Genomic DNA, 57,671 nt, shown 5'->3' with positions numbered 1-57,671 from the left:
TCTCGGTGGGCGCGGAGCCGGGGACGCGTCCGCTGCTGGACGCGCTGCGCGGGCGCGGGGTGCGGGTGCTGCTGCCCGTCCTGCTGCCGGACAACGACCTGGACTGGGCGGAGTACGCGGGGCCCGGGGCGCTGGAGCCGGCCGGGCGGGGGCTGCTGGAGCCGGTCGGGCCGAGGCTGGGGCCGGAGGCGGTGACGGGGGCGTCGGTGGTGCTGCTGCCGGGGCTGGCGGTGGACCGGCGCGGGCTGCGGCTGGGGCGCGGCGGGGGCAGTTACGACCGGGTGCTGGCGCGGCTGGAGCGGGCGGGGGCGCGGCCGGTGCTGGCGGTGCTGCTGTACGGGTCGGAGCTGTTGGAGCGGGTGCCGGCGGAGGAGCACGACCGGGCGGTGGACCTGGCCGTGACGCCGGGCGGGGTGCACCGGCTGGGCTGAGGACGCGCAGCGGCCCCGCTCCCTCGGAGGGGGCGGGGCCGCTGCGGCTCCGTGCGTCAGCCGGTGGTGAGCACCAGCTTGTGCTTGGTGGCCTTCTCGACCGCGTCCGGGGTGTAGGCCCAGGTGAGCAGCTTGCCCTTGAGCCAGAGGTCCGTCTGGTCGTTGTAGTTGGCGTGGAAGGCGTGGCCGGAGGCGCCGCCGACGTTGACCCAGCGGGAGGAGTCCAGGTCGTTCAGGTCGACGACCATCCGCATCGACGGGATCCAGTCGACCTGGTAGCCGGCCGCCGCGTTCCAGCCCGCCGCGTCGACGGCCGCGGAGCCGCCGGAGAGGCGGTACGGGCCGCGGTTGAGCAGCTTGTGGACGAGGCCGGAGGCGATCGAGGAGTCGTCGGTGCCCATGGTCTGCTCGCGCAGCTCCAGCTTGTGCAGGCGGCCCCAGCTCCAGGTGGAGACGTCCTTGCTCAGGCGGGTGGTGAGGTCCTGGCGGGCGTTCTTCATGGCCTCCTTGAGGAGGTTGTCGAGGCCCTTCTGCTCCTTGTGGTCCGAGTCGATGTACGTCCACCAGGAGCTGTCGGGCTTGTCGAGCTGCTGGCGCACGACCTCCGTCCAGCGGTCGCCGCCGTCCGGCTGGGCCTTGCCCGGGTCCCGGGTGCCGCACTCGGTGACGATCCTGGCGGTGCTGTCCGGCTTGGTCGGGTCGTCCTGGCGGCGGGCGAGCAGGCAGTTGTCCTTGGCGCGCAGGTCGGCCGGGAACTTCTGGCCGAAGGCGAGGCTCAGCAGGTTGCGCCAGACGCCGTTGTAGTAGGCGGCGGCGGCCGAGTCGGCGTCCTGGTGGTAGTTCCAGTCCTTGAGCAGGTCCTGGGCCTCGCGCACGTACGGGTCGTCGATCTGCTGCTTGAGCAGTAGGGGGACGAGCGTCTTGGCCATGATGCTGGTGTTGTCCAGCTGGAGGTTCTGCATGTCGTCCGGCGAGATCTTGCCGTTGTTCTTGAGCAGGCCCTCGATCTGGTCGGTGATCTCCTTGGCGCGGGTGCCGTACTCCCAGTCCTTGGTCAGGAGGGGCTTGTAACTCTGGTCGACCACGGCCTGGTTGGCGGTGACGATGTACCCGACGGACGGATCCAGGCTGTACGGCAGGGAGGTGAAGGGGATCGAGCCCTTCCACTGGTACGAGGAGTCCCAGCCGGGGGCGGGCATGGTGCCGTCGCCCTTGCCGCGGACGGGGATGTCGCCGGGGGCCTGGTAGCCGATGTGCTTGGAGTCGGCGTAGACGAGGTTCTGCGCGGGGACGGCGAAGTCCTTGGCGGCGTTGCGGAACTCGTCCCAGTTCTTGGCCCGGTCCAGCTCGAAGACGGCGTCCATGGTCTTGCCGGGGTTGAGCGCCGTCCACTGCAGGGCGACGCCGTAGCCGGTGGTGCCGCGGTCGGGGGCGGAGGGGCCGTTGGGGGCGTACTTGCCGACGTTCTGCTGCTCGGTGCTCTGGTCGGAGATGAGCGGGGCGCCGGTCCTGGTGGTGCGGACGGTGATGGTGCGGTCCTCGCCGCCGGCGACCTTGATGGTCTCCTTGCGGAGGTCGAACTTCTCGTCCTTGCCGTCCACCTGGTACGTGTCCGGGCCGGTGACCTTCTCCAGGAAGAGGTCGGTGACGTCGGCGCCGAGGTTGGTGAAGCCCCAGGCGATGTCCTTGTTGTGGCCGATCACCACGCCGGGCATGCCCGCGAAGGTGAAGCCGGAGACGTCGTACTGGCAGGCCGGGGACGTCGTGCGGCAGTGCAGGCCCATCTGGTACCAGACGGAGGGCAGGCCGGGGCCGAGGTGCGGGTCGTTGGCCAGCAGCGGCTTGCCGGTGGTGGTGTGGCTGCCCGCGACGACCCAGGAGTTGGAACCGATGCCCTGGCCGGGGCGGCCGAGCAGCTGCGGCATCTTGTCGACCCGGTCGGTGACGCCCTGGAGCAGGGCCTTGGTGGTGGCCGCGCCCTGCGTGGAGGCGGTGCCCTGCGGGGTGCCGGACTGCGGGGAGCCGTCCGCCGGGCGGTAGGTGTCGCCGACGACGGTGCCCGTCTTCACGATGGTGCCGTTGCGGGTGTACGGGTAGTCCGGGTACAGCTCGGCGATCTTGTCCGGGCCGAAGTCCTGGGCCAGCAGCGAGCGGTCGACCTCCTCCTGGAGGTTGCCGGAGAGGTTCCAGGCCATCGCCTTGAGCCAGGCCACGGAGTCGACCGGGGACCACTGCTCGGGCTTGTAGCCGCTGTTGACGGCGCCGAGGAGGGCGTACTCCAGGGAGGCCTTCTCGCCGCCCGGGTGCTCGCCGAGCCAGGCGTTGACGCCGTCCGCGTAGGCCTGGAGGTTCTTCTTCGTCTCGGGCGACAGCTTGGTGTCGAACTCCTTCTGCGCCACCTGCCGCCAGCCCATGGTGCGGATGAACGCGTCGGTGTCGACCTGGGAGTCGCCGAACATCTCGGAGAGGCGGCCGGCGGTGATGTGCCGGCGCACGTCCATCTCCCAGAAGCGGTCCTGGGCCTGGACGTAGCCCTGGGCGCGGAAGAGGTCCTCGGAGGTGTCGGCGTACAGCTGCGGGATGCCGTTGGCGTCGCGCTTGACGTCGACCGGAGCGCTCAGGCCCGCGACCTTGACGCTGCCGTCCACCTCCGGGAAGGACGCGCGGACCGCGGAGACCCCGCGGTAGCCGCCGTAGCCGACGCCGGCCACCAGCAGCACGACCAGCACGATCACGAACAGACGGGCGCGCCGGAACTTCTTCGAGCGGGGCATCTGGGTCCTTGCGGTCCTGACTTCGGGGCGGGCGGGCGTGTCCGGGGCCTGGTGCCGGGACAGGGCACCACATTAGGCCGAGTCGGCCGAGGGCTGTGAACGGGGGACCAAGCTAAAGATATGGCAAAATGTTAGACTGCGTAACGATCCGCAAGGGGAGTATTGACGACTTCTTAACGGGGCGCCCTTCGGCGACCCCGCGGATCGCCCCAGGCCCCCGGTTTCGGCGGGCCGCACCACAGCACCACCAGACACCCCGTCCGCCCATGCCTGCCCGAGGTGCCCCTGCGTGAACGTCTCCCATCTGAACCAGCTGCTCCTCGAATCCTCCGTGATCCTGCTGTTCGCGGTGGTCGCCGTGCGGTTCTCCACCCGATCAGGGCTCCCCAGCCTGCTGATCTACCTGGGGATCGGAGTCGCGCTGGGCCAGAACGGGATCGGTGTCACCTTCAACAACGCCGAGCTCACCCAGGTGCTCGGCTACGCGGCCCTGGTCGTGATCCTGGCCGAGGGCGGGCTCAAGACGAACTGGCGCGAGGTCAAGCCGGTGATGCCGGCGGCCACCGTGCTCGCCACCGCCGGCGTCGGGGTCAGCGTGTTCGTCACCGCCGCCGGCGCGCACTGGCTGGTCGGCCTGGACTGGCGGACCTCGCTGCTGCTGGGCGCCATAGTCTCCTCGACGGACGCCGCGGCCGTCTTCTCCGTGCTGCGGATGGTCCCGCTGCCGCAGCGGCTCACCGGGCTGCTGGAGGCCGAGTCCGGCTTCAACGACGCCCCCGTGGTCATCCTCGTCGTCGCCTTCGCCACCGCCGGGGAGATGGACTCCTGGTACGTCCTGCTCGGCACGATCGCCGCCGAGCTGGCGATCGGCGCCGTCGTCGGCCTGGCCGTCGGCAAGCTGGGCGCGTACGCCGTCAAGCACGTCGCCCTGCCCTCCTCCGGCCTGTACCCGATCGCCGTCATGGCGCTGACCGTGCTCGCCTACGCCGGCGGCGCGCTGCTGCACGGCTCCGGGTTCCTCGCCGTCTACATCTGCGCGGTGATCCTCGGGAACTCCAAGCTGCCGCACGGCCCCGCCGTGCGCGGCTTCGCGGACGGGCTGGCCTGGATCGGGCAGATCGGGATGTTCGTGCTGCTCGGGCTGCTGTCCGTGCCCGAGACCATGGGCTCCGCGATACTCCCGGCGCTGGTGATCGGCACGGTGCTGGTGTTCGTGGCCCGGCCGATGTCGGTGTTCCTCACGCTCACCCCGTTCAAGGTGCCCGCGCGCGAGCAGCTGCTGCTGAGCTGGGCCGGGCTGCGCGGCGCGGTGCCCATCGTGCTGGCCACCATCCCGGTGGTGTCGGGCGCGCACCGGGCCGAGGACGTGTTCAACATCGTCTTCATCCTGGTCGTCGTCTTCACCCTGCTCCAGGGGCCGACCCTGCCGTGGGTGGCGAAGAAGCTGAAGATCGGCGAGGGCGCGATGGGGCAGGACCTCGACATCGAGTCCGCGCCGCTGGAGAAGCTGCACGGGCACCTGCTGTCCGTCGCGCTGGCGCCGGACTCCAAGATGTCCGGGGTCGAGGTCAGCGAGCTGCGGCTGCCCAAGGGGGCGGCGGTCACCCTGGTCGTCCGCGAGGGCAGCTCCTTCGTGCCGGACAAGGCGACGATGCTGCGCGGCGGGGACGAACTGCTGGTGGTCACCACCGACGAGGTCGGCGAGGCGGCCGAACGGCGGCTGCGGGCCGTCGACAAGGGCGGCAAGCTCGCGGGGTGGCTGAACGGGCGGTGACGCCCGGCCGTCGGCCCGCCCGGCCTCCGACCTCGGGTGTTCACCTGACCGTCGACGGGGGCCGGGCGTGTCGGCCTGGCGGGTCTACGCGCGTAACTGTATGCTGGGGAGATCGTACGTTTGACTACCGCCAAACCACACCCAGCGTCTGCCTGACGCAGAGTTGGCGCGACCGCTCGGCGGCCGCGGTGCGGACCCCGCCCACGAGGCCGGGCCGGCCCGGTATCTACCCCGGTCGACGCGCGAGAGGACGACTCTCGGCGCCGTCGGGGTTCTTCCATGCCCTGCCGCGCCACCAGGCAGCAGGAAGGACCGACCGTGACGGCCCGCCGAACGGTCGACGACCCCTCGCAGATCGCGGCCCCCGCCGCGACCTCCCCCGCCCCGGCCCCCGCCCGGGTGGGGTACGGCGAGCTGCTGCGCACGCCGGGCGCCTGGAGGTTCCTGACCCCCGCGCTCGTCGCCCGGCTCCCCTACGCGATGCTCAGCATGGGCATCCTGCTGCTCGTCACCCAGACCCACGGCTCGTACGGCACCGCCGGCACCGTGACCGCCGTCGCCGCCGTGGCGCAGGCCCTGATCGGGCCGCAGACCGGGCGGCTGGCCGACCGGTACGGGCAGGCCGCGGTGCTGGTGCCGGCCGTCCTGGTGCACGCGGCCTCGGTGGGCCTGCTGATCGCGCTGGCGCTCGGCCACGCGCCGGCCTGGAGCCTCTTCCTGGCCGCGATCCCGGCCGGCGGCAGCGTGCCGCAGGTCGGCGCGATGGTCCGGGCCCGCTGGATCGCCACCTTCGGCGCACAGGGCGCCACGGACTCCTCGGCCGCCAAGGTCTCCACCGCCTTCGCCTTCGAGTCCGTGACGGACGAGTTCACCTTCGTCATCGGCCCGATCCTCGCCTCCGGCATCGCGGCCCTCGCCAACCCGGCGACCGCGCTGATCGCCGAGGCCTCGCTGACCCTCGTCGGCGGGCTGGCCTTCGCCGCCCAGCGGCGCACCGCCCCCGCCCGGATCGTCCCCGAGCCCGGGGTGCGGCGGGTCTCGGCGCTCGCCTCGCCGGGCGTGCGGCTGCTGGCCGGGGCGTTCCTCGGCGTCGGCACCGTGTTCGGCGGCATGCAGGTCTCGGTGAACGCCTTCGCCGACTCCGTCGGGCAGCACGCCGCCGGCGGCACCGTGTACGGGATCTTCGCGGGCGGCTCGATGATCGCCGGGGTGCTGTACGGCGTGATCGCCTGGCGGCGGCCGGTGGCGCAGCGGATGGTGATCAGTTACGCGATGTTGGTGCTCGGCGCCTCGGCGCTGTGGGCGATGCCGAACCTCGTCGCCCTGACGGTGGCCGGGCTGGTCTGCGGCCTCGCCATCGCGCCGACGCTGATCAGCGGCTACACCCTGGTCGAGACGCTGGTCGCGGACGGCGCCAAGACGGAGGCCTTCACCTGGCTGACCGGGGCGATCGGGCTGGGCCTGGCGGTCGGCTCGATGGCGGCGGGGAAGCTGATCGACGGGCACGGGCCCTCGGTCGGGTTCCTGGTGCCGGTGGTCGGCTCCGGGCTGGGGCTGCTGGCGCTGGTCTCGCTGCGGCACCTGCTGGTGGCGGACGGCGCGCGGCCCCGTCGAATCCTCGTGCGGGCCCATCTCACACCTGAGTCGCTGGACTGATCCCGCGGAATACCGCATCATTGACCATCGTTAGCACTCATCAGGCGAGAGTGCCAGGAGGAAGACAAGTGCCCACGTACCAGTACCAGTGCACCGAGTGCGGCAACGGCCTGGAGGCGGTGCAGAAGTTCACCGACGAGGCGCTGACCACGTGCCCCGACTGCCAGGGACGGCTCCGCAAGGTCTTCTCCGCGGTGGGCGTCGTGTTCAAGGGCTCGGGGTTCTACCGGACGGACAGCCGCTCCTCGTCGAGCAGCTCGGTGGGGTCCTCGTCGTCGGCCTCGACCTCTACTTCTGCTTCGTCGACTTCTTCGGCTTCTTCGGCGGGCTCGTCCTCGTCGTCGACCTCTTCGTCGTCGACCTCGTCCTCCTCGCCGGCTCCGGCCGCGAGCTGAGGATCGCCGGAGGGCCTCACGGGCTCCGGCTCCCAGGGCTTCGGGAAAGGCCCGTCCGCTCCGCCTCGTGCGGGGTGGGCGGGCCTTTCGCATGGGCCGGATTATGCCTTCGGGAGGGCGGATTGCCTCGTTCGAAGGAATGAGGTTTGGGGTGGGGGCGGGTTATCCACAGGCGGTGGAAAAGGCTTTCGCTCGGCGGGATTCGCGCTCATCGTGTGGGCACCGGCGACCGGACCGTCGTCGGCGAATCCGTCGAACCCCGGAGGTGCCCCGTGACCGCCATCAGCTTCGCCGTCCCCCTGCCCGCCCCCGCCGTGCCGCCGCGGCGGGAGGTGCCGAGCTTTCCGCCGATCCGGCGCGGGTGCGGCGGGCGGCACCGCTGGCGCAGCGCCGTACGGCGGCGGGGCGGGGTGCCCGCCCTGGTGCTGCTCGCGGTGGCGGTGGCGCTCGCGTCCGGGCCGGCGCGGGCCGGGCTGCCGCCGCCCTCGGGCGGGGCCGTGGGCCGAACGGGTTGTCAATCGGCGGCTTCCGAAGATCACCCGTGACCGGAAGGCGACTTCGTCGTTCGAGGCGGCATGAAAGGCTTCAAGGAATTCCTGCTGCGTGGAAACGTCGTCGATCTCGCCGTCGCCGTGGTCATCGGCGCCGCATTCACCAACATCGTCAACGCCTTCGTCAAGGGCGTGATCAATCCGATCGTCGGCGTGTTCGGAACGAAGGACCTCGCGTCCTACAGTTCCTGCCTCAAGGGGCCCTGCGAGGTGAGCGCCACCGGTGAGGTCACGCGCGGAATCCTCATCCTCTGGGGGTCGGTGCTCAGTGCCGCGCTGTCGTTCCTCATCACCGCGGCCGTCGTCTACTTCATCCTGATCGTCCCCATGAACCGCATGGCCGCCAAGCGCAAGAGCGCCGCCGAGGTGGCGGCCGAGGCCGAGGCCAAGGAGGTCCAACTGCTCACCGAGATCCGGGACGCGCTGGTCGCGCAGCGCTGACCGCTCCCCCTGCCCCTCCCCGTCCCCATCCGTCCCCGTCAGCCTCCGTGGTGGGGTGGGCGCTGGCTCAGGTACCAGTCCAGCCCCCGCCCGCCGCTCTCCCCCGCACCGGGGCGGTCGCCCCAGCCGGCGTCGGTGTCGTCCCGGGACGGCTGGTCCAGCGGGTCGCCGAAGACGAGGCGCGCCTTGGCCCGGGCCCGGGCCTCCCGGTCCGCTCCCGGTTCCTGGCCCTGCTGCTCGTGCTGGTCCTTCTGGTCCTTCTGGTCCTGCTCGCTCACTCTGCTCTCCCCGTCGTGCCTGCCGTCCTTCCAGCCTAAGAGTTCCGCGGCACGCCGCGGCCCCGGTGCGGAGCGCTCCGTACCGGGGCCGGCGGGAAGGGCCCTACGCGGCCTCGAAGCCCGCGTGGTCGGCGATCTTCTTCAGTTCGGCCAGGGCGTGCTTCTCGATCTGGCGGATGCGCTCACGCGTGAGGCCGTGCTGCTTGCCGACCTCGGTGAGGGTGCGCTCGCGGCCGTCCTCGATCCCGTAGCGGGAGCGGATGATCGAGGCCGTGCGGTCGTCCAGGCGGCCGATGAGGCCGTCCAGCTCCTCGCGGCGGAGCATGACCATCACCGCGTCCTCGGGGGAGGTGGCCCCGGTGTCCTCGACGAGGTCGCCGAACTGGGTCTCGCCCTCGTCGTCGACGGACATGTTGAGGCTGACCGGGTCCCGTGCCCAGTCCAGCACGTCCTTGATCCGGGCCTCGGTGGTGTCCAGCTCGGCCGCGATCTCGGCCGGCTCGGCCTCGCGGCCCAGCTCCTTGGACTTCTCGCGCTGCACCCGGCGGATGCGGCCGAGCTCCTCGACCAGGTGGACGGGCAGCCGGATCGTGCGGGACTGATCGGCGATCGAGCGGGTGATCGCCTGCCGGATCCACCACGTCGCGTAGGTGGAGAACTTGAAGCCCTTGGCGTAGTCGAACTTCTCGACGGCGCGGACCAGGCCGGCGTTGCCCTCCTGGATGAGGTCGAGCAGCGGGAGGCCGCTGCGCGGGTACCGGCGGGCGACCGCCACGACGAGACGGAGGTTGGAACGGATGAAGACGTCCTTGGCGCGCTCGGCGTCCGCGGCTATCGCCTCCAGCTCCTCGCGGGTGACGCCCTCGGGGAGGGAGGCGTCCGGGAGTTCGGCCTCTTCCAGCAGGTGCTGGGCGTACACGCCGGCCTCGATCCGCAGCGAGAGCTCGACCTCCTCGGCGGCATCGAGCAGGGGTGTCCTGGCGATCTCGTCGAGGTACATGCCGACCAGGTCGCGGTCGGCTTCGAAGTTGGTCGGGCGGGCCGCGCGAGTCCGGTCGGCCCTGTCGCGAACGACGGCACGGGTGGCCATGCTTGCTCCCTTTGCTGGTGTTGCCGAGGTCTGCCTGCCTGCCCCGGGAGGACAAGAAGTGTGGGCCCTCGGGCCCTCACACGTAACGATCCAACGAACAGAATCCGGACAACATTCCCAAGTCACTCAGATTCTTCCGCGTCATGCAGTATCCTGCCGGTTTTCACCCCGGCCGTGGACGCTCGGTGACCGATCGGGAACCCGCTGCGACCGCTACGGGGGCGGGAGTTCGGACCACCCGTCGCACGCGCGGCACCTCTCCCATGAACCCGCGGAGGGTCGTGTACGTTCCCGCGCGCCCCGGTTCCCGCCCGCGCTCACGCCCCCGCGCACGCAGGTCCTCCCCAGAACCGATGCCGAATCGCTATCACCCGGGCTCCCCCTGGGCCCAGGACACTGGGAAGGTGTCAGACATGCACCTGACCAACAGCTGGGCGTCCGTCACCGCGCGTCACCGTCGCCTCCTCCGGGACGCGGCGCTCGCGCTGGGGTGCGCCGTGCTGTTCGGGCTCCTGGCGGCCCTGGTGACCGCGCACTGGCACCCGCTCGACCGCTTCGACCGGGCCTGGTCCGGGGAGTTGCACGTCTACGCCCGGGACCACCGGATCTGGACGGCCGCCGTGCAGACGCTCTCCGACATCGGCGGCACCGTCACGATGCGCGTGCTGCTCGCCCTCGCGGCCGGGTGGCTCTGGCTGGTGGGCGCCCGGGTGCTGGCCGGGTGGGTGGCCGCGAACGCGCTCGTCGGCTGGGGCGGGCAGTGGGCGCTCAAGGTGGCCGTCGACCGGCGGCGGCCGGAGTTCGACACCCCGGTCTCGCACGCGGACGGCGCCTCCTTCCCGTCCGGGCACGCGATGGCCTCGGCGATCACCTGCGCGGTGCTGGTCGGGCTGCTCTGGTACCGGGTCGACCGGCGCGGGCGGACGGCCGCCTGCGCGGTGGCGGGCGCGACGGTGCTCACCATCGGCTGGACCAGGATCGCGCTCGGGGTGCACTGGCCCAGCGACGTGGTGGCCGGCTGGCTGGCGGCCGGGATCGTGCTGGGCGCCGTCACCGCCGCCGTCGAGCTCTGGCGGCCCGGGGCGCTGGCCAGGGACGTGCGCAAGGTCAACTGGCTGACCAGGCCCAGGGTCCAGCGGGATTTCGCGCCGCCGCTCGGTCAGCCGTCGGGCGAGGAGGAGCGGTTCGACGGATCGGTGCGCCAGGGGGCGGAGCGGCAGTAGCGTGGCGGGCATGTCGATCACTCTGGAGAACGTCCCGCACCCCGAGCGTCCGCTGCGCGTCGCCACCGTCCAGAGCCCGGTGGTGGCGGGGGACGTCGACTCCAACGCCGAGCGGGCGGCCGAGTTGATCCGGGAGGCCTCGGCGGGCGGGGCGCGGCTGGTGCTGTTCGCGGAGAAGTTCCTCTCCGGGTACGAACCGGAGCTGATCTCCTCGGACCCGGTCAAGCACGCCGTGCAGCCCGGCGATCCGCGGCTGGAGCCGATCGCGCGGGCCTGCCGGGAGGGCGGCGCCGCCGCGGTGGTCGGGACGGCCTTCCGGACGGAGGAGGGCGAACTGCGCATCTCGGCGCTGGTGTTCGGGGTCGACGGGGAGATCGTCACCCGGTACGACAAGCAGTACCTGTTCACGTCCGAGAGCGCCTACTACCGCCCCGGGCACGCCGGTTGCAGCATCGAGCTGGACGGCTGGAGGCTGGGCCTGGGCATCTGCTACGACTCCGGCTTCGCCGAGCACGCCCGGGCCGCCGCGCTGGACGGCTGCCACGCGTACCTGGTCGGCGCGCTGTTCAGCCCGGAGAACGGCCACCACGAGTCGCGGATCTGGTTCCCCGCGCGGGCGTTCGACAACGGGGTCTACGCGGTGCTCGCCAACCACGTGGGCTCGACGGGCGGTTGGAACACCTGTGGCGCCAGTGCGGTGTGGGGCCCGGACGGGCGGCTGGTCGCCGAGGCGGGAGCGGACCGGCGGGAGGTGCTGATCGCCGACCTCGACCCGGAGGTGCTGCGCGCGGCCCGGCTCAAGGAGACGATGGTCGCCGACCTCGCCGCCGCCGGGCGTCCGGACGCCGCCGGGCGCGGCCGGCACCTGCTGGCCTGAAGGACGTGGGGGCCGGGCCGGTTCACGAGCGCGTCACGAGCGGGCCGGGGAACACTTGGAGCCCGGCGGGTGCCGCCGGGCTCCGGTGTCGTCGTCTTCCCCCCTGACCGGGTGGGTCACCTGGGCGCCAGTCCGTCCAGCACTGCGTCGACCAGTTCGGCCGGGTCCAGCTCCGAGTAGCTCGGATCGGTCGGGTCCGCCCCCGAGGACCGGAAGGAGCGGATCAGGACCGGTCCGAGGAGCAGGTCCATCGCGAGGCGCAGGTTCGCGTCCTTGCGGATCGATCCCTCGGCCACTCCCTGCTGGAGGACCCGGAGGACGATGTCCCGACGCGGACGGATCGCCTGGTTGACGTACTCGCGGTAGAGCTCCGGATGGAGGTCGGCCACCCCGTACAGACGGGGCACCAGCCGGAGGTACCGCGGGTCGTCGTGCATCTGCTGCATGCCCTTGACGCATTCCAGCAGCGCCTCGCGCAGGTCCGAGGAGGCGGGCATCCCGGGCATCTCGCCCCGGAGCGAACAGATCGCGGCGACCAGGAGTTCGTCCTTGGTCTTCCATCGCCGGTAGATGGTGGTCTTGGCGACGGCCGCCCTGGACGCTACGGTCTCCATCGAGAGGACCTCCGAGCCGACCTCCGCGAGGAGGGAGAGCGTGGCGTCGAGGATCGCCCGCTCGGCCTCCTCGCTGCGAGGCCGTCCCGCACGGACCTTGGCCGGTCGTTGGGCTGACGCACTCGTGCTGTGGATGGTGGGGCCTCCTATTCGGTGCGGGGGTTCCGACTGGGCATCGCCAGGAACACCGCCACCGCGCCGAGGAGCGCGAACCCTCCAGCGACGATCGACGTGACGTGCATCGCCGAGACGAAGGCGTCCTGGGCCTTGTCGAACAGTCCGTGCAGATTGGCGAGCGCGGACTGGGGAACGCTACCCGACTGTACCTGGGCGACCAGTCGTTCGGCCTCGCTTCCCGTTCCGACGATCGACTCCGCGGCGTTGTGCCGCGCGGCCTGGGGGAAGGCCGCGTCGACGGCGTCGGAGATCTCGCTGCGGTAGGCCGCGGAGAGGACGGAGCCGAGGGCGGCGATGCCGAGCGCGCCGGCCATCTGCCGGACGGTGTTGGTGACGGCGGAGCCGGCGCCGGCCTTGGTGACCGGGACGGCGGACATGGCGAGCGAGGTGGCCGGGGCGAACACGTTGCCCATGCCGAGGCCGAAGAGCAGGCTGAAGAACACCATGTACCAGACGTTGGTGTCCTGATCGACGATCACCCAGGCGATCAGTGAGACGCCCATCAGCGCCAGGCCGGTGGAGACCGGGCCCCGGTGGCCGAACTTGGCCGTCAGTCCGGCGCTCTTGCCCGCGCCGATCATCATGCCGACGGCGACCGGCACCGCGAACAGGCCCGCCTTCAGGGCGTCGTAGCCGCGGGCGGCCTGCCAGTAGTAGGCCATGAAGACCAGGGCGCCCATCAGCGCGAACATGGTGACGGAGAGCGCCAGGGTGCCGCTGGAGAAGAGCCGGTTGCGGAAGAGGTTGACGTCCAGGGCCGGCGCGGAGCTGCGCTTCTGCATCCAGACGAAGATCGCGAGGACGGCGACGCCCGCGGCCGTGGGAGCCAGCACGGCGGCGGAGACCCAGTCGTTGGTCTCGCCGCCCTTGATGATCCCGTAGACCACGCCGATGACGCCGGCGGTGCTGAGCACGACGCCGAGCGGGTCGAGCCGGCTGGGCTTCGGGTCGCGGGACTCGGGCACGACCATGAGCACCGCGACGGCGCCGATGATCACGACCGGGATGTTGACCAGGAAGAGCGAGCCCCACCAGAAGCCCTTGAGCAGCGCGCCGCCGGTGACGGGGCCGATGGCGATGGCGATGCCGGAGAACGAGGACCAGATCGCGATCGCCTTGCCGCGCTCGTTCGGCGGGAAGACGTTCTGGATGATCGAGAGCGTCTGCGGCTGGACCATCGCGGCGCCCAGGCCCATCCCGGCGCGGGCCAGGATCAGCGGCACGGCCTCGGAGGAGAGCGCGGCGAGCACCGAGGTGACGCCGAACAGCACCAGACCGATGATCAGGAGGAGCTTGCGGCCGAAGCGGTCGCCGAGCACGCCGAAGGTGAACATCAGCCCGGCGAAGATCAGGATGTAGGAGTCGAGCACCCACTCCATCTCGCTCTGCGTGGCGTCCAGGTCGTGCTGGATGGTGCGGAGGCCGACGTTGAGGATCGTGTTGTCGATGAGGATCACCAGCAGGCTGGTGACGAGCACGCCGAGGATGAGCCAGCGGCGTGGATGCCCTGCCTGGGGCTGGACTTGGGGAATCGTGGTCTGCGTCATGGCCCTGAACTGTAGGGGGTTTCGATACGCAACGGGAGCGTATCGCTATGATGAGAAATCGTGACCCTCGTCACACTTTTCGGTGCTGACGCCCGCAGGGCGCGCGAGGGTTGCGCGCATGGCCGGCCGGGGGCGCGGAACACCCCCGACCGGCCATGCGCGAAGCGCCCGGAATTCACCGGCCGGGCGCGCCGGATTCACTTCACGCCGGCCAGCTGACGGTTCGCCCCGATGAATTCGGCAATCGCCGGGATGACGGCCAGCGCATGGTCGTTCAGGAAGAAGTGGCCACCCGAGAAAACCCGCCGGGAGAAATGCCCGGACGTGTGTTCCGACCAGGCCGCGGCCTCCGTCTCGGTGACATGGGGATCGGCGTCCCCCGTGAGCACCAGAACGGGAGCCCGAACGGAATCCGCGCCCGGCCGGGAACGGTAGAGTTCCGCCGCCTTGTAGTCGCTGCGGATGTACGGAAGGACCATCGCGAGGATTTCCGGATCACGGAGCATCCTCGGGTCCGTCCCGCTCAGCCGCTCCAGGTCGCGGATCAGCGCGCGGTCGTCCAGCTGGTGCACCCGCTCCTCGCGGTGGCGCGAGGGCGCCCGCCGCCCGGAGGCGACCACGCCCCGCACCTCGATGCCCGCGCGCTCCAGCCGCACGGTCGTCTCGAAGGCGAGGGAGGCGCCGAGGCTGTGGCCGAAGAAGGTGAACGGCCGGTCCGCCCAGGGCTCCAGCTCGCGCACCAGGTGGTCGGCGAGCTCGTGCACGTCCTCCACGCAGGGCTCGCCGGAGCGGTCCTGGCGGCCCGGGTACTGGACCGCCAGCACGTCCACCGAGGTCGGCATCGCCCGGGCGACCGGCAGGAAGTACCCGGCCGACCCGCCCGCGTGCGGCAGGCAGACCAACTGGGAGGGCGCCGCCGGAGCCGGCTGGAAACGCCGGATCCACAGATTGCTCCGGCCTCCGGCCGTTGACTCGTACATTCGGATTCCCGTCCTCTCCGACGATTCCGGTCGTTGGCATTCAAGCGGCGGCGGCCCCCGGGCGGCCACCCGCAGAACCCCCCTCATGGCCACCCCGGCACCCCTACCCCGGAATAGGGGTGCCCCCTGCCGTACGGCCTCCCGGTACGGGGCGGAAACGGCCCGGGAACACCGCGTTAGGGGTCGGTCGGGGGTTGAGGCCGAATTGCGCGAATGGCTAGGGTCGGCGCGTCCCGCCCGCTGCCCTGCGCGGGAATTCACCGGGCCGTCCGTTCTTCACGACCGTTCTTCACGACGAGGAGAAAGACGTTCGCATGTCCACGAACGAGGAAAAGCTCCGGGAATACCTGAGGCGGACCACCACGGCCCTGCACCAGGCGCAGCAGCGGATCACCGAACTCGCCGAGCGGGAGCAGGAGCCGATCGCGATCGTCGGCATGGCCTGCCGCTACCCCGGCGGCGTGTCCTCCCCCGAGGACCTGTGGCGCCTGGTCGCCGAAGGCGCCGACGCCATCGGCGAGTTCCCCACGGACCGGGGCTGGCCTGCCTCCGACCTGTACGACCCGGACCCGCGCGCGAGCGGCAGGACCTACTCCACCCTCGGCGGATTCCTGTACGGGGCGGGGGAGTTCGACGCCGGGTTCTTCGGCCTGCCGCCGCGCGAGGCCGTCGCGATCGACCCGCAGCAGAGGCTGCTGCTGGAGACCTCCTGGGAGGCCTTCGAGCGGGCCGGGATCGTGCCCGACACCCTGCGCGGCGAGAAGGTCGGCGTCTTCACCGGCGTCATGTACCAGGACTACGCCTACAGTTGCCGCCCCACCCCGAAGGAGGTCGAGGGCCTCGTCGGGATCGGCAGCGCGGGCAGCGTCGCCTCCGGCCGCCTCGCCTACACCTTCGGCTTCGAGGGCCCCGCCCTCTCCGTGGACACCGCCTGCTCCTCCTCCCTCGTCACCCTCCACCTCGCCGCCCAGTCGCTTCGGCGCGGCGAGTGCACCCTCGCCCTCGCGGGCGGGGCGACGGTGATGGCCACCCCGGGCGTCTTCGTCGAGTTCAGCCGCCAGCGCGGCCTGGCGCCGGACGGGCGCTGCAAGGCGTTCGCGCAGTCCGCGGACGGCACCGGCTGGTCCGAGGGCGTCGGCCTGCTGCTGCTGGAGCGGCTCTCCGACGCGCGGGCCAACGGGCACCCCGTCCTCGCCGTGATCCGCGGCTCGGCCGTCAACCAGGACGGCGCCAGCAACGGCATGACCGCCCCCAACGGCCCCTCGCAGGAGCGCGTCATCCGCCAGGCCCTCGCCGAGGCCGGCCTCTCCCCCGCCGAGGTCGACGCCGTCGAGGCGCACGGCACCGGCACGGCGCTCGGCGACCCGATCGAGGCGCAGGCGCTGCTCGCCGTGTACGGGCAGGAGCGCGAGGAGCCGCTCTGGCTGGGCTCGTTGAAGTCCAACATCGGGCACGCGCAGGCCGCCGCCGGGGTCGGCGGGGTCATCAAGACCGTGGAGGCGCTGCGGCACGGCGTGCTGCCGAAGACCCTGCACGTGGACGAGCCGACCCGGCACGTGGACTGGACGGCGGGCGCGGTGCGGCTGCTGACCGAGCAGCGGGACTGGCCGGCCGTGGACCGTCCGCGCCGGGCGGCCGTCTCCTCCTTCGGGATCAGCGGGACCAACGCGCACGTGATCCTGGAGCAGGCCCCGCCGGACGAGAAGGACGGGGAGGACGGTGAACCCGGCGGCGGCGCGGGCGGGTTGGTGCCGCTGGCGCTGAGCGCCCGCAGCCCCCGGGCGCTGCGCGGGCAGGCCGAGCGGCTGCGGGCCCACCTCGACGCCCGTCCGGAGGCCGATCCGGGCGCCGTCGCCGCCGCGCTGCTCGCCGGGCGCAGCGGCTTCGAGCACCGCGCCGTCGTCCTCGGCGCCGACCGTCAGGCCCTGCTCACCGGGCTGGCCGCGCTGGCCTCCGGGGGCGGCGACCCCTCCGTGGTGCAGGGCCGCGCCGCCGCGCCGGGGCCGGTCGCCGTGCTGTTCACCGGCCAGGGCGCCCAGCGGGCCGGGATGGGGCGGGAGTTGAGCGAGCGCTTCCCGGTGTTCACCGAGGCCTTCGAGGAGGTGTGCGCGGCCTTCGACCCGCTGCTGGGGCGGTCGCTGCGTGAACTGTGCTTCTCCTCCGACGAGTTGGATCAGACGCGGTACACCCAGCCCGCGCTGTTCGCCGTCGAGGTCGCGCTCTACCGGCTGCTGGAGGACTTCGGGGTGCGCCCCGACTACCTGCTCGGGCACTCCATCGGCGAGCTCGCCGCCGCCCACGTCGCCGGGGTGTTCGACCTGGCCGACGCGGCCCGGCTGGTCACCGCCCGCGCCCGGCTGATGCAGGGCGCACCCGCAGGGGGCGCCATGGTCGCCGTCCAGGCCGGGGAGGAGGAGGTGCTCGCCGCGCTGCGCCCGTACGGCGACCGGGTGTGCGTCGCGGCCGTCAACGGCCCCGCCGCCGTCGTCCTCTCGGGGGACGAGGACGCCGTCCTGGAGGTGGCCGGGGCGCTGGCCGCCGCCGGGCGGCGCACCAAGCGCCTCCAGGTCAGCCACGCCTTCCACTCCGCCCACATGGACCCGGTGCTGGCCGAGTTCGCGGCCGTCGCCGAGAGGATCTCCTACGCGGAGCCCGCGATCCCGGTGGTCTCCGACGTCACCGGCGCGCTCGCCGAGCCCGGGCGGCTCACCGACCCCACGTACTGGGTCGGCCAGATCCGCGAGGCCGTCCGCTTCGCCGACGGCGTCGCCGCGCTGCGGGCCGCCGGGGTCGGCGTCTTCGTGGAGGTCGGGCCGGACGCCGTCCTCACCGCGATGGCCCGCGAGAGCCTCGCCGCCCACACCGCCGACGCCACCGTGCTGCCCGCCCAGCGCCGCGACCGGTCCGAGGCCGCCGCCCTGCTCGGGGCGCTCGCCGGACTGCACGTCGCCGGGCAGCGCGTCGACCTCTCCCGCGCCCTGGAAGCCCGCCCCGCCGCGCCGGGAGAGCTGCCGACGTACGCCTTCCAGCACAAGCGCTACTGGCTGGAGCCGGACGGGCAGGAGGCCTCCGCGCCCCGGGCCGGCGGCGTCGAGGGCCGGTTCTGGCAGGCCGTCGACACCGGCGACGGCGCCGACCTGCTCGCCCTGCTCGGCGGCTCCACCGAGCACCAGGAGCCGCTGGAGCGGCTGCTGCCCCTGCTGACCACCTGGTGGCGCGAGCGGCGCCCCCGGGCCGTCGAGGAAGCCGACGAGGCGGAGGAGACCGTGCCGACCCTCGCCGAGCGGCTGCGCGGCCTGGACGGGGCCGCCCGCGTCGAGGAGCTGTGCCGCTTCGTCCGGGACGAGTGCGCGGGTGCCCTCGGCCACGCCTCCGGCGCAGAGATCGAGCCCGACGCCGACTTCCTCGACCTCGGCTTCACCTCGCTGTCCGCCGTCGACTTCGGGAACCGGCTGCGCGACGAGACCGGCCTGGAGCTGTCCCTCAGCGCCGTCTACGAGTACCCGACTCCGCTGGCTCTGGCCGAGTTCCTGGCCGCCGAGCTGCCCACCACCGCGCCCGCACTCTCCTGAAGCTGGATGGGGTTATGTCCGCCACGAACCACCGCACCACCGACGAGCCGGTCGCGGTCGTCGGCCTGGCCTGCCGGCTCCCGCAGGCCACCGGCCCCGACGCCTTCTGGCAACTGCTGCGCGAGGGCCGGGACGCCGTCACCGAGGCGCCCGAGGGCCGCTGGTCCGACGAGCACGGCCCCCGGACCTCCTGGCCGCGCGGAGGGTTCCTCGACTCCGTCGACGAGTTCGACGCGGCGTTCTTCGGCATCTCGCCCCGCGAGGCCGTCGCGATGGACCCGCACCAGCGGCTCGCCCTCGAACTCGGCTGGCACGCCCTGGAGGACGCGCGCCTCGCCGCCGACCGGCTGAGCGGGCGGCCCGCGGGCGTCTTCCTCGGCGTCATCACCGACGACTACGCCGCCCTCACCGGGCAGCTCGGCCCCGCCGCCGTCACCCCGCACACCATGACCGGCCTGCACCGCAGCCTGATCGCCAACCGGCTCTCGTACGTGCTCGGGCTGCGCGGCCCCAGCCTCACCGTGGACACCGGGCAGTCCTCCTCCCTCGTCTCCGTCCACCTCGCCTGCGAGAGCCTGCGCAGCGGCGAGAGCGAGCTGGCGCTGGCCGGCGGCGTCAACCTCAACCTCGTGCCGGAGACCACCGAGCGCATCGGTGCCTTCGGGGCGCTCTCCCCGGACGGGCGCTGCCACACCTTCGACGCCCGCGCCAACGGGTACGTGCGCGGCGAGGGCGGCGCCGTCGTCGTCCTCAAGCTGCTCTCCCGGGCCCTCGCCGACGGCGACCCGATCCGCGGCCTGCTGCTCGGCAGCGCCGTCAACAACGACGGCGGCGGCGCCACCCTCACCTCCCCGGACCGCGAGGCCCAGGAGCAGGTCGTCCGGCTCGCCCACCGGCGGGCGGGGACGGACGCGGCGGCCGTCCAGTACGTCGAGATGCACGGCACCGGCACCCCGGTCGGCGACCCGATCGAGGCGGCGGCCCTCGGCGGGGCGCTCGGCACCGCCGACGGGCGGCTGAAGCCGCTGGTGGTCGGCTCGGTGAAGACCAACGTCGGGCACCTGGAGGGCGCGGCCGGGATCACCGGCCTGCTCAAGGTGCTGCTGAGCGTGCAGCACCGCGAGCTGCCGGGCACGCTCAACCACGAGACGCCCCACCCGGACATCCCGCTGCGCGAGCTGGGCCTGGAGGTCCGGACCGCGCTCGGGCCCTGGCCGCAGGCCGAGCGGCCGCTGCTGGCGGGAGTCTCGGCGTTCGGCATGGGCGGGACCAACTGCCATGTGGTGGTGGGCGAGTGGACGGGCGAGCGGGGCCGGGGGAAGGCCCCGCAGGCGGGTGGGGCGCCTGCGCCGGTGCCACTGCTGCTCTCCGCCGCCGACCGGGCCGGGCTGCGGGCGCAGGCCGCGCAGGTGGCCTCGGTGGCCGCCGACGCGGAGCCCGCGGACCTCGGGCGCTCGCTGGCGCTGACCCGCGCGGCCCTGGACGAGCGCGCCGTCGTCGTGGCCGCCGACCCGGCCGGGGCGCGGGCCGCGCTGGCCGCGCTGGCGGAGCGGCAGCCCGCTCCCGGGCTGGTGACCGGGCGGGCGGACGTGCGCGGCAAGGTCGCCTTCGTCTTCCCCGGCCAGGGCTCGCAGTGGGCCGGCATGGCCGCCGGACTCCTGGACTCCTCCCCCGTGTTCGCCGCCCGGCTGGCCGAGTGCGAGGCGGCACTGGGCGAGCATGTCGACTGGTCGGTGGCCGAGGTCGTCCGGGGCGGCCCGGACGCCGCGCCGCTGGAGGACGTGGTCGTCGTCCAGTGCTCCCTGTGGGCCGTGATGGTCTCGCTGGCCGCCGTCTGGCGGGCCGCCGGGGTCGAGCCGGACGCGGTGGTCGGCCACAGCCAGGGCGAGATCGCCGCCGCGACCGTCGCCGGGGCGCTGAGCGTGCGCGACGGCGCCCGGGTGGTCGCGCTGCGCGCCCGGGCCATCAAGGAACGGCTGTCGGGCCTGGGCGGCATGGTCTCGCTCGCCCTGCCCGCCGAGCGGGCCGTGGAACTGCTGGAGCGCTGGGACGGGCGGATCTCGCTGGCCTCCGTCAACGGCGCCGCCTCCAGCGTCGTCTCCGGGGAGCCGGAGGCGCTGGAGGAACTGCTCGCCGCCTGCGAGGCCGACGGCGTACGGGCCCGCCGGATCGCCGTGGACTACGCCTCGCACGGCGCGCAGGTGGAGCTGATCGAGCGCGAGGTGGTCGAGGCGCTCGGCGGCATCGAGCCGCGCAGCGCCGAGATCCCCTTCTACTCCTCCGTCACCGGCCGGCCGATCGACACCGCCGGGCTGGACGCCGGGTACTGGTACACCAACCTGCGCCGCACCGTCCGCTTCGCCGACGCCGTCCGGGCGCTGCTCGACGACGGCCACGCCTTCTTCGTCGAGTCCAGCGCGCACCCCGTCCTCGCCGCCTCCGTGCAGGAGAGCGCGGAGGCCGCCGGGGCGAACGCGCTGGCGCTCGGCACCCTGCGGCGCGAGGAGGGCGGCGCCGAGCGGTTCCTGACCTCGCTCGCCGAGGGGCACGTGCGCGGCCTGCCGGTGGACTGGGCGGCGGTGTTCGCGCCGCTGGGCGGCGAGCCGATCGCCCTGCCCGGGTACCCGTTCCAGCGGCAGCGGTACTGGCTGGACGGCGAGGTCTCCGCGCCGCGCCCGGCGCTGCGTCCGACGCTGCGGACGGCCCTCGTGGAGGACGGCGAGGAGCCCGTCGAGTCGGCGCTGCGGCGGGAGTTGGCACCGCTGGCCGACGAGGAGCGGGAGGCCGCGCTGCTGCGGCTGGTGGTCGCGCACACGGCCGCCGCGCTGGGGCACGCCGACCCGGCGGCCGTCCGATCGGACCGGACGTTCAAGGACCTCGGGGTGGACTCGCACCTGTCGGTGCAGATCCGCAACACCCTCGGCGCCGAGTGCGAACTCGCCCTGCCCGCCACGGTGTTGTTCGAGCACCCGACGCCCGCCACGCTCGCCCGGCACCTGCACTCGGTCGTGCTCGGCGCTTCGGACGAGGCGCGCGGCGAGGCCGTCGCCCCGCTCGCCGCCGTCGACGAGGACCCGATCGCGATCGTCGGCATGGCCTGCCGCTACCCCGGCGGCGTGGGCTCGCCGGAGGAGCTGTGGCGCCTGGTCGCCGAGGGCCGCGACGGGCTCACCGGCTTCCCCGAGGACCGCGGCTGGGACCTCGACGGGCTCTACCACCCCGACCCGGAGAACTCCGGCACCACCTACGTCACCCGGGGCGGCTTCCTGCACGACGCGGGCCGCTTCGACGCCGCCTTCTTCGGCATCTCCCCCCGCGAGGCCGCCGCCACCGACCCGCAGCAGCGCCTGCTGCTGGAGACCTCCTGGGAGGCCGTCGAGCAGGCCGGCATCGACCCGACCGCGCTGCGCGGCTCCCGCACCGGCGTCTTCGCCGGCGTGATGGCCCCGGACTACGGGCCCCGGCTGCACGAGGCGCCGGAGGGCGCGGAGGGCTACCTGCTGACCGGCATGGCGGGCAGCGTGGTCTCCGGCCGGATCGCCTACTCCCTCGGCTTCGAGGGCCCGGCGGTCACGGTCGACACCGCCTGCTCCTCCTCGCTCGTCGCCCTGCACCTGGCCGCACAGTCGCTGCGCCTCGGCGAGTGCGACCTCGCCCTGGCCGGCGGCGTCACCGTCATGGCCACCCCGGGCATGTTCCTGGAGTTCAGCCGCCAGCGCGGCCTCGCCCCGGACGGGCTCTGCAAGTCCTTCTCCTCCTCCGCCGACGGCACCTCCTGGGCCGAGGGCGTGGGCGTGCTGGTGCTGGAGCGGCTGTCGGCGGCGCGGGCCAACGGGCACCGGGTGCTGGCGCTCGTACGCGGCTCGGCGATCAACCAGGACGGCGCCAGCAACGGCCTCACCGCCCCCAACGGGCTCTCCCAGGAGCGGGTCATCCGGCAGGCCCTCGGCCGGGCCGGGCTCGCCGGCTCCGAGGTCGACGCCGTCGAGGCGCACGGGACGGGCACGGCGCTCGGCGACCCGATCGAGGCGCGGGCGCTGCTGGCCACGTACGGGCAGGAGCGCCAGGAGCCGCTCTGGCTGGGCTCGTTGAAGTCCAACCTGGGGCACACCCAGGCGGCGGCGGGCGTGGGCGGCGTCATCAAGATGGTGATGGCGATGCACCACGGCGTGCTGCCGCAGACGCTCAACGTGGACGAGCCGACGCCGCACGTGGACTGGTCGGGGGGCTCCGTCGAGCTGCTCACCTCGCGGCGGGACTGGCCGGAGGTCGACCGGCCGCGTCGCGCGGCCGTCTCCTCCTTCGGGATCAGCGGGACCAACGCGCACGTGGTGCTGGAACAGGGCTCGCCGACCGTTCCCGTCCCGAGGCCCACGCAGGCCCAGGACGGACCGGTGGTGTGGCCGCTCTCCGCGCGGACGGCGGACGGGCTGCGCGGGCAGGCGGCGCGGCTGGCCGCGTTCGTGGAGGGGCGGGAGTCCCTGAACCCCGCCGGTGTCGCGGCGGCGCTGAGCGGGCGGACGGCGTTCGAGCACCGGGCGGTGGTCGTGGGCCCCTCGGTGGGCGAACTCGCGGGCGCGCTCGGCGACTTGGAGGTCACCGGGGTGGCGCACGGGCCGGTGAAGGTGGGCGTGCTGTTCACCGGGCAGGGGGCTCAGCGGGCGGGGATGGGGCGGGAGTTGTGTGCCCGTTTCCCGGTGTTCGCTTCGGCCTTCGAGGAGGTGTGCGCGGCGTTCGATCCGTTGCTGGGGCGGTCGTTGCGTGAACTGTGCTTCGAGTCGCAGGAGTTGGACGAGACGCGGTACACGCAGCCCGCGCTGTTCGCGTTCGAGGTGGCGGCGTACCGGCTGCTGGAGTCGCTGGGTGTGCGGCCGTCCGTACTGGTCGGGCACTCGATCGGGGAGCTGGCCGCCGCGTACGTGGCCGGGGTGTTCTCGCTGGCGGACGCGGCGCGGCTGGTCGAGGCGCGCGGGCGGCTGATGCAGGCGCTCCCGGCCGGGGGCGCGATGGTCGCCGTCCAGGCGGGCGAGGCCGAGGTGCTGCCACTGCTGATCGGCTACGAGGACAGCGTGGCCGTCGCGGCAGTGAACTCGCCCACCTCTGTGGTGATTTCGGGCGAGGAGGCCGCCGTCACGGCCGTCGCCGAGAAGCTCGCGGCGGAGGGGCGGAAAACGCAGCGGCTGCGCGTCAGCCACGCGTTCCACTCGCCGCTGATGGACCCGATGCTGGAGGAGTTCCGGGCGGTCGCCGCCTCGGTCGAGTACCACGAGCCCTCGGCGGCGATCGTCTCCAACGTCACGGGGGCGATGGCCAGTTCGGGGCAGCTGACCGACCCCGAGTACTGGGTGCGCCACGTCCGCGAGGCCGTCCGCTTCGCCGACGGACTCACCGCCGCCCGCGCCACCGGCGTCACCGCCTTCGTCGAGACCGGCCCCGACGCCGTCCTGACGGCGCTCGCCCGGCAGATCCTCGCGGAGGACGCCGCCGTCACCGCCGTCCCCGTCGCCCGCCGCAACCGCGACGAGGCGCGCACCGCCGTCGAGGCGCTGGCCGCCCTGTGGACGCGCGGCGCCGCGATCGACTGGCCCGCGCTGCTCCCCGCCGCCGAGCCGGTGGGCCTGCCCACGTACGCCTTCGAGCGGCAGCACTACTGGATGCTCGCCCGGCCCGCCGCCGGGGACCTGAGCACCACCGGCCTGGCCGCCGTCGAGCACCCGCTGCTGGGCGCCGCCACCGAACTCGCGGGCAGCGAGCAGTTGGTGCTCTCCGGCCGCCTCTCCCTCGCCACCCACCCGTGGCTGGCCGACCACGCCGTGCTCGGCACGGTGATCGTCCCGGGCACGGCCTTCGTGGAGCTGGCACTCCAGGCCGCCGCCCGGACGGAGACCACGAGCCTGGACGAACTCACCCTCCAGGCCCCGCTGGTGCTCACCGAGCAGGGCGCCCGGCTGCTCCAGGTGACGGTCGCCGCGCCGGAGGAGGACGGCTCGCGGGCCGTCACCGTCCACTCGCGCACCGCCGACACCGAGGAGCCGTGGACGCTGCACGCCGCCGGGCGCCTCGCCGCCCAGCCCGCGCCGCCGGCCGCCGAGACGGAGGCCTGGCCGCCGGCCGGTGCCGAGCCCGCCGCACTGGAGGAGGCCTACCGGCTGCTGGCCGAGCGCGGATACGACTACGGCCCGGCGTTCCGGGGCCTGCGGGCCGCCTGGCGCTCGGGCGACAGCGTGTACGCCGAGGTCGAGCTGCCCGAGGGCATCGAGGCCGCGGCCTTCGCCCTGCACCCGGCGCTGTTCGACGCCGCCCTGCACATGGTGCTGGAGCCGGACCGCGCGGACGCCGCCGAGGCGCCGGTGCTGCTGCCCTTCGCCTGGTCGGGGGTCGCGCTGCACGCCTCCTCCGCCACCGCTCTACGGGTGCGGATCACCGTCCGGGGCCCGCAGGAGGTCGCGCTGCACCTGGCGGACGCGGCCGGGGCGCCCGTGCTGACCGTGGACGCGCTCGGCCTGCGCCCGGCCTCCGCCGAGCAGTTGGCCGCCGCACTCGCCGGGGCCTCGGCGGGCTCGCTGCTGGCCGTGGAGTGGGGCGTGGCGCCCGCGCCGACCGCCGCCGCCCCGGTGGCGGCGCTGGGCGCCGGGCTCCCGGCCGGGTGGACGGGCTTCGCCGACCTGGCGGCGCTGCGGGCCGCGAAGCCCGTCCCGGCGACCGTCGCGACGCTGTTCGCGGCCGACGGCGGCGGGGCGCGGGAGACCGCCCACCGGGCGCTGGAGCTGGTGCGGGCCTGGCTCGACGAGCCGGCCTTCGAGGGCTCGCGGCTCGCCCTGGTGACCAGGGGCGCGGTCGCCGCCGAGCCGGGCACCGCCCCCGACCCGGCGCTGGCCGCCGCCTGGGGCCTCGTCCGCTCGGCGCGGGCCGAGCACCCGGGCCGGTTCGTCCTCGTCGACCTGGACGGGGCGCCGGAGAGCGCCGAGGCACTGGCCGTCGCCCTGGCCTCCGACGAGCCAGAACTGGCGCTCCGCCAGGGCCTGTTGCTCGCACCCCGGCTCGTCCGGGCGACGGCCTCCGGCACGGCGGCGAGCGCCTGGGACCCATCCGGCACGGTGCTGGTCACCGGCGGCACCGGCGGCCTGGGCGCGCTGGTGGCCCGCCGGCTGGTCGCCGAGCACGGCGTCCGCCGGCTGGTGCTGGCCGGACGCCGGGGCGCGGACGCTCCGGGCGCCGAGAAGCTGGCCGCCGAACTCGCCGAGCTGGGCGCCGAGGCCGTCCTCGCCACCTGCGACGTCGCCGACCGGGAGGCGCTGGCGGCACTGATCGCCGAGCACCCGCCGACCGCCGTCGTCCACCTGGCCGGGGTGCTGGTGGACGGGCCGGTCACCGCGCTCACCGCCGACCGCCTCGACCTGGTGTTCCGGCCCAAGGCCGACGCCGCCTGGCACCTGCACGAGCTGACCCGCGAGCTGCCGCTCACCGCCTTCGTCACCTACTCCTCGATCGCCGGAACCCTCGGCACCGCCGGCCAGGCCAACTACGCCGCCGCCAACGCCTTCCTCGACGCGCTCGCCGAGCTGCGCCGGGCGCAGGGCCTCCCGGCCGCCTCGCTGGCCTGGGGCCTGTGGGACCTAGGAGCGGCGGCGGGCGGAGGCATGGGCGACGGGCTCGGCCAGGCGGACCTGGCCCGGTTCCGGCGCCTGGGTGTCGCCCCGCTCACCGAGGCGGACGGCATGCCGCTGTTCGACCTGGCGCTCGGCCTCGGCCTGCCCGTGACGGTGCCCGCCCGGCTCGACCTGGCCGCGCTGCGCGAGCGCGAGGAGGTGCCGGCGCTGCTGCGCCGACTCGTCCGGCCGAAGGCCCGGGTGGCGGCGGCCGTCGCCACCGCCCCTGAGCAGGGGCGGCCCGCGCTGTCGGCCTTCGCGGCCGGGCTGGTCGGCCTGGCCCCGGCCGAGCAGGAGCGCGAGCTGCTGGAGGTCGTCCGGGACACCGTCGCCGACGTCCTGGACTACCCCTCCCCCGAGGACGTGGACACCGACTACACCTTCAAGGAGCTGGGCTTCGACTCGCTGAGCGGCGTCGAGTTCCGCAACCGGCTCAACAAGGTGGTCGGCGTCCAGGTCCCGACCACGGTCGTCTTCGACTACCCGACGCCGGGCGCCCTCTCCGGCCACGTCCGGGACCTGCTGTTCCCCGCCGAGGAGGAGGCCGAGGAGGAGCAGGGCCCCAGCGACGAGGAGGTGCGCCGGATGCTGGCCGCCGTCCCCGTCCAGCAGCTGCGCGAGGCCGGGCTGCTGGACGCCCTGCTGCGACTCGCCGACGGCGGTCCGGAAGAGGCGGACGACTCCCGCCCGGACGACCAGGACATCGACAGCATGCAGGTGGACGACCTCATCCAGCTCGCTATGCAGAACGACGCGTGACCCCACCCGTAGCCGACACGCAGAAGAGGAGCACCGCATGGTGGCGCCCGACCTCAGGAAGGCCGTCCGCGGCTTCGTCGCCCAGGAGTTGAAGGACCGGCACGCCCTGCTCGACACCCGCTACGAGATGCCGCTGCCGCTGTACGAGACGTTCCGGGAGACCACCGGGCTCGCCAACTGGTGGCTGCCCAAGGAGAGCGGCGGCCTCGGCCTGCCGCTGGCCGACGGCGTGGACCTCGTCAACGAACTCGCCTACGGCGACGCCGGGGTGGCGTTCACCCTGTTCATCTCCGTCCTCGGCACCAGCGTGGTGTCGCTGTACGGCTCGGAGGAGCTCAAGGAGCGCCACCTGCGCCCGATGGCCGAGCGCGGCGGCTACTGCGCCACCCTCGGCAGCGAGCGCGAGGCGGGCAGCGAGCTGGGCCGCACCTCCACCACCGCGGCCCGCGAGGGCGGTGAACTCGTGCTCAGCGGCGAGAAGTTCTTCTCCACCAACTCCGGCTTCGCCGACTTCCTGGTCGTCGTCGCCCGCTCCGCCGAGGACCCGAGCGACCACATGGCCGTCGTCGTGCCCCGGGACACCCCCGGCCTGACCGTCGTCCGGCGCTGGGAGATGATCGGGCTGCGCGCCTCCGGCACGTACGAGGTGCACTTCGACGGCTGCCGGGTGCCCGCCGCCAACCGGCTGGAGGGCAACGGGTTGCGGCTGCTGGAGATCGGCCTCAACGCCAGCCGCATCCTGATCGCCACCACCGCCCTCGGCATCGCCCGGCGCATCCGCGACCTGTGCATGGACTACGCGAAGACCAAGCGCTTCCGGGACGGCACGCTCGTCGACAGCCCCGTGTTCGCGGCCAAGCTGGGGCAGATGGAGATGCTGATCGACGTCATGAAGAGCCAGTGCCGGCAGGCGGCGCGGGACTACGACGAGATCATGGAGGGCGCGGACCCGGCCGCCGTCTTCAACCGGCAGGGCACCCTCAAGTCGGCGCTCACGGCCAAGATGTTCTGCGGCCAGGCCGGCTGGGAGGTGGCGACGGTCGGCTCCGAGATGTTCGGCGGCCTCGGCTACACCGACGACCTGCCGATCGGGAAGCTGGTGCGCGACATGCGGTACGTGTCGATCGTCGAGGGCGGGGACGACGTCCTGCGCGACCTCGTCTTCAGCCGGTACGTGATTCCGGTGCCGCGCCGCTCGTAGCGCCCTGCGCTCATAACCCCCTCCGCGACACCCCTCGCTCGCACCCCTCCGCGACACCCCCCGACGGACCCCGTACGGCGCCCCCTGCCGTACGGGGTCCGTGTCGTACCCGAACCGGGACAGGGCCCCCCACCTGTTGCTTTAGGGGTTCTTAGGGGTGGGGCGGGGTGGTCGGGGAGGACTAGCGTCACCGGCGACCGGTCACCACACCTGTGTCCGCGTGACATTCCGAGGGGAAACCATGAGCGTCCCGACGCCCAGCTGGACGAAGATCACCGAGGGGACGAGCGGCGAGCTCCTCCTCGCCGTCGACTTCCCGGCCACCGGTCGCCTCCAGGCGGACTTCTCCGAGCTCGCCGCCCGCCTCACCGGCGGCCACGCGTTCTGGCGCAGCGTCGTCGCCCCGGCCGAGATCGGCGTCACCGACCACGACGCGTACCTCCAGCCCTGGCTGGACGACGTGCGCGCGGCCGGGCAGCCGGTGCGGGCCGTGTTCGGCTTCTGCGTCGGCGCCGTGCACGCGGCGCTGCTCGCCGAGAAGATCGGCGAACTCCAGGGACGGGCGCCCGCGTTGATCCTCTTCGACCCGGAGCTGGTCGACGCCGGGACGGTGTACTGGCAGTTCGCGATGTTCGTGGAGAGCCTGCACCAGTTCCTCGCCGCCGAGGAGATCGAGGAGCTGCGCGAGGCCGGCCGCGAGGCCCATGAGCGGATCACCGACCCGGGCGAGCTGGCCCTGGTGCTCATCGAGCGCTTCCGCGCCGCGATCGCCCTGGCCTGCGAACGCACCGGCCTGGACGAGGAGTTCGTGGTGGAGGTCGTCGAGGCCTTCACCTCCTTCATGGCCTACCTGGCGATCGCCGACAGCGCCGAGCCGCTGCCGCGCTGGGCCCGCGCCACGGCGCTGTCCTCCTCCAGCGCGGAGAACGGCCTCAGCCGGGTGCGCAACGACATCCTGCACCGCGACGGCCCGTTCGTCGCCGAGGAACTGCCCTTCCCCGGCCTGGTGCACGCCGACCTGCTGCGCGGCGAGGACGTCGCCAAGACCGTCGACGACCTGCTGGCCGCCCACTGACGGAGCGCCCGGGGGCCGTGCGGCCGCCGACGAGGGACGAGGGACCGACCCCATGACGACGAGGACCGGAGGCACCGACATGGAGCAGCACACCGGCGGGGCCGTCGCCGACGGCGCGTCCGCGGACGTAGTGGCCGACGCAACGGCGGGCACGCTCGTGAACACGCCAGCGAGCACGCCCGCGAGCTCCAAGGAGCGGGCGCTCTGGCTGCTGGAGGACCTCGTCCCCGGTGCCGGGGTGAACAACCTGACCTGCACCTTCCAGGCGGACGGCCCGCTCGACCACGAGGTGCTGCGCCAGGCGCTGACCGCGCTGGTGCGCCGCCACGAGGTGCTGCGCACCGTCTTCCGCGGCGTCGAGGCCGGGGACGGCTCCGGCCTGCTGCGCGGGGTCGTCCCGGCCGACCGGGCCGCCGTGCCGCTCTCGCTCGCCCGGCCCGGGGCGGGCGACGACGTGATGGCGGAGCTGACGGCCTTCACCGCCACGCCGTTCCGCGCCGACGGCAGCCCGCTGCTGCGCGCCCGCCACTACCAGCTGCCGCCCGGCTCCGGGCCGGTGGCCAACCAGGCGGAGGGCGGTCAGGCGGAGGGCGGTCAGGTCGCCGGGGACGTGTTCTGCCTGGTGCTGCACCACAGCGTCTACGACGGCATGTCGACCACCGTGGTGCTGGAGGAGTTCCGCGACCTCTACGACGCCTTCGACGCCGGGGAGCCCACCCCGGAGGCGCTGGCCACCGAGGCGCCGCGCTGGACGGAGCCCCAACCGGCCGACCGCAGCCGGGAGTTCTGGCAGCGGCAGGTCGAGGGCCTCACCACCTCCGGCCTGGACCTCGGCAACGACCGGCCGCTCCCGGCCCGCACCACCCTGGAGGGCGACTGGGTCACCCGCCGCCTCGACCCGGCCGCGGCCGCCGTCGCCCGGCGCCTCCAGCGGGAGCTGCGCGCGCCCGAGGTCGTCGTCCTGCTGGCCGCCTACTTCGCCCTGCTGGCCGGCCACGGCGCCGGGCCCGACCTCACCGTCGGCTCGCCGATCAGCGTGCGCGGGCGCGAGCAGGCCAGGGCGGTCGGTTACCACATCAACGTTCTGACGCTTCGTCAGTCCGTCGCTCCTGAGCGGACCTTCCGCGAGCTGGCGACCGGACTGCGGCGCACCTTCCTGGACGCGGTGGGCCACGCGGGCTTCCCCGTCGACGAGTTGCTGGAGATCGTCCCCCGCAAGGACGCCTCCTGGCGCAACTCGCTGTTCCGCCACGTCTTCAACTACGTGCCGCAGAGCGACCCTCACTTCACCCTCGGCGGCGGCAAGGCCCGGCTGCTGACCGTGGAGAACGGCTACAGCAAGTTCGACCTGGAGTTCTTCGTCACCGAGTCCGGCGACTCGCTGCAGATCCGGGCCGCGTTCTACCGCGACGCGTACGACCGGGCCGACGTCGAGCTGATGATCGACCGCTACGAGGCGCTGCTGCTCGCCGTCGGCGAGGACCCGGACGTCGCCCTCGGCGAGCTCGACGCCTGGTCCCCGCGCGACCGGGCGGTGATCGACGGCGCCAACGCCACCGCGCGCGAGGTGCCGTACCCGTCCGTCCTGCACGCCGTCGCCGAGCGGGCCGCCGCCGCGCCCGAGGCCCCGGCCGTACGGACGGACGAGGCCACCCTCGCCTACGGCGACCTGTGGCGCGCCGCGCAGACCGTCGCCGCCCGGCTGCGGGAGGCCGGCGCCGAGCCCGGCGCCGTGGTCGCGCTGCTCGGCCGCCGCGGCGCCGAACTGGCCGCCGCCGTCCTCGGCGTCTGGCTGGCCGGGGCCGTCTACCTGCCGCTCGACCCGGAGCACCCGCAGCAGCGCATCGCCTACCAACTCGACGACGCCGACGCCCGGTTCGTCCTCGCCGACGAGGGCGCGACGGTGCCCGAGGGCGGCGCCCGGACGGTGCTGCCGCTCGGCGGGCCCGGGCCGGAGACGGCGGTCGGGCTGCCCGAGGTGGACCCGGACTCCTGCGCGTACCTGATCTACACCTCCGGCTCCACCGGCCGCCCCAAGGGCACCCTGATCAGCCACCGCAACCTGGCCAACCTCGTCGCCCACTTCGCCGGGGAGCTGGCCTGCACGCCGGACACCTCCACGCTGTGGATGACCACCTTCAGCTTCGACATCTCCGCCCTGGAGCTGTTCGTCCCGCTCACCACCGGCGGCCGGATCGTCGTCGCCCCCGACGACGCCCGGGTCGACGGCGGCCGGCTGCTGGAGGTGCTGGACAAGCACGCCGTCGACCTCGTCCAGGCCACCCCGACCACCTGGCGCCTCGTCGTCCAGCAGGCCGGAGCCCGCCTGGAGGGCCGTCGGCTCCTCTCCGGCGGCGAGCCGCTGCCGCCCACGCTGGCCCGGCAACTGCTGGCCACCGGCGGCGAGTTGCGCAACGTGTACGGGCCGACCGAGACGACCATCTGGTCCGCCTCCGGCCTCCTGGACGACCTGGAGGACGGGCGGCTGCACGTCGGCCGCCCGATCGCCAACACCCGGATCTTCGTGGCCGACCCCCGTGGCCGCGAACTGCCCGTCGGTCTCCGCGGTGAGCTCTGCATCGCGGGGACCGGGGTGGGCATCGGCTACCACGAGCGGCCCGACCTGACCGCCGAGCGGTTCGCCGACCACCCCCGCCACGGGCGCCACTACCGCACGGGCGACCTCGCCCGCTGGCTGCCGGACGGAACGCTGGAGGTGCTCGGGCGGATGGACCGGCAGGTGAAGCTGCGCGGCAACCGGATCGAGCTGAGCGAGGTCGAGTCCGTGCTGCTGGAGCACCCGGGCGTCCGGGCGGCGGCCGTCGTCCCGGTCGGGGACCCGACCACGGACGGGGGGCTCGTGGCCTTCGTCGTTCCGGCCGTCCCGGCCTCCCCGGTCTTCCCGGCTGGTGGGGCCGGCGGTGCCGACGGCCTCGCCGACGCGCTGTGGGCGCACAGCCGCACGCTGCTCCAGGGCGCCGCCGTGCCGCAGGACTTCCTCCTCGTCGAGGCGTTCCCGATGACCGGCAACGACAAGGTCGACTACCCCGCGCTGGTGCGCACCGCGATCGCCCGGCGGGCCGAGCGGGCGCGCGGCGCGGAGGGCGCGGCCCCCGGCGGCACCGGGGACGCCGTGATCGACGCGATCACCGTGATGTTCGGCGAACTGCTGGAGGTGTCCGGGCTCGACGCCGACGCGCACTTCTTCACCAGCGGCGGGCACTCGCTGCTGGGGGCGCGGCTGCTCCAGCGGATCAGCAAGGAGATCGGGGTCAAGCTGAAGCTGGCCGACCTGTTCGCCAATCCGACGCCGAGGACGCTGGCCGACCAGGTCAGGGCCGCGCAGCAGGGCTGACCCCCTGATCCTCCCGCCCCAACCCGCCTGAACCCCGCCGTCCGGGCCCGCACCACACGGGCCCGGACGGCCCCGGTACTCCGTCCGTGCCCGCGCCCGCCCTGGTGGTCGCGCTCCGGTGCCGTGGGCACGGACGGGCCCTCCCCCTTCACGAACCGTCCCGACGCCAGGCCGCGAGGAGCGAGAAGCAGAGATGGCTGCCAACGACACCAAGCTGATCGATGCGTTGCGCGCGTCGCTGAAGGAGACCGAACGGCTGCGCGAGCAGAACCGGCAGCTCGCCTCCGCCGCGCGCGAGCCGATCGCGATCGTCGGCATGGCCTGCCGCTACCCCGGCGGGGTCGGCTCGCCGGAGGAGCTGTGGCGGCTCGTCGCCGAAGGGCGGGACGCCATCGGGGAGTTCCCGCAGGACCGGGGCTGGCCGCTGGAGCACCTCTTCGACGAGGACCCGGACCACCACGGCACCAGCTACACCCGCAGCGGCGGATTCCTGTACGACGCGGGCGAGTTCGACCCGGGCTTCTTCGGCATCTCTCCCCGCGAGGCCCTCGTCGTCGACCCGCAGCAGCGGCTGCTGCTGGAGGTGTCCTGGGAGGCCCTGGAGCGCGCGGGCCTCGACCCGCGCGCCCTGCGCGGCTCCCGCACCGGCGTCTACACCGGCCTGATGCACCACGACTACGCGACGCCGTTCCCGGCCGTGCCCGGCGACCTGGAGGGCATGGCCAGCACCGGCAAGGCGGCGAGCGTCGCCTCCGGCCGGGTCTCGTACGAACTCGGCTTCGAGGGACCGGCGGTGACCGTCGACACCGCCTGCTCCTCCTCGCTGGTCGCCCTGCACTTCGCCGCACAGGCGCTGCGCCAGGGCGAGTGCGAGCTGGCGCTCGCGGGCGGTGTGACGGTCATGGCGACGCCCGCCTCCTTCGTGGAGTTCAGCCGGCAGCGCGGGCTGGCGCCGGACGGGCGCTGCAAGTCCTTCTCGACCACGGCGGACGGCACCTCCTGGGGCGAGGGGGTGGGCGTGCTGGTGCTGGAGCGGCTCTCCGTGGCGCAGGCCAAGGGGCACCGGGTGCTGGCGCTGCTGCGGGGCTCGGCGATCAACCAGGACGGGGCCAGCAACGGGCTGACCGCGCCCAACGGGCCGTCGCAGGAGAGGGTCATCCGGCAGGCGCTCGCCCAGGCCGGGCTGGGCTCCTCCGAGGTCGACGCGGTGGACGCGCACGGGACGGGCACGGCGCTCGGCGACCCGATCGAGGCGCAGGCGCTGCTGGCCGCGTACGGGCAGGGGCGCTCCGACGAACAGCCGCTCTGGCTGGGCTCGTTGAAGTCCAACATCGGGCACGCGCAGGCCGCCGCCGGGGTGGGCAGCGTGATCAAGATGGTGATGGCGATGCGGCACGGCGTGCTGCCGAAGACCCTGCACGTGGAGGAGCCGACGCACCACGTGGACTGGTCGGCGGGGGCGGTGCGGCTGCTCACCGAGCGGCGGGAGTGGCCGGCGCTGGACCGGCCCCGGCGGGCGGGGGTGTCCTCGTTCGGGATCAGCGGGACGAACGCGCACGTGGTGCTGGAGCAGGGCGTGGACGTCCTGGTGCCGGAGGCTTCCGGGCCGGGGGCTTCCGGGCCTGTGGGGGCCGGGCCGTACGCCTGGCTGCTGTCGGGGGCCGGCGCGGAGGCGCTGCGGGGGCAGGCGGGGCGGCTGGCGGCGTTCGTGGAGGGGCGGGAGTCCCTGAGCCCCGCCGGTGTCGCGGCGGCGCTGCGGGGGCGGACGGCCTTCGAGCACCGGGCGGTGGCGATCGGCTCCTCGGTTGGCGAACTGGCCGGCGGGCTCGCGGAGTTCCCCGTCGCCGGGGTGGCGTACGGACTGCCGAAGGTGGGCGTGCTGTTCACGGGGCAGGGGGCTCAGCGGGAGGGGATGGGGCGGGAGTTGTGTGCCCGGTTCCCGGTGTTCGCCGAGGCCTTCGAGGAGGTGTGCGCGGCGTTCGATCCGCTGCTGGGGCGGTCGTTGCGTGAACTGTGCTTCGAGTCGGAGGAGTTGGACGAGACGCGGTACACCCAGCCCGCGCTGTTCGCGTTCGAAGTCGCCGCATACCGACTGCTGGAGGCTTTCGGCGTGCGGCCGTCGGTGCTGGTCGGGCACTCGATCGGGGAGCTGGCCGCCGCGCACGTGGCCGGGGTGTTCTCGCTGGCGGACGCGGCGCGGCTGGTCGAGGCGCGCGGGCGGCTGATGCAGGCGCTCCCGGCCGGGGGCGCGATGGTCGCCGTCCAGGCAGGCGAGGCCGAGGTGCTGCCACTGCTCGTCGGCCTGGAGGAGAGCGTGGCCGTCGCGGCGGTGAACTCGCCCACCGCTGTGGTGCTTTCGGGTGAGGAGGCCGCCGTCACGGCCGTCGCCGAGAAGCTCGCGGTGGAGGGGCGCAAGACGCAGCGGCTGCGGGTCAGCCACGCGTTCCACTCGCCGCTGATGGACCCGATGCTGGAGGAGTTCCGGGCGGTCGCCACCTCGGTCGAGTACCGGGAGCCTTCGGTGGCGATGATCTCCAACGTCACGGGGGCGATGGCCAGTTCGGGTCAGCTCACCGATCCGGAGTACTGGGTCCGCCACGTCCGCGAGTCCGTCCGCTTCGCCGACGGGCTCGCCGCCGCGCACGCCGCCGGGGCCCGCGCGCTGGTGGAGACCGGCCCGGACGCCGTCCTCACCGCGCTGGCCCGGCAGAACCTCGCCGAGGACGAGCGGGTCACCGCCGTCCCCGTCGCCCGGCGCGACCACGACGAGCCGACCACGCTGGTCACGGCCCTCGGCGGGCTCTGGGCGCGCGGGGTGGACGTCGACTGGTCACCGCTCTCGGAGGCCGCCCCCGGCACCCCGGTGGACCTGCCGACGTACGCCTTCGACCACCAGCACTACTGGCTGCACACCCACGTCACCACCGGGGATCCGACCACCGTCGGCCTCACCGCCGTCGAGCACCCGTTGCTCGGCGCCGCCACCGAACTCGCCACCGGGGACCGGCTGGTGCTCTCCGGGCGGCTCTCCCTCGCCACCCACCCGTGGCTGGCCGACCACGCCGTCCACGGCACCGTCATCCTGCCCGGGACGGCCTTCGTCGAGCTGGCCCTCCAGGCCGGAGCCCGCGCCGGGGCGCCCGGGCTGCACGAACTCGCCCTCCAGGCCCCGCTGGTGATCGCCGAGGGCGGGGCCGTGCGGCTCCAGGTCGTGGTCGAGGCGCCCGGGGCGGACGGGCGGCGCGAGGTCGGCGTCCACTCCCGGGGCGAGGGCCCGGACGGGGACGGCGCGTGGGCCGTGCACGCGACGGGTCTGCTCGGCGAGGCCGCGCCGGTCGCGCCGGCCGAACCGATGGACGCCGCGTGGCCGCCCGCCGGCGCGGAGCCCGTCGAACTGGCCGACGCCTACGCGCGGTTGGCCGCGATCGGCCTGGAGTACGGCCCGGCGTTCCGGGGGCTGCGCGCCGCCTGGCGCTCGGAGGGGTCTCTGTACGCGGAGGTCGAGTTGCCGGAGGCCGGGTCGGACGGCTTCGCCCTGCACCCCGCGCTGCTGGACGCCGCCCTGCACGCCATCGCCCTCGGCCGGACGGAGACGGTGCTGCCGTTCAGCTGGTCGGGCGTCACCCTGCACGCCTCCGCCGCCACCGCGCTGCGGGTGCGCCTGGACGCCCTCGGCCCGCAGGAGTACGCGCTGCGCCTGACGGACCCGGCCGGGGCGCCCGTGCTGAGCGCGGACTCGCTCGGTCTGCGCCCGCTCGCCCCCGGCGGGCTGGGCGGCGGGGCGGAGACGCTGCTGCGCGTCGCGTGGGAGCCCGTGGCCCCGGGTGTCGGTGAGCCCGGCCCGTACGCGCTGGCGGAGATCGCCACCGACCCGGCCGACGACCCGCTCACCCGGCTGCGCAGCGCCACCCGGCAGGCCCTCGCCCATGTGCAGCTGCACCTGGCGCAGAGCGAGGAGCCCCGGCTCGTGGTGGTCACCCGTGGCGAGGCCCCCGAGCCGGCGCTGGCCGCCGCCCGGGGTCTGCTGCGGGCCGCGCAGGCCGAGCACCCGGAGCGCTTCGTCATCGTGGACGCGGACGCGGAAAGCCTGTCGGCGCTGGACGCCGCGCTGGCCACGGGCGAGCCCGAACTCGCCCTGCGGGGCGGGTCGGTGAGCGCTCCGAGGCTCGTCCGGGTGCGGGACGCGCACGGGGCGGCGGCCCCCGCGCTGGACGGCACCGTGCTGGACGGCACCGTGCTGATCACCGGCGGGACGGGCGGGATCGGTGCCCTGGCCGCCCGGCACCTGGTCTCCGCGCACGGGGTGCGCCGGCTGGTGCTGGCCAGCCGGCGCGGCGCCGAGGCCCCCGGCGCCGTCGAACTGCGGGAGGAGCTGGTCGGTGAGGGCGCGGAGGTCGTCCTCGCCGCCTGTGACGTGTCCGACCGCGAGGCGCTGGCCGCGCTCGTCGCGGAGCACCCGCCGACCGCCGTCGTCCACACGGCCGGGGTCCTCGACGACGGCCTGGTGGAGGGGCTGACGGCGGACGGGCTCGACCGGGTACTCCGGCCGAAGGCCGACGCCGCCCGGCACCTGCACGAACTCACGCGTGACCTGCCGCTGACGGCCTTCGTCGTGCTGTCCTCCCTCGCCGGGGCCTGGGGCAACCCGGGCCAGGCCAACTACGGCGCCGCCAACGCCTACCTGGACGCCCTGATCGCCGAGCGGCGAGCGGCCGGTCTGCCGGGGTCGGCGCTCGCGTACGGGCTCTGGAACGCGGGCGGCATGGCCGGGGAGCTGGACGACGCCCAGGTGCGCCGCCTCGCCGCCTCCGGGGTCCTGCCGCTCACCGACGAGCAGGGGCTCGCCGCGCTCGACCTCGCGCTCGGGGACGCCGGGCTGCTGGTGCCCGCGCGGCTCGACCTGCGAGGGCTGGCCGAGCGGACGCCCGTACGGCCGCTGCTGCGGCGGCTGGTCACCGCGCGACCGGCGCGGGCCACTGCGGTGGCGCCTGTTGCCAGTGACTCCGGTGGGGAGGCGCTCGTCGCGCGGCTCGGCGGGCTGGACGAGGCGGGGCGGCTGGACCTGCTGCTGGAGGTCGTGCGGCGCCGGATCGCCGACGTGCTCGGGTTCGCCGGGCCGGAGGCCGTCCAGGTGGACCGGCTCTTCCAGGACCTCGGGCTCGACTCCCTCACCGCCCTCGAACTGCGCAACCAGCTCAACCGGGCCACCGGCCTGCGCCTGCCCGCGACGCTCGTGTTCGACCACCCCACCCCCACCGCCCTCGCCCGGCACCTGCTCACCGAGCTGGCCCCGGCCGAGGCACCCAACCCGCTGCTCGCCGACCTCGACCGGATCGAGGCGGCCCTGGCGGCGCTCTCCCCCGAGGACGACCTGCGCCACGAGGTGGCCGCCCGGCTGCGCGAACTCGCGCGGTCGACGGCGGACGCCGAGCTGGCGGAGGCCTCCGAGGACGACCTGTTGGCGGCTCTGGAGAGCGAACTGCACAACTTCTGACCTGACCGGGTGAGGAATCTGACCAGATTCTGAATCTGACCGAGTTGCTGACCTGATGCGGTCAGTGATCTGACCAGATTCCGAACCTGACCAGGTCTGAGTTGTGACCTTCTGATCTTCCGACCTTCTTCTGAATCTCTGAGCTAGGGCTAGGGGACTGGCGATGTCGAACAACGAGAGCGGTCTGCGCGAGTACCTGCGTCGCGCCACGGCAGAGCTGCGGGACGTCAACCGCCGGATGCGGGAGATGGAGGAGCGGCAGCAGGAGCCGATCGCGATCGTGGGCATGGCCTGCCGGTTCCCGGGCGGGGTCGCCTCGCCGGAGGACCTGTGGCGGCTCGTCGCGGAGGGCCGCGACGGCGTCAGCCCGTTCCCGACCGACCGTGGCTGGGACCTGGACGGGCTCTTCGACGACGACCCCGAGACCCCTGGCACCTCCTACTGCCGGGAGGCCGGATTCCTGCACGACGCCGGGCGGTTCGACCCCGCGTTCTTCGGCATCTCGCCCCGCGAGGCCGTGGCCGTCGACCCGCAGCAGCGCCTGCTGCTGGAGGTGTCCTGGGAGGCCCTGGAGCGCGCCGGACTCGACCCGCGCACCCTGCACGGCTCGCGCACCGGCGTATTCGCGGGTGTGATGTACCACGACTACCAGCCGCCGGTCGCCGCCGTCCCGGAGGAACTGGAGGGCATGGTCGGCACCGGCAGTGCGGGCAGCATCGCCTCCGGCCGCATCGCCTACACCCTGGGCTTGGAGGGCCCGGCGGTGACGGTCGACACCGCCTGCTCCTCCTCCCTCGTCGCCCTGCACCTCGCCGCGCACGCGCTGCGCCAGGGCGAGTGCGAGATGGCGCTGGCGGGCGGTGTGACGGTGATGGCCACGCCGTCCTCCTTCGTGGAGTTCAGCCGCCAGCGCGGGCTGGCGCCGGACGGCCGCTGCAAGTCCTTCTCCACCGGGGCCGACGGCACCTCCTGGGCGGAGGGCGTCGGCGTGCTGGTGCTGGAACGGTTGTCGGTCGCCCAGGCCAAGGGCCACCGGGTGCTGGCGGTCGTCCGGGGCTCGGCGATCAACCAGGACGGGGCCAGCAACGGGCTGACCGCGCCGAACGGCCCCTCGCAGGAGCGGGTCATCCGGCAGGCACTCGCCCAGGCCGGGCTGGTGTCGGCCGACGTCGACGCCGTCGAGGCGCACGGCACGGGCACGGCGCTCGGCGACCCGATCGAGGCCCAGGCACTGCTGGCGACGTACGGGCAGGAGCGCGAAGAGCCGCTCTGGCTGGGCTCGTTGAAGTCCAACATCGGCCACTCGCAGGCGGCGGCCGGTGTCGGCGGCGTCATCAAGATGGTCATGGCAATGCGCCACGGCGTGCTGCCGCAGACGCTCAACGTCGACGAGCCGACCACGCACGTCGACTGGTCGACGGGCGCGGTGGAACTACTCACCTCGCAGCGCGAGTGGCCGGAGGTCGACCGCCCGCGCCGGGCCGCCGTCTCCTCCTTCGGGATCAGCGGCACCAACGCCCACGTCATCCTCGAACAGCCCGAACCCGTCGAGGAAATGGAGCCGCCGACCACCGGGCTCGTCCCGCTGCTGGTGTCGGCCGCCAGTCCGGAGGCCCTGCGGGCGCAGGGGGCGCGGCTGGCAGCCTTCCTCGGCCGGCAGCCGGAGACCGATCCGGCGGCGGTCGCGGCCGCGCTCCTGCGGCGGACGGCCTTCGGGCACCGGGCGGTGGTCATCGGGTCGGAGACGGGCAACCTGGTCGGCCCGCTCGGCGCCCTGGTCGCCGGGGAGGCCGCGTCCGAGGCTCCGAAGATGGGCGTGCTGTTCACCGGCCAGGGCGCCCAGCGGGCCGGAATGGGCCGGGAGTTGAGCGCCCGCTTCCCAGTCTTCGCCGAGGCCTTCGCCGAAGTGTGCGCCGCCTTCGACCCGCTGATCGGACGCTCGCTGCGCGAACTGTGCTTCAACTCCGACGAGTTGGACCGGACGCAGTACACCCAGCCCGCGCTGTTCGCGTTCGAGGTCGCCGCGTACCGGCTGCTGGAGTCGCTCGGCGTGCGGCCGTCGGTGCTGGTCGGGCACTCGATCGGGGAACTGGCCGCCGCCCACGTCGCCGGAGTGTTCTCCCTCGCCGACGCCGCCCGCCTGGTCGCCGCACGCGGACGCCTGATGCAGCAACTCCCGGCCGGCGGCGCCATGATCGCCGTCCAGGCCACCGAGGCCGACCTCCTCCCCCTCCTCGCCGGGCTGGAGGACCGCGTCACCGTCGCGGCGGTGAACTCGCCCACCTCCGTGGTCATTTCCGGCGAGGACGCCTCGGTCACCGGGGTCGCCGAGCGGCTCGCCGCCGAGGGGCGGAAGACGCAGCGGCTGCGCGTCAGCCACGCGTTCCACTCGCCGCTCATGGACCCGATGCTGGAGGAGTTCCGTACGGTCGCCGCCTCGGTCGAGTACCGGGAGCCTTCCCTGACGGTCGTCTCCAACGTCACGGGAGAGATGGCGAGTTCGGGGCAGCTGACCGACCCCGCATACTGGGTCCGCCACGTCCGCGAGGCCGTCCGCTTCTCCGACGGCCTCACCGCCGCCCACACCACCGGCGTCACCGCCTTCGTCGAAACCGGCCCCGACGCCGTCCTGACCGCCCTCACCCGCCAGATCCTCGCCGACGAGCCACAGCTCACCGCCGCGCCCCTCGCCCGCCGCAACCAGCCCGAGGACCGTACGGCCCTGGAGGCCCTCGGCGCGCTGTGGACGCGCGGCGCGCGCATCGACTGGGCCCCGCTCGTCCCCGCCGCGCTTCCCGCCGACCTGCCGACGTACGCCTTCGACCACCAGCACTACTGGATCAAGCCCCAGGCCACCACCGGCGGCCTCACCACCGCAGGCCTGAGCGCCGTCGAGCACCCCCTCCTCGGCGCGGTGACCGAGCTGGCCGCCGGTGACCAGTTCGTGCTGTCCGGCCGGCTCTCCCTCACCACCCACCCCTGGCTCGCCGACCACACCGTCCACGGCACGGCGATCCTCCCCGGCACGGCCTTCGTGGAGCTGGCCCTCCAGGCCGCCCACCGCACCGAGACCTCCCACCTGCGCGAACTCACCCTCCAGGCCCCGCTGGTGCTCACCGGGCAGGGCGCCCGCCAGCTCCAGGTCACCGTCGCCGAGCCGGACGGGACCGGCCACCGCGCCGTCACCATCCACTCGCGCCCCGCCGACGGCGAGTCCGAGGAGCCCTGGACGCTCCATGCGGACGGCCTGCTCGCCGCCCAGGACGCGACGCCCGCCCAGGACGCGACGCCCGCCGAGGGCCTCGCCGCCTGGCCCCCCGCCGGTGCCCGGCCCCTCGCCGTGGACGGCCTCTACGACCGCCTCGCCGACCTGGGCCTCGGCTACGGCCCGCTGTTCCAGGGCGTCACCGCCGCGTGGTCGGCCGGGGGCGAGATCCTCGCCGAGATCGAGCTGCCCGAGCAGACCCGTGCCGACGCCGCCCGCTTCGGCCTCCACCCCGCGCTGCTCGACGCCGCTCTCCACACCATCGCCCTCGGCGGCGAGGAGGAGCAGTCCGAGACCCGCCTCCCGTTCTCCTGGTCGGGCGTGACCCTGTGGTCGGCGGGCGCGACGGCGCTGCGCGTGCGGCTCGGCGGCGCGGACGGCCCGTCTGTCCGCCTCCAGGTCGCGGACGGCACCGGCGCGCCCGTGCTGTCGGTGGACGCGCTGGTCCTGCGGCCCGTCACCGCAGGGCAGTTGAGCGGAGGCGCCTCCGGTGCGCTGCTCGGCGTGGACTGGGTCGAGCTGCCCGTCCCGGCCGCCGGACAGGCCCCGCACCTGGCGGCGCTCCGCACCTCCGCGCTCGGCGTCGACGGGTACGGGGACCTCGCCGCGCTGGCCGCCGCCGGGCCGCTGCCCGAGGTCGTCGTGGCCGAGGTCCGGCCGGGCGGCGACGTCCGGGCCGTCGCCCGGGAGGTGCTGGCCCTCGCGCAGGAGTGGCTGGCCGCGGAGCGGTTCGCCGCCTGCCGCCTGGCCGTACTGACCCGGGGCGCCGTCGCCACCGACTCCCCTGATCCGGCGCTCGCCGCCGCCTGGGGTCTGATCCGCGCGGCGCAGGCCGAGCACCCGGGCCGGTTCGTCCTGGTCGACGCCGACGAGGAGAGCCTGCCGCTCCTCCCGGCCGCACTCGCCTCCGACGAGACCGAACTCGCCCTCCACGCGGGCCTGGTGAGCGCACCGCGCCTGGTCCGCCTGCGGGAGACGGCCTCCGCGCCGACGCTGGACGGCACCGTGCTGATCACCGGCGGCACCACCGGCCTGGGCGCCCTGGCCGCCCGCCACCTGGTCACCACGCACGGCGTGCGACACCTTCTGATCACCAGCCGGCGCGGCCCCGAGGCCCCCGGCGCCGCCGAACTGAGCGCCGAGCTTGAGGAGTTGGGCGCCGAGGTCACGCTCGCCTCCTGCGACGTCTCCGACCGCAACGCCCTCGCCGCGCTCCTCGCCTCCGTCCCGGCCGAGCACCCGCTCACCGCCGTGATCCACGCCGCCGGCACCCTCGCGGACGCCCCGGTCACCGCCCTCACGGACGAGCAGCTCGACCACGTCCTCGCTCCGAAGGCCGAAGCCGCCCGGCACCTCCACGAGTTGACCCGCGACCTGCCCCTCACCGCCTTCGTCCTGCTCTCCTCCCTCGCCGGCACCTGGGGCAACCCCGGCCAGGCCAACTACGCCGCCGCCAACGCCTCCCTCGACGCCCTCGCCGCACTGCGCCGGGCCGAGGGCCTGCCCGGCACAGCGCTCGCGTACGGCCTCTGGGACACCCGCACCGGCCTGAGCGAGGCCCTCACCGACGCCGACCTGGAGCGCATGCGCCGCCAGGGCCTGCGCCCGCTGACCGCCGAACAGGGCCTCGCCGCCCTCGACGCGGCCCTCGGCTCGGACCGCCCGCTCCTCCTCTCCACCGGCCTCGCCCTGCGCGCGCTCGCCGACCGGGACCGGGTGCGGCCGCTGCTGCGCCGCCTGGTCACCGGCCGCCTGCGCCGGGCCTCGACGGGCGGCGCCCGGACCGGATCGCCGCTGTACGAGCAGCTGATCGGACTGGACGAGCCCGGCCGCCGGACGCTGCTGCTGGACGTGGTGCGCGGCCAGGTCGCCGCCGTCCTGGGCTTCGCCGGACCGGAGGCCGTACACGCCGACCGGCTGTTCCAGGAGCTGGGCTTCGACTCGCTCACCGCCCTCGAACTGCGCAACCTCCTCAACCAGGCCACCGGCCTCGTCCTCCCCGCGACGCTCGTCTTCGACTACCCGACGCCCACCGCCCTGGCCCGCCACCTCGCCACCGCCCTCCTCGGCACGACCGAGGCCGTGAGCGTCGCCCGTACGGTCGGCACGGACGAGGACCCGATCGCGATCGTCGGCATGGCCTGCCGGTTCCCGGGCGGGGTCGCCTCGCCGGAGGACCTGTGGCGGCTGGTCGCGGAGGGCCGCGAGGGCATCAGCGGCTTCCCGACGGACCGTGGCTGGGACCTGGACGGGCTCTTCGACGACGACCCGGATCGCACGGGTACCTCGTACTGTCGGGAGGCAGGATTCCTGCACGGGGCCGGGGAGTTCGACCCCGCGTTCTTCGGCATCTCGCCCCGCGAGGCCCTCGCCACCGACCCGCAGCAGCGCCTTCTGCTGGAGACCTCCTGGGAGGCCGTCGAGCGCGCCGGGCTCGACCCGCGCAGCCTGCACGGCTCGCGCACCGGCGTGTTCGCGGGCGTGATGTACCACGACTACCAGCCGATGGTCGGGACGGTGCCCGAGGAGCTGGAGGGCATGGTCGGGACGGGCAGCGCGGGCAGCGTCGCCTCCGGCCGGATCGCGTACACGCTCGGGTTGGAGGGCCCGGCCCTCACCGTGGACACGGCCTGCTCCTCCTCGCTGGTCGCGCTGCACCTGGCCGCGCAGTCGCTGCGCAAGGGCGAGTGCGACCTCGCGCTCGCGGGCGGCGTGACGGTGATGGCGACGCCTGCGGCGTTCGTCGAGTTCAGCCGCCAGCGCGGGCTCGCCCCGGACGGCCGCTGCAAGTCCTTCTCCACCGGGGCAGACGGCACCTCCTGGGCCGAGGGCGTGGGCATGCTGGTGCTGGAGCGGCTGTCGGTCGCCCAGGAGAACGGGCACCGGGTGCTGGCCGTGGTGCGCGGATCGGCGATCAACCAGGACGGGGCCAGCAACGGGCTGACCGCGCCGAACGGCCCCTCGCAGGAGCGGGTGATCCGGCAGGCACTCGCGCAGGGCGGTCTGGTGTCGGCGGACGTCGACGCCGTCGAGGCGCACGGCACGGGCACGGCGCTCGGCGACCCGATCGAGGCCCAGGCGCTCCTGGCGACGTACGGGCAGGAGCGCGAAGAGCCGCTCTGGCTGGGCTCGTTGAAGTCCAACATCGGCCACTCGCAGGCGGCGGCCGGTGTCGGCGGCGTCATCAAGATGGTCATGGCGATGCGCCATGGCGTCCTGCCGCAGACGCTCAACGTCGACGAGCCGACCACGCACGTCGACTGGTCAACGGGCGCGGTGGAGCTGCTCACCTCGCGGCGGGACTGGCCGGAGGTCGACCGTCCGCGCCGGGCCGCCGTCTCCTCCTTCGGGATCAGCGGCACCAACGCCCACGTCATCCTCGAACAGCCCGAAGCCATCGAGGAGATGGAGAGCGCGTCTGCCGGGCTCGTCCCGCTGCTGGTGTCGGCCGCCGGCCCGGAGGCCCTCCGCGCCCAGGCCGCGCGGCTCGCCGGGCACCTGGAGGAGTACGGCGGGCTGAGTGCGGCTGCGGTCGCCAAGGGACTGCACCTGCGCACGGCCTTCGACTATCGCGCCGTGGTCGTCGGCGCCGAGACGGACGAACTCGCCGCCGGGCTGGCCTCGTTGGCGAACGAGCCCGGAGCATTCGGCGACGCCTTCGCGGCGCCGAAGGTGGGCGTGCTGTTCACCGGGCAGGGTGCCCAGCGGGCCGGGATGGGCCGGGAGTTGAGTGCCCGCTTCCCGGTGTTCGCTTCGGCCTTCGACGAGGCGTGCGCCGCCTTCGACCCGCTGCTGGAGCGCTCACTGCGCGAACTGTGCTTTGAGTCCGATGAGTTGGACCAGACGCAGTACACCCAGCCCGCACTGTTCGCGTACGAGGTCGCCGCCTACCGGCTACTCGCCAGCCACGACCTCAAGCCCGCCGTCCTGATCGGCCACTCCATCGGCGAACTCGCCGCCGCCCACGTCGCCGGAGTGTTCTCCCTCGCCGACGCCGCCCACCTGGTGGCCGCACGCGGACGCCTGATGCAGGAACTCCCGGCCGGCGGCGCCATGATCGCCGTCCAGGCCACCGAGGCGGACGTGCTGCCGCTGCTCGCCGGGCTGGAGGACCGCATCGCCGTCGCGGCGGTGAACTCGCCCACCTCGGTCGTGATCTCGGGTGAAGACGCGGCTGTCGAGGCCATCGCCGGACAACTCGCCGCCGAGGACCGCAAGACCCAGCGCCTGCGCGTCAGCCACGCCTTCCACTCACCGCTCATGGACCCGATGCTCGTCGAGTTCCGCGAGATCGCCGAGAGCGTCACCTACCACGAACCGACCATCCCGATCGTCTCCAATGTCACCGGGACGATGGCGAGTTCGGAGCAGCTCACCGACCCCGCGTACTGGGTCCGCCACGTCCGCGAAGCCGTCCGCTTCGCCGAAGGCCTCACCGCCGCCCACGCCACCGGCGTCACCACCTTCGTCGAGACCGGCCCCGACGCCGTCCTGACGGCGCTGACCCGCCAGATCCTCGCCGACGAACCACAGCTCACCGCCGCACCCCTCGCCCGCCGCAACCGCGACGAGGAGCGCACCGCGCTCGAAGCGCTCGGCACCCTCTGGTCGCAGGGCGTCGGGATCGACTGGACCCCGCTCCTCCCGGCCGCCGTCGCCCCCGCCGACCTGCCGACGTACGCCTTCGACCACCAGCACTACTGGATCAAGCCCCAGGCCACCACCGGCAACCTCGCCACCGCAGGCCTGCACACCCTCGACCACCCCCTCCTCGGCGCCGTCACCCGCGTCGCGGGCACCGAGCAGCTGATCCTCTCCGGCCGCCTCTCCCTCACCACCCACCCCTGGCTCGCCGACCACACCGTCCACGGCACGACCGTCGTGCCGGGCGCCGCCCTGGTCGAGCTGGCCCTCCAGGCCGCTCTCCGGACCGGCTGCGCCCGCGTCGGCGAACTCGTCCTCCAGACGCCGCTGGTGCTCACCGAACAGGGCGCCCGCCAGCTCCAGGTCACCGTCGCCGAACCGGACGGAGCCGGCCTGCGCGGCGTCGCCGTCCACTCCCGCCCCGAGGAGTCCTCCGACTCCGACGAGCCGTGGACCCTGCACGCCGAGGGCCACCTCGCTCCCCAACCGTCCGACGGGCCCGCCCCGTTGACCGCCTGGCCCCCGACCGGCGCCGAGGCCGCCGACGCCGAGGAGCTCTACGCCCGCCTCGCCGCCCTCGGCCTCGACTACGGCCCGGCCTTCCGGGGCCTGCGCGCCGCCTGGCGGACGGACGAGGCCCTGTACGCCGAGGTCGAACTCCCCGAGGACGTACGGGCGGAGGCCGACCGCTACGCCCTGCACCCCGCGCTGCTCGACGCCGCCCTCCACACCCTCGCCGTCGGCCACGACGGGCGGGCCGAGACCCTGCTGCCCTTCACCTGGTCCGGCCTGACCCTGCACGCGCACGCCGCCACGGCCCTGCGCGTGCGGATCACCGCCGAGGGCCCGCAGGAGGCCTCGCTCCAACTCGCCGACGCGACCGGCGCGCCCGTCCTCACCCTCGACGCCCTCGCGCTGCGCCCGCTCGCCGCCGACCGGCTGACCGGCACCGCCGAGGTCACGTACCAGGTCGAGTGGACGGCGGTGCCGACGGGTGAGGCCGAGCCGGGCCCGTACACCGTCGTCGAGGTGGACACCGACCCGACCGCCGCCGACCCGCTGCGCGCGACCCTGCGCCGGGTGCTGGCCGTCGTCCAGGAGCACCTGGCCGACCCCGACGCGCCCCGGCTCGTCCTCCTCTCCCGGGGCGCCGTCGCCACCGGGGCCGCGCCCGACCCGGTGCAGGCCGCCGTCCGGGGCATGGTCCGCAGCGCGCAGGCGGAGCACCCGGGCCGGTTCGTCCTGGTCGACGCCGACGAGGAGAGCCTGCCGCTCCTCCCCGCCGCCCTGGCGACCGACGAGCCCCAACTCGCCCTCCACGTGGGCACGGTGTCGGCACCGAGGATCGTCCGCCACACCCCGGCGGCCGCCTCGGACGCGCCGCCGCTGGACGGCACCGTCCTGATCACCGGCGGCACCACCGGCCTCGGCGCCCTGATCGCCCGCCACCTGGTGACGGCCCACGGCACCCGCGGCCTCCTGCTCACCAGCCGGCGCGGCTCCCTGGCTCCCGGCGCCGCCGAACTGCGAGCGGAGCTGGAGGAGTTGGGCGCCAGCGTCACCGTCGCCGCCTGCGACGTCTCCGACCGCGACGCCCTCGCCGCGCTGCTCGCCTCCGTCCCGGCCGGGCAGCCACTCACCGCCGTGGTCCACGCCGCCGGCATCCTCGCGGACGGGCCCGTCGCCGCCCTGACGGAGGACGGCCTCGACCAGGTCCTCGCCCCCAAGGCCGACGCCGCCCGCCACCTGCACGAACTCACCCGCGGCCTGCCGCTCACCGCCTTCGTCCTGCTCTCCTCCCTCGCCGGCACCTGGGGCAACCCCGGCCAGGCCAACTACGCCGCCGCCAACGCCTACCTGGACGCCCTCGCCGCCGAACGCCGCGCCGACGGCCTGCCGGGCACGGCCCTCGCGTACGGCCTGTGGAACGCGGGTGGCATGACCTCCCACCTCAGCGAGGCCGACCTGCGCCGCCTCGGCCGCACGGGCGTGCTGCCGCTGACCGACGCCGAGGGCCTCGCCGCCTTCGACGCCGCGCTCGCCGCCGACCGGCCGTCCGTGCTCTCCGCTCGCCTCGACCTGCGGGTGCTCGCCGAGCGGGACGAGGTGCACCCGCTGCTGCGCCGCCTCACCACCGGGCGGCCGGCTGGCCGCCTGCGCCGCGCCGCCGCCGCGCGGCCCGCCGCCCAGGGGGCACTCGCCGACCGGGTCGCCGGGCTCGACGAGACCGCCCGGCAGGAGCTGCTGCTGGGGATCGTCCGGGGGCAGGTCGCCGCCGTGCTCGGGTTCGCCGGGCCGGAGGCCGTCCACACCGACCGGCTGTTCCAGGAGCTGGGCTTCGACTCGCTCACCGCCCTCGAACTGCGCAACCAGCTGAACGCCGCCACCGGCCTCCAGCTGCCCGCCACCCTGATCTTCGACCACCCCACCCCCGGCGCCCTGGCCCGCCACCTGGCCACCGCCCTGCTCGGCACGGCCACCGCCGTGACCGTCACCCGCACCGGCGGCGGCGACGCGGAGGACCCGATCGCGATCGTCGGCATGGCCTGCCGCTTCCCCGGCGGGGTCGCCTCACCGGAGGACCTGTGGCGGCTGGTCGCGGAGGGCCGCGACGGCATCACACCGTTCCCCACCGACCGTGGCTGGAACCTCGACACCCTCTTCGACGACGACCCGCACCGCACCGGCACCTCCTACTGCCGGGAGGCCGGATTCCTGCACGGGGCCGGGGAGTTCGACGCCGCCTTCTTCGGCATCTCGCCCCGCGAGGCCCTCGCCACCGACCCCCAGCAGCGCCTGCTGCTGGAGACCTCCTGGGAGGCCGTCGAACGCGCCGGGCTCGACCCGCGCAGCCTGCACGGCACCCGCACCGGCGTCTTCGCCGGTGTGATGTACCACGACTACCTCCCGGCCGTCGGCACCACGCCCGGCGAGCTGGAGGGCCTGATCGGCACCGGCGTGGCGGGCAGCGTCGCCTCCGGGCGCATCGCCTACACCCTCGGACTGGAGGGCCCGGCCCTCACCGTCGACACCGCCTGTTCCTCCTCCCTCGTCGCCCTGCACCTCGCCGCGCAGGCGCTCCACCAGGGCGAATGCGAGCTGGCGCTGGCCGGTGGCGTGACCGTCATGGCCACCCCAGGCGCCTTCATCGACTTCAGCCGCCAGCAGGGCCTGGCGCCCGACGGCCGCTGCAAGTCCTTCTCGACCGGCGCGGACGGCACCTCCTGGGCCGAGGGCGTCGGCATGCTCGTGCTGGAGCGGCTGTCCGACGCGCGGCGCAACGGGCACCGAGTGCTGGCCGTCGTCCGGGGCTCGGCGATCAACCAGGACGGCGCCAGCAACGGGCTCACCGCGCCCAACGGGCCGTCCCAGGAGCGCGTCATCCGGCAGGCGCTCGCCCAGGCCGGGCTGGAGCCCTCCGAGGTCGACACCGTCGAGGCGCACGGTACCGGCACCTCGCTCGGCGACCCGATCGAGGCGCAGGCGCTGCTCGCGACGTACGGGCAGGGGCGCTCCGACGAACAGCCGCTCTGGCTGGGCTCGTTGAAGTCCAACATCGGGCACGCGCAGGCCGCCGCCGGGGTCGGTGGGATCATCAAGATGGTCATGGCGATGCGCCACGGCGTCCTGCCGAAGACCCTGCACGTCGAGGAGCCGACCACCCACGTCGACTGGACGGCGGGGGCGGTGCGGCTGCTCACCTCGCAGCGGGACTGGCCGGCCGTGGACCGTCCGCGCCGCGCGGGCGTCTCCTCCTTCGGAATCAGCGGGACCAACGCGCACGTCATCCTCGAACAGCCCGAAGCCGTCGAGGAGTTGGAGACCGCACCCGCCGGGATCGTCCCGCTGCTGGTCTCGGCCCGCAGCCCGCAAACCCTGCGCGGCCAGGCGGAGCGGCTCGCCGCGTTCGTCGAGGCGGAGGAGGCGGAGCCGGCGGCGGTCGCGGCCGCGCTGGCCGCCCGTACGGCCTTCGAGTACCGAGCCGTGGTGCTGGACGAACTGCCCACGGCCCTCAGCGCGTTGGCCGAGGGGCGCACGGCCCTCAGCGCGTTGGCCGAGGGGCGCACGGCCCCCGGACTGGTCAGGGGCTCGGCACTGACCGACGCGCCCCGGGTCGGTGTCCTCTTCACCGGCCAGGGCGCCCAGCGCACGGGCATGGGACGGGAGTTGCACGAGCGCTTCCCGGTCTTCGCCGAGGCCTTCGACGCGGCCTGCGCCGAGCTCGACCAGCATCTGGGGCGGTCACTGCGCGAACTCTGCTTCGCGTCGGACGAGTTGGATCAGACGCAGTACACGCAGCCCGCGCTGTTCGCCTTCGAGGTCGCGGCCTACCGGCTGCTGGAGAGCCACGGGCTCAAGCCCTCGATGCTGATCGGCCACTCGATCGGCGAGCTGGCCGCCGCCCACGTCGCCGGAGTCCTCGACCTGCCCGACGCCGCCCACCTGGTGGCCGCGCGCGGACGGCTGATGCAGCAACTCCCGGCCGGGGGCGCGATGATCGCCGTCCAGGCCACCGAGGCCGACGTGCTGCCACTGCTCGCCGGGCTGGAGGACCGCGTCACCGTCGCGGCGGTGAACTCGCCCACCTCGGTCGTGATCTCGGGTGAGGAGACGACCGTCGAGGCCGTCGCCGGGCAACTCGCCGCCGGGGGCCGCAAGACGCAGCGCCTGCGCGTCAGCCACGCGTTCCACTCGCCGCTCATGGACCCGATGCTCGTCGAGTTCCGCGAGATCGCCGAGAGCGTCACCTACCACGAGCCAACCATCCCGATCGTCTCCAACGTCACGGGCACGATGGCGACTTCGGAGCAGCTCACCGACCCCGCATACTGGGTCCGCCACGTCCGCCAGGCCGTCCGCTTCGCCGACGCCGTGACCACCGCGCACGAGGAGGGGATCAGCACCTTCGTCGAGACCGGCCCGGACGCGATCCTGACGGCGCTGACCCGGCAGATCCTCGCCGACGAGGAGCAGCTCACCGCCGCGCCCCTCGCCCGCCGCAACCAACCCGAGGAGCGCACCGCCCTGGAGGCGCTCGCCGCCCTCTGGACGGGCGGCGCCCGCGTCGACTGGGCCCCGCTGCTGCCCGCGAAGGCCGCGCCCGTCGACCTGCCGACGTACGCCTTCGACCACCAGCACTTCTGGATCAAGCCCCAGGCCGCCACCGGCGACCTGAGCACGGCCGGGCTGACCACGCTCGACCACCCGTTCCTCACCGCCGTCACCGAGGTCGCCACCGGCGAGCAGCTCGTCCTCTCCGGCCGCCTCTCCCTCACCACCCACCCCTGGCTCGCCGACCACACCGTCCACGGCACCGTGCTCGTCCCGGGCACCGGCCTCGCCGAGCTGGCGATCCGGGCCGGCGACGAGGCGAGCTGCCCCGTACTGGAGGACCTGACGCTCCAGGCGCCGCTGGTCCTGCCCGAGCGGGGCGGCCTCCAAGTGCAGGTGACCGTCGGCGCCCCGGACGAGCGCGGACTGCGGCCCGTCGCCGTCCACTCGCGCCCCGAGACCGGGCCGCAGGAGCCGTGGACCGTCCACGCGGACGGCCTGCTCGCCCCGGCCACCCGCGCCTCCGGGGGTGACGCCGACCTGGCGGTCTGGCCCCCCGCCGACGCCCGGGCCGTCGACACCGCCGACGCCTACCCGTACCTGGTCGGCCGGGGCTACGGCTACGGCCCGGTGTTCCAGGGCATGACGGCGGTCTGGCGGCGCGGCGAGGAGGTGTTCGCCGAGGTCGAGCTGCCCGAGCAGGCCCACGCGGACGCCGCCCGGTTCGGGCTCCACCCGGCGCTGTTCGACGCGGCGATGCACATGATGCTGCTGATCGGGCGGGAGGACGGCACCGAGCAGACGCTGCTGCCCTTCGCCTGGTCCGGCGTGACCCTGCACTCGGCGGGCGCCACCACCGTCCGCGTCCGGATCTCCCCCGTCGACGGCGGGGTCGGCATCGTCGTGGCGGACGCCGAGGGCGCGCCGGTGCTGACCGTCGAGGCGCTCGGCATCCGGCCCGTGTCCGCCGAGCAGCTGACGGGCGCCGGGCAGGCCGCCGGGGTGCTGCACGCCCTGGACTGGGTGCCCGCCGCCGTGACGGCCGCCGAGCCGGCGCTCTCCGTCGCGGTCCTGGGCGAGGGCCTCGACGGCCTCGACGGGGCCGCCCGCCACGTCGACTGGACGGCGCTCGGCGACTCCGTCCCGGAGCACCTGCTGGCCGAACTGCCCGTGCCCGCACCCGGCGCGGCCCCGGCGCGGCTGCGCGAGGCCGTCGGCCACGCGCTCGGCCTGGTACGGGAGTTCCTCGCCCGGGACGGCCTGGCGGACACCCGCCTCACCCTGGTCGTCCGGGCGGACTCCGGCGAGCCGGACCTCGCCCTGGCCCCCGTCCGGGGCCTGGTCCGGGCCGCGCAGGCCGAGAACCCGGGCCGCTTCGCCGTGATCGACACCGACGGGGAGAGCATGGCGCTGATCCCCGCCGCGCTCGCCACCGAGGAGCCCGAACTCGCCCTCCGCGCGGGCGCGATGACCGTCCCCCGCCTCGTCCGGCACACGCCGGCCGCCTCGGTCACCCCGGTGTTCGACGGCACCGTGCTGATCACCGGCGGCACCGGCGGCCTGGGCGCGCTCGCGGCCCGCCACCTGGTCACCGCGCACGGCGCCCGGCACCTGCTGCTCACCAGCCGACGCGGGCCCGATGCCCCCGGCGCCGCCGAACTGCGCGCCGAGCTTAAGGAGTTGGGCGCGGAGGTCACCATCGCCGCCTGCGACGTCTCCGACCGTGACGCCCTGGCCGCGCTGCTCGACTCCATCCCGGCCGAGCACCCGCTCACCGCCGTCGTCCACACCGCCGGGATCGCCGACAACGGCCTGGTCGGCGCCCTCACCGCGGCGCAGTTCGACCGCGTCCTCGCCCCCAAGGCCGACGCCGCCTGGCACCTGCACGAACTCACCCGCGACCTGCCGCTGAGCGCCTTCGTCCTCTTCTCCTCCGCCGGCGGCATGGTCCTCGCCGCCGGGCAGGCCAACTACGCCACCGCCAACCTGTTCCTCGACACCCTCGCCGCCCACCGCCGCGCCGCCGGACTCCCCGCCTCCTCCCTCGCCTACGGACTCTGGGACACCCGCACCGGCCTCAGCGAGGGCCTGACGGAGGCCGACCTGGAGCGCATGCGCCGCCAGGGGCTGCCGCCGCTGACCGCCGCACAGGGCCTCGCCGCCCTCGACGCCGCCCTCGCGGGCGACCGGCCCGTCCTCGTCCCCCTCAAGGTCGACCCGGCGGCCCTGCGCCACCGCACGGACGACCTGCCCGCCCTGCTGCGCGGCCTGCGCCCCGCCGGCGCCCGCCGTACGGCCCGGGCCGGAGCCGGAACCGGCCCCGTGGAGCTGGAGCGCCGCCTCGCCGGCCTCGCCGGGGCCGAGCGCGAGGCCGCCGTGCTGCGCTTCGTCCAGGAGAAGGCGGCCGCCGTCCTCGGCCACGCCTCGGCGGACGCGGTGGAGCCCGAACGGGCTTTCCAGGACCTCGGGTTCGACTCACTGACGGCCGTCGAGCTGCGCAACCAGCTCAACGCCGCCACCGGCCTGCGCCTGCCCGCGACCCTGGTCTTCGACTACCCAAGCCCCGTCGCGCTCTGCGGCCACCTGCTCGGCGCCCTCGCCCCGGCAGCCCCTGCGGCGGGGCCCGGGCGCGGGCTGCACGCCGAACTCGACGCCGTGGAAGCCGCGTTGGCCACCGAGGGCGCCTCCCCGGACGCCGACCGCGAGGCGATCACCGTCCGCCTGGAGCAGCTGCTCGCCGACTGGAAGAAGGCGACCAGGCCCGCCGAGACCGAGGACCTGGCCGAACGGTTGGAGGGCGCCAGCGCCGCCGACCTGCTCAGTTTCATCGACAACGAACTCGGGCTCTCCTGAGCCGGTCCCAGCCGAGGAAGGACACGAACCGTGCCCAGTGAAGAGCAGTTGGTCGAGTACCTCAAGCGCGTCACCGCCGAGCTGCACAGCACCCGGCAGCGCCTCCAGGAGGTGCGCGACAAGGACCGCGAGCCGATCGCCGTCGTCGGGATGGCCTGCCGCTACCCCGGCGGGGTCACCACCCCCGAGCAGCTGTGGGACCTCGTGGTCGAGGGCCGCGACGCCGTCTCCGACCTGCCCGAGGACCGGGGCTGGGACATCGACGGCCTCTTCCACCCCGACCCCGAGAACCCCGGCACCTCGTACTGCCGGCGCGCCGGATTCCTGTACGACGCCGCCGAGTTCGACCCGAAGTTCTTCGGCATCTCGCCGCGCGAGGCCGTCGGCGTCGACCCCCAGCAGCGGCTGCTGCTGGAGGCTTCCTGGGAGGCGATCGAGCGGATCGGCCTCGACCCGCGCAGCCTGCGCGGCTCCCGCACCGGCGTGTTCGCGGGCGTGATGTACCACGACTACGGCATGAACGCGCTGCTCGCCTCCACCAGCGGCGGCAGCCTGATCTCCGGCCGCGTCGCCTACACCCTCGGCCTGGAGGGCCCGGCCGTCACCCTCGACACCGCCTGCTCCTCCTCCCTCGTCGCCCTGCACCTCGCCGCGCAGGCGCTGCGGCAGGGGGACTGCGAGCTGGCGCTGGCGGGCGGCGTCACCGTCATGGCCACCCCCGGGATGTTCCTGGAGTTCAGCCGCCAGCGCGGCCTCGCCCCGGACGGGCGCTGCAAGTCCTTCTCCTCCTCGGCGGACGGCACCTCCTGGGCGGAGGGCGTCGGCGTCCTGGCGCTGGAGCGGCTCTCCGTCGCCCAGGCCAAGGGGCACCGCGTCCTGGCCGTGATCCGGGGCTCGGCCGTCAACCAGGACGGCGCCAGCAACGGCATCACCGCGCCCAACGGGCCGTCCCAGGAACGCGTCATCCGCCAGGCGCTCGCCCAGGCCGGGCTGACCCCGGCGGACGTCGACGCCGTGGAGGCGCACGGCACCGGGACCACGCTCGGGGACCCGATCGAGGCGCAGGCGCTGCTGGCCACGTACGGGCAGGAGCGCTCCGCCGAACAGCCGTTGCTGCTGGGCTCGTTCAAGTCCAACATCGGGCACGCGCAGGCGGCGGCCGGGGTCGGTGGCGTCATCAAGATGGTGATGGCGCTGCGGCACGGCGTGCTGCCGAAGACCCTGCACGTGGAGGAGCCCTCGCCGCACGTGGAGTGGTCGGCGGGGGCGGTGGAGCTGCTCACCTCGCAGCGGGACTGGCCGTCGGTCGACCGTCCGCGCCGGGCGGCCGTCTCCTCCTTCGGGATCAGCGGGACCAACGCGCACGTGGTGCTGGAGCAGGCCTCGCCGACCGTCGGGGAGGTGGCGGCCCCTGCGGCGCAGGCCGGGCCGCAGGCCTGGCTGCTGTCGGGGGCGAGCCCCGAGGCGTTGCGGGGGCAGGCGCGGAAGCTGGCCGAACTCGTCGGGCGGGAGCCGGGGTTGCACCCGGCGGCGGTGGCGAAGGCGCTGCACGGGCGGACGGCGTTCGAGCACCGGGCGGCCGTGGTCGGCTCCTCGGTGGGCGAACTGGCTGCCGGACTCGGTGCGTTGGCGATCACGGGTGCGGCGCAGGGGGCGCCGAAGGTGGGCGTGCTGTTCACCGGGCAGGGAGCTCAGCGGGCCGGGATGGGGCGGGAGTTGTGTGCCCGATTCCCGGTGTTCGCCGAGGCCTTCGAGGAGGTGTGCGCGGCGTTCGATCCGCTGCTGGGGCGGTCGTTGCGTGAACTGTGCTTCGAGTCGGAGGAGTTGGACCAGACGCGGTACACCCAGCCCGCGCTGTTCGCGTACGAGGTCGCCGCGTACCGGCTGCTCGCCGACCACGGGCTGAAGCCGTCGGTGCTGGTCGGCCACTCGATCGGCGAGCTGGCCGCCGCGTACGTCGCCGGGGTGTTCTCGCTGGCGGACGCGGCGCGGCTGGTCGAGGCGCGCGGGCGGCTGATGCAGGCCCTCCCGGCCGGGGGCGCGATGGTCGCCGTCCGGGCCGCCGAGGAGGACGTGCTTCCGCTGCTGGCCGGGCACGAGCACACCGTGGCCGTGGCAGCCGTCAACGCGCCCGGTGCGGTGGTGATTTCGGGCGAGGACGTCACGGTGACGCAGATCGCCGAGCGGCTGGCCGGTGCCGGGCGCAAGACGCAGCGACTGCGCGTCAGCCACGCGTTCCACTCGCCGCTGATGGACCCGATGCTGGAGGAGTTCCGGGCGGTCGCCGCCTCGGTGGAGTACCGGGAGCCTTCGGTGGCGATGATCTCCAACGTCACGGGGGCGATGGCCAGTTCGGGTCAGCTCACCGATCCGGAGTACTGGGTGCGCCACGTCCGCGAGGCCGTCCGCTTCGCCGACGGGCTCGCCGCCGCGCACTCCGAGGGGGTCACCACCTTCGTCGAGACCGGCCCCGACGCCATCCTGACGGCGCTCACCCGGCAGATCCTCGCCGACGAGGAGCAGATCACCGCCGCGCCCGTCGCCCGCCGCAACCAGCCCGAGGACCGTACGGCCCTGGAGGCGCTCGGCGCGCTGTGGACGCGCGGCGTTCGCATCGACTGGGCGCCGCTGCTGCCCGAGCGGGCCGCGCCCGTCGACCTGCCGACGTACGCCTTCGACCGGCAGCGCTACTGGGTGGCCGCCGCCGAGGCCGGGGCGGACGTGAGCGGCGCCGGGCTCGGCGCCCTGGACCACCCACTGCTGACCGCCGTCACCGAACTCGCCACCGGCGAGCAGTTCGTGCTCTCCGGCCGGCTCTCCCTCACCACGCACCCGTGGCTCGCGGACCACACCGTCCACGGCACGCCGATCCTCCCCGGGACGGCCTTCGTCGAGCTGGCCCTCCAGGCCGCCCAGCGCACCGGGACCCCGCACCTGCACGAGCTCACGCTCCAGGCACCGCTGCCGCTGGGCACGCCCGTCCAGGTCCAGGTCGCGGTCGGCGCCCCCGCCGAGGACGGCCACCGCGCCGTCACCGTCCACTCCCGCCCGGCCGACACCGAGGCCGCCTGGACCCTGCACGCCGAGGGCCACCTCGTGTCCGCCCCGGCCGAGGAACCGGCGCCGCCGACCGCCTGGCCCCCGGCCGGTGCGCGGCCCGTCCCCGTCGAGGACCTGTACGACCGCATGGCCGACCTCGGGCTCGACTACGGCCCGCTGTTCCAGGGCGTCACCGCCGCCTGGTCCCTCGACGGCGATGTCCACGCCGAGGTCGAACTCCCCGAGCCCGCCCACCCGGAGGCCGCCCGCTTCGGCCTCCACCCGGCACTGCTCGACGCCACGCTCCACGCGCTCGCCCTCGGCGAGTTCCTCCAGGACGTCGAACCGGGCCGGCCGGCCCTGCCCTTCGCCTGGCAGGGCGTGCGGCTGCACGCCACCGGCGCGACGGCGGTCCGCGTCCGGGTGCGGTCCGAGGGCGCCAACGGCGTCCGGCTGGACATCGCCGACGCGGACGGCTCGCCCGTCCTCTCCGTGGACGCGCTGCGGCTGCGGCCGCTGTCGGTGGAGCAGCTGGCCGCCGCCGACCGCTCCTCGGATGTCCTGTTCGACGTCGAGTGGACGGCTGTGCCGGTGGGCTCGGCGGCCTCCGGCCTGGCCGTACTCGGGGACGACCTGCCCGGGCTCGTCGATGTGCAGCGCCACGCCGACTGGGCCGCGCTCGCGGAGGCCCGTCCGGCGTGGGTGCTGGCCGAGGTGCCCGCGCCCGGCGCCGGTGACACCCCCGAGCGGCTGCGCGAGGCCACGTATCGGGCGCTCGACCTCGTCCAGGGCTTCCTCGGGCAGGAGGGCCTGGCCGACACCCGGTTGGCCGTCGTCACCCGGGGAGCGGTCGCGAGTGCCGAGCCGGACCTCGCGGTCGCGCCGGTCTGGGGCCTGGTGCGCGC

The 57,671-nt window shown here is 74.4% G+C and carries 20 protein-coding genes and 3 pseudogenes (2 of these 23 running past the window's edge); 17 read left to right on the top strand and 6 right to left on the bottom strand.

Annotated features, from left to right (window positions below; all coding sequences use genetic code 11):
- On the top strand, positions 1-431 hold the 3' portion of the coding sequence (locus ACIRRS_RS12170) for a 5-formyltetrahydrofolate cyclo-ligase (RefSeq protein ID WP_402968593.1). 145 nt of this gene lie to the left of the window's left edge; the window shows 431 of its 576 coding nt (coding positions 146-576); its start codon lies off the left edge, out of view; its stop codon occupies positions 429-431.
- 56 nt (positions 432-487) lie between these two features.
- On the opposite strand, the gene ACIRRS_RS12165 is transcribed toward ACIRRS_RS12170, so the two are convergent.
- Positions 488-3,205: a penicillin acylase family protein gene (locus ACIRRS_RS12165; RefSeq protein ID WP_402968590.1), complete on the bottom strand. Its 2,718-nt coding sequence runs from the start codon at positions 3,203-3,205 to the stop codon at positions 488-490.
- A gap of 289 nt (positions 3,206-3,494) precedes the next feature.
- On the opposite strand from ACIRRS_RS12165, the gene ACIRRS_RS12160 reads away from it, so the two are divergent.
- The 5 genes from ACIRRS_RS12160 to mscL all read left to right on the top strand — a co-directional run bounded on the left by ACIRRS_RS12160 (position 3,495) and on the right by mscL (position 8,022).
- Positions 3,495-4,979, top strand: coding sequence for a potassium/proton antiporter (locus tag ACIRRS_RS12160; RefSeq protein WP_402968587.1), 1,485 nt, complete (start codon positions 3,495-3,497; stop codon positions 4,977-4,979).
- 354 nt (positions 4,980-5,333) lie between these two features.
- Positions 5,334-6,635: an MFS transporter gene (locus ACIRRS_RS12155; RefSeq protein WP_402968820.1), complete on the top strand. Its 1,302-nt coding sequence runs from the start codon at positions 5,334-5,336 to the stop codon at positions 6,633-6,635.
- A gap of 68 nt (positions 6,636-6,703) precedes the next feature.
- Positions 6,704-7,030 (top strand): FmdB family zinc ribbon protein, encoded by a 327-nt coding sequence (locus tag ACIRRS_RS12150; RefSeq protein ID WP_402968585.1) that lies wholly within the window; start codon positions 6,704-6,706, stop codon positions 7,028-7,030.
- A gap of 272 nt (positions 7,031-7,302) precedes the next feature.
- Positions 7,303-7,575: a hypothetical protein gene (locus ACIRRS_RS12145; protein WP_402968582.1), complete on the top strand. Its 273-nt coding sequence runs from the start codon at positions 7,303-7,305 to the stop codon at positions 7,573-7,575.
- Between the two features lie 30 nt (positions 7,576-7,605).
- On the top strand, positions 7,606-8,022 hold the full coding sequence (gene mscL, locus ACIRRS_RS12140) for a large conductance mechanosensitive channel protein MscL (RefSeq protein WP_402968579.1): 417 nt from the start codon (positions 7,606-7,608) through the stop codon (positions 8,020-8,022).
- Positions 8,023-8,060: 38 nt separating this feature from the next.
- Here the strand turns inward: mscL and ACIRRS_RS12135 are convergent, their stop codons facing one another.
- Both ACIRRS_RS12135 and ACIRRS_RS12130 read right to left on the bottom strand, forming a co-directional pair.
- Entirely contained in the window at positions 8,061-8,300 is a 240-nt protein-coding gene (locus tag ACIRRS_RS12135; protein ID WP_402968576.1) for a hypothetical protein, read from the bottom strand.
- Positions 8,301-8,403: 103 nt separating this feature from the next.
- A complete protein-coding gene (locus tag ACIRRS_RS12130; protein ID WP_402968573.1) occupies positions 8,404-9,390 on the bottom strand; it encodes a sigma-70 family RNA polymerase sigma factor in 987 nt (328 codons plus the stop codon).
- 413 nt (positions 9,391-9,803) lie between these two features.
- On the opposite strand from ACIRRS_RS12130, the gene ACIRRS_RS12125 reads away from it, so the two are divergent.
- Both ACIRRS_RS12125 and ACIRRS_RS12120 read left to right on the top strand, forming a co-directional pair.
- Complete coding sequence (locus tag ACIRRS_RS12125; protein WP_402968571.1) at positions 9,804-10,613, top strand: phosphatase PAP2 family protein; 810 nt, start codon at positions 9,804-9,806, stop codon at positions 10,611-10,613.
- Positions 10,614-10,623: 10 nt separating this feature from the next.
- Positions 10,624-11,490, top strand: coding sequence for a carbon-nitrogen hydrolase family protein (locus ACIRRS_RS12120; protein ID WP_402968568.1), 867 nt, complete (start codon positions 10,624-10,626; stop codon positions 11,488-11,490).
- A 116-nt stretch (positions 11,491-11,606) separates the two neighbouring features.
- On the opposite strand, the gene ACIRRS_RS12115 is transcribed toward ACIRRS_RS12120, so the two are convergent.
- The 3 genes from ACIRRS_RS12115 to ACIRRS_RS12105 form a co-directional block, all read right to left on the bottom strand.
- Positions 11,607-12,158 carry a TetR/AcrR family transcriptional regulator gene (locus ACIRRS_RS12115; RefSeq protein ID WP_402968817.1) on the bottom strand — a complete coding sequence of 184 codons (552 nt, stop codon included), beginning with the start codon at positions 12,156-12,158 and terminating at the stop codon, positions 11,607-11,609.
- Positions 12,159-12,250: 92 nt separating this feature from the next.
- Positions 12,251-13,828: an MFS transporter gene (locus ACIRRS_RS12110; protein WP_402968565.1), complete on the bottom strand. Its 1,578-nt coding sequence runs from the start codon at positions 13,826-13,828 to the stop codon at positions 12,251-12,253.
- Positions 13,829-14,025: 197 nt separating this feature from the next.
- Positions 14,026-14,808, bottom strand: a complete 783-nt coding sequence (locus ACIRRS_RS12105) for a thioesterase II family protein (RefSeq protein ID WP_402968562.1) — start codon at positions 14,806-14,808, stop codon at positions 14,026-14,028.
- Positions 14,809-15,167: 359 nt separating this feature from the next.
- On the opposite strand from ACIRRS_RS12105, the pseudogene ACIRRS_RS12100 reads away from it, so the two are divergent.
- From ACIRRS_RS12100 to ACIRRS_RS12060, 9 genes and pseudogenes are all read left to right on the top strand, one after another.
- Positions 15,168-18,380: pseudogene (locus ACIRRS_RS12100) on the top strand (type I polyketide synthase); the annotation flags it as partial.
- A gap of 14 nt (positions 18,381-18,394) precedes the next feature.
- Complete coding sequence (locus ACIRRS_RS12095; protein WP_402968559.1) at positions 18,395-26,788, top strand: type I polyketide synthase; 8,394 nt, start codon at positions 18,395-18,397, stop codon at positions 26,786-26,788.
- 37 nt (positions 26,789-26,825) lie between these two features.
- On the top strand, positions 26,826-27,989 hold the full coding sequence (locus ACIRRS_RS12090; protein WP_402968556.1) for an acyl-CoA dehydrogenase family protein: 1,164 nt from the start codon (positions 26,826-26,828) through the stop codon (positions 27,987-27,989).
- 241 nt (positions 27,990-28,230) lie between these two features.
- Complete coding sequence (locus ACIRRS_RS12085) at positions 28,231-29,064, top strand: hypothetical protein (protein WP_402968552.1); 834 nt, start codon at positions 28,231-28,233, stop codon at positions 29,062-29,064.
- 52 nt (positions 29,065-29,116) lie between these two features.
- Positions 29,117-32,419, top strand: a complete 3,303-nt coding sequence (locus ACIRRS_RS12080; protein ID WP_402968549.1) for an amino acid adenylation domain-containing protein — start codon at positions 29,117-29,119, stop codon at positions 32,417-32,419.
- 118 nt (positions 32,420-32,537) lie between these two features.
- Positions 32,538-36,173, top strand: a pseudogene (locus tag ACIRRS_RS12075) (type I polyketide synthase); the annotation flags it as partial.
- Positions 36,174-36,233: 60 nt separating this feature from the next.
- Positions 36,234-37,913 (top strand): type I polyketide synthase, encoded by a 1,680-nt coding sequence (locus ACIRRS_RS12070; protein WP_402968814.1) that lies wholly within the window; start codon positions 36,234-36,236, stop codon positions 37,911-37,913.
- 157 nt (positions 37,914-38,070) lie between these two features.
- Positions 38,071-53,727 (top strand): SDR family NAD(P)-dependent oxidoreductase, encoded by a 15,657-nt coding sequence (locus ACIRRS_RS12065; protein WP_402968811.1) that lies wholly within the window; start codon positions 38,071-38,073, stop codon positions 53,725-53,727.
- A 36-nt stretch (positions 53,728-53,763) separates the two neighbouring features.
- Positions 53,764-57,671, top strand: a pseudogene (locus tag ACIRRS_RS12060) (type I polyketide synthase) (its annotated part continues 1,474 nt past the right edge of the window); the annotation flags it as partial.

Origin of the sequence: Kitasatospora sp. NPDC101183, from assembly GCF_044767945.1 — a bacterium.
Taxonomy (GTDB): Bacteria; Actinomycetota; Actinomycetes; order Streptomycetales; family Streptomycetaceae; genus Kitasatospora.
The sequence above is the reverse complement of the archived record's forward strand: the minus strand, read 5'-3'. Positions and strand labels throughout refer to the sequence as shown.

What these genes read in the sequence shown, in the direction of transcription:
- ACIRRS_RS12130 (WP_402968573.1), bottom strand. Translation starts at nt 9,390, where the DNA reads ATGGCCACCCGTGCCGTCGTTCGCGACAGGGCCGACCGGACTCGCGCG.
- ACIRRS_RS12080 (WP_402968549.1), top strand. Translation starts at nt 29,117, where the DNA reads ATGACGACGAGGACCGGAGGCACCGACATGGAGCAGCACACCGGCGGG.
- ACIRRS_RS12105 (WP_402968562.1), bottom strand. Translation starts at nt 14,808, where the DNA reads ATGTACGAGTCAACGGCCGGAGGCCGGAGCAATCTGTGGATCCGGCGT.
- mscL (WP_402968579.1), top strand. Translation starts at nt 7,606, where the DNA reads ATGAAAGGCTTCAAGGAATTCCTGCTGCGTGGAAACGTCGTCGATCTC.
- ACIRRS_RS12095 (WP_402968559.1), top strand. Translation starts at nt 18,395, where the DNA reads ATGTCCGCCACGAACCACCGCACCACCGACGAGCCGGTCGCGGTCGTC.
- ACIRRS_RS12090 (WP_402968556.1), top strand. Translation starts at nt 26,826, where the DNA reads ATGGTGGCGCCCGACCTCAGGAAGGCCGTCCGCGGCTTCGTCGCCCAG.
- ACIRRS_RS12085 (WP_402968552.1), top strand. Translation starts at nt 28,231, where the DNA reads ATGAGCGTCCCGACGCCCAGCTGGACGAAGATCACCGAGGGGACGAGC.
- ACIRRS_RS12110 (WP_402968565.1), bottom strand. Translation starts at nt 13,828, where the DNA reads ATGACGCAGACCACGATTCCCCAAGTCCAGCCCCAGGCAGGGCATCCA.
- ACIRRS_RS12165 (WP_402968590.1), bottom strand. Translation starts at nt 3,205, where the DNA reads ATGCCCCGCTCGAAGAAGTTCCGGCGCGCCCGTCTGTTCGTGATCGTG.
- ACIRRS_RS12125 (WP_402968571.1), top strand. Translation starts at nt 9,804, where the DNA reads ATGCACCTGACCAACAGCTGGGCGTCCGTCACCGCGCGTCACCGTCGC.
- ACIRRS_RS12120 (WP_402968568.1), top strand. Translation starts at nt 10,624, where the DNA reads ATGTCGATCACTCTGGAGAACGTCCCGCACCCCGAGCGTCCGCTGCGC.